The following is a 49,134-nucleotide window of genomic DNA, read 5'->3' as shown; positions in this document are numbered from 1 at the left end:
ACTTGGCAGCCGCGGCTGTTGGCAGGCGGAACGGAGCCCAATCATGGCTAAAGATAATCAACTCATCGCGGCGCTTGATGCGTTTGCTGTAGCCAAGGCCGCCTCACTGCCGCCCGGTTGGGAAAGTGAATTTGACGGCGACAGCTTGCCTGATGGCGCAGCCGCACTCGCTGCCTTGTGCGCCCGGCTTGGCTGGCCCGCGCCCCAGCAATTGTCTACGAGACCGAGGCCTGACCAGTTCCCGTTGCTCATCTGGTCGCCGAAGGACGGCTTTGGCGTCGCTGAACAGTGGAACAGTGAGTCAACGCTGCGGATGCGTAGCTTCGTGAATGTGGTGTGCGCTTATAGCGACGATCTGGCCTTTTTCGACCTTGCTTTCCCCGATCCGCTGAACAGCGATACGCCTGAGGCTGCTGTTTCGATTTTCTGGGGCGCCATCAAGCGGCGCCGGAATGTGTTGCTCACCGCGACGCTGGCGACGGTCGTCGCCAATATCCTTACCCTGGCCACGTCCCTTTATTCCATGCAGCTGTTCGATCGGGTAATTCCGCTTGGCAGCTTCTCTACCTTGTGGGTTTTGACGGTTGGCGTCTTGATCGCGCTCGTCCTTGATCTTGTCTTACGCACCACGCGCGCCTTGCTGATTGAGCGGGAAGCTGCGGAAGTTGATGCCGAGGTATCCGAGTATTTCTTCGCGCGCGCTCAGGCTGTCCGCCTCGATACCCGTCCACCTGGCATCGGTACAATGGCCGCCCAACTTAAGGGTCTCGAGCAGGTCCGCAGCATCATGTCTTCTGCGTCGCTTTTCGTGATGGCCGATCTGCCCTTCTCGTTGCTCTTTATCGTGGTTGTCTTCTGGATCGGCGGCGCCGTTGCTCTGGTGCCAGTGGTGTCGTTGCCGCTTGCCCTGATCGTGGCGTTTATGATCGCCCGGTCCCTTCGCGCGGGGACCGAGAAAGCGCAGGTGAGTGGCAATCGCAAGAACGGCATGCTTGTTGAATCGTTGGACGCTGTAGAGACAATCAAAGCAAATCGGGGCAACTGGTTCATGCTTGCGCGGTGGAACCGTTTGATCCGTGAGATCCACCACTATGAAGATCCCATTAAGCGCACATCCGCACTAGCATCCTCGGTGTTCTCATCACTGCAGCAAGTGTCCTACGTATTACTGATGGCCATAGGCGCCTTTGAAGTAGCACAAGGCCGCATGACGTCGGGCGGACTGCTGGCATGCTCCATCATCGCTGGACGGATCAATGGGCCGCTCATCAGCATGCTGCCCAACCTAATCGTGCAGTGGGGATACGCGCGTTCCTCGCTGAAGGCGCTTGATGCCATCCTTGCTCTGCCGATGGACCGTAGCACGGGCCAGGGCGCACTTCGCCCCGAACGCCTGTTAGGGAGCTTGATCGTTGAGAAGCTCAAATTCAGTTATCCTGGCACGCGTGAGGGCATGGAGATTGCGCGGCTTGAGATAAAATCAAACGAGCGTGTAGCGATCATAGGCGGCGTTGGTTCGGGCAAGTCAACCCTGTTGCGCTTGCTCGCTGGCCTCTATCTGCCGAAGGAAGGTTCCATACGACTTGGCGGGCTCGATGTATCGCAGATTGCCGACGACATTCTGCGCGCCCACGTCGCTTATCTGCCTCAAGAATACCGCCTCGTGAACGGGACCCTGCGTGAGAACCTCGTAATGGGGCTTGGCAATATCTCGGACGAAGACCTGCTGCAGTGCGCCCAGCGCACGGGCCTGGCCACCATGATTGCGGGCCATCCTAAGGGTCTTGACCTTATGCTGGCGGAAGGGGGAAGGGGCCTGTCAGGCGGACAACGTGGCTTGGTGGGCATGACGCGGCTCCTCCTTGGTCGACCCGGCTTCATGCTGCTCGATGAGCCAACGGCCAGTCTTGATCAAACTACCGAGCAGATGGTTATCAACAGCGTGATAAGCCAGATCGGTCCTGAACAAGGCCTTGTCCTTGTAACTCACCGACTGCAGCTCTTGTCAGTCGTCCAGCGTGTAATCGTGATGGCGCAGGGGCGCATCGTGCTTGATGGCCCGACCGCAGACGTCATAGCCCAGCTCACCCCCAAGCGGCCGGGCCCGCAGGCGGTGCCTGCTACCGCGGCGCCAGCACAATGATGATGAGTTGAATATAATGGAAAAATTGAAATCGATCCAGCTATCGAGCTGGATCATTAGCACCTCAGCCGCGGCTGTTTTGTCGTTCTTCCTATGGGCAGAGTGGGCAGAAATAGACCAACTCACGCGCGCCATGGGTAAGGTCATCCCAGTCGACAAAGTGCAGGTCATTCAGACTGCGGATGGCGGCGTTGTGGAGGAAATGCGCGTTAGGGAAGGTGATGCAGTTCGCAAGGGCCAGTTGCTGGTGCGCATTGATCGCGTCAAAGTGCAGGCCGCTGTTGGAGAAAGTCAAGCCAAGGTGGCTGCTTTCAGGAGCATAATGTCCCGTATTGAAGCTGAGCTATATGACCGCCCACTGAATTTTCCCGCAGAACTGCGATCATACCCAGATTTCATCGCGAACCAAACGGCCTTGTTCACAAAGCGCCGCCAAGCGATTTCGTCTGAGATTGCCGCACTGGAAGCAGTAAAGCGGCTGATGCAGCAGGAACTAGAGCTCAATATCCCGCTAGTTTCAAGCGGTGATGTCGCCCGTGCCGAGATCATACGAATGCAGCGCGGGATTGCCGATGTTCAAGGGCAGATTGTGAACAAGCGAAGCAAGTACCAGCAGGATCTCCAGGCAGAGTTTGCCAAGGTCGAAGAAGAACTAGTCAGCGCCCAGCAGATACTTGCCCAACGCATGGACGCACTCGCAGCCACAGAACTACGTTCGCCGGCTAACGGCATTGTCAAGAATGTTCGCTTTACAACTGTCGGCGCCGTGCTCCGCCCCGGGGATGAAGTGATGCAGATCGTACCCACCGGAGAAAAACTTATTGTGGAGGCTCAGGTCTCCCCCCGTGATATCGCGTTCATCAAGGTCGGGCAAAAGGCATCGGTCAAATTCGACACGTTCGACAGTGCCATTTATGGCTCCGGCGTTGGGGTCGTTTCCTATGTCAGCCCAGACACATTGGTGGAGCAACGCCCTGATGGCGAAAGCGCCACATATTATCGCATCAACCTCGACGTCGACATTAGCGAAATGCGTCCCAAGCGTGACAACGAGCAGATCATCATTCAGCCCGGGATGACCCTTACAGCGGAGATCAAGACTGGTGAAAACACGGTTTTAAGGTACCTGACAAAGCCAATCTTGAAGACCGTGTCGGAGTCTTTTAGCGAAAGGTAACTGCATTCGAACATCAGCCAAAACATGTGTTTCCTTCGTGATTACGAAGTGTAGATACGAAATTTGGCACGGTGCCGTGAAAATGCATCCGGCGAGGCTGAGAGCTCCGGCCAAACTTTAAGCGCGGCGGCGGGACTTAAACGATAACCAGTCTCACACGTCACGGGGGTTCCTGACGCCGGCCGATGAAAGGCCAGAGCATTGACCTTGGCCGAATAAGATCCGGGACAGGGTCAGAAGTCCGGAACTTCACACGATGCCCGGACACAAAACCGGAGAACCTTTGGGGGCGGCATCAATCAGGGGTGCACGTGATAGAATCATCCAATTCCGGACATATTGCTGACAGGATGCTGAAGGTGACTTTCACGATTGGGCCACGTGATAGGTCTCTTTGATGCCTAAAACTGAATGGATTGTGGGCGTCACGAATGAGCAGCTTGTTGGGTGGCGTCCACGTGATGTGGTGTTGGAGGATGCCCGCGATTTCACATTGGGATGCCGCACACTTTCTGCCCTCCCCCCGTGCAACGGGAGTATAGTGTTATATCTCAATTAGTTAACAAGTTTTATGCCACAAAGCAGCTCCGCAAGCCTCACACTTGTGCGATATGGGTGGCAGTTGCGTGGAGAACCCGCATTGATGAAGTCTGAAAACTGTATCGATGATTGGCTAAGCGCGGTCTGAAACGTCCTCATCTCACCGCTAGAGTTACACCTGACCGAAAAAGTCCTTCTGGCAGAGTATGTTGGTTCGTTTTTCAGCTATCGTTCAGTGCGAACCGATACCTAAGCCCCAAGATGGATCGCGCAATGGGAACTGACCCCTGATCGCATTCAGCGAGGATAAGCGCAGAGCGGTTGTTGTTGCACTTGGGTACCGTGGAACCGATGGCTTATGTGAACGGCGGGGTGCAAGCGATCAGGCCGTTGCTTTGGCTCGTGTCACCCGCAACAAAAACTGCCCGGTTGCAACCCCTGTCTCGAAAAAGCCACGGGGCCGCGGCATGACATGTTGGGGAGGGTAAGCCGTTGGCGACCATGGCAATGGCAGAGATTTCCGAACTCCACGCGCAAAACCTGCACTTACAGTCGACAATAGGCCAGCTGCGCAATGCGCTGGAAGTGGCCGCCGCACAAGCTCAAGGCGAAGTGCAAAGCGCGCGGGCTGCCATGGCCCAAGACATTGCTGACCTAAAGGATACCGTTCAGGCATTGCGGGATGGGCTGGATAGCCAGGCAATTGCTTCGGAGGCCGCCTTGCAGGCGCTGCGTGCTGCGCACGCTGCTGAAACCGATCAGCTTCGCTCTGCGGTCAATGCGCTTCGTCTTCAACTGGACACCGCCAATGCGGATGCCGCCCAATCACTTCGTTCGCAAGAGGCGCAGGCCCATCGCGATCAGGAAGTTCTCAAGGAACATATAAAATTGCTCCGCATCCAACTGGAAACCAACGCATGAAAGCTGAACATCCGACCGGTATCAGCCGCTCGGTCTCGCGCCGCACCCGCCGCGACGAGGCTTTGCGCCGCGCGAATGTGCTGCTGGAAGTCACCCGCCGTTGCTCCAGCCTAACCGATCTGAACTCCGTGCTTGCCGAATTGGTGCATCTAACTTCGCGTGAGCTGGACTGCGAGCGCGGCACCCTGTTTTTAAACGACCCCAAGACAGGCGAGCTTTATTCCCGCGTCGCAGAGGGAAATCTCACCCGCGAAATTCGCATTCTCAACAGCAGCGGCATCGCCGGTCACGTGTTCCGATCGGGCGAAGCCGTGCGTAGTGATAACCCATACGAAGACCCTCGCTTCAATCAATCAGTTGATGACCGCACGGGCTTTGTGACACGCAATGTCATCTGCGTACCGCTTTATGCCGCCTCGGGCGAAATTATTGGGGTAATTCAGAGCCTAAATCGCCGCAATGGCACATTTACAGACACAGATCTCGATCTTCTGCAGGATATCACTAACCAAGCCAGTACCATCCTTCAGAGCATGCAATATCTGGAAGAGATTGAACGCATCCGCGGTAAGGAAATGGCGTTTCTGGAACTTGTGTCGGACATCAATTCAGAATTCGACCTTTCTCGCCTTTTGCAGCGTGCAGTCAGCGAGACAACGAAGATGCTGGGCGCTGAACGTGCGACGATATTCCTGCACGATACCCCAACTGGCACATTGTTTTCACGGGTGAGCACCGGCGGCGATATCTCGGAAATTCGCTTTCCGGCAAATATAGGTATCGCTGGTGCCGTTTTCACCGCTGGCCAGACAATGAACATTCCGCATGCCTATGCAGACTTGCGGTTCAACCCTGCCTTCGACAGGCAGACCGGCTTCTTCACACGATCGATCTTGTGCGTTCCCATCATCAACAAGGAAAATCGCGCGATCGGCGTGGCGCAGGTGCTCAACAAGAAAGGCGGTAGCTTCTCCGACGAGGATGAACAACGCTTGAAGGCGTTTACCGCGCAGATCGCGATTGCGCTCGAAAACTCGAAGCTTTTCGATGATGTGCAACGGATGAAAAACTACAATGAAAGCATGTTGCAAAGCATGTCTAACGGCGTCCTCACGCTTGACGCCAACAACATAATCGTAACCAGCAACGCCGCCGGAGCACGCATATGGGCCGCATCTGAAACGGAACTCATTGGCAAACCGCTGGCCGACATGCTGGGCGAAAATGGCCAGTGGGTACTGGACCAACTCGAACACACCCGGGCCAGCCAAGAGAGCAGCTTCTACCCTGACACCACCCTTTCAGTGGGCGCCAAGGAAAAATCGGTCAACATCACGTTCATGCCATTGCGTGCAGCAGATGATAAGTCGCTCGGTTCGATGCTGATGTTGGAAGATATCAGCAGTGAAAAACGCATGAAATCGACGATGTCACGCTATATGGATCCTGTAATCGCTGCAAAGATGCTGGAGAACGACGGACTTGATCTTCTTGGTGGCGTCAGTGCCGAAGCAACCATCATGTTCACCGACGTGCGCGGTTTCACGGCTATTACAGAGGAATCCGGGGCGCAGGGTACCGTACAGTTCCTCAACCAGTATTTCACGATGATGGTTGATTGCATTACCCGCGAAGGTGGGATGCTGGACAAGTTCATTGGCGACGCGATCATGGCCTGCTTTGGTCTGCCGGTCGCCCAAGGTGACGATCCTGATCGCGCTGTGCGCGCCGCGATCACAATGATCCAGGAACTGTGGGAATGGAACATCGTGCGCAAGGCGCAGGGTCTGAAAACCGTTGACATGGGTATCGGTCTCAACACCGATAATGTCGTGTCCGGCAATATCGGTAGCCCCAAACGCATGGACTATACCGTTATTGGAGACGGTGTGAACCTAGCTTCACGTTTGGAGAGCGCCTGTAAGGCTTATTCGGCGCGCATTCTTGCGAGTGAATCCACAGTGTCTAAGCTGCGCGGAACGTATCGCCTTCGCGACATCGACCTGGTTGTCGTCAAAGGCAAGACGCAGCCGGTCCGGGTGTTCGAAATCCTCGACTTTCATGACACTCAAAGCTTCCCGAACCTTATGGACGTGGTCAACCATTTCGGCGAAGCCATGGTGGATTATCGTGGAGGCAAGTTCGATCGCGCCATTAAGCGCTTTGAACGTTGCCTACAGCTCAATCCGAGCGATAGCCTTTCACAAACCTATATCGATCGTTGTCAGGCTCTCTTGGCTAGCCCGCCGACGGAGGCATGGGATGGCGTGTGGGTGATGAAGAGCAAGTGAAAGCAGCGCCAGCAAGCTGACAGCCGGGGTCGCCCGTGCCGGATAACTTGGCCCGGCTCGATCCCGCTAAGGATCGAGGTAGAAAGTCACAGCTTCAAAATCATCGGCAACAGGGGTGTTGTGGCTGTTGTGCTAATACGTCAGCGCCCTGTCGCGAAACCTGTTAGTGGTTTGGTGGTGACGTGTGCCAGGTGGATCCGCAGCGCGTAGTCACCCAACAGCCTAGATCCATCCCGATTGCCCTGGCCCATCCCGGTTTGGGTTGCGGGTTTAGGGATCCGCCATGCTCCGCCGCGGCCTGGAACCCTTACGCTTTCTACCGGACGGAGGGCGCAAACAGCTTCTGCACTTCAGGGCTCTCCTCCACTGTCTGCACCATGGCCGGCGTCAGCTTCATAGCAGGGGCCGCCTGTTCGAAGGCATAGCCAAGCGCCAACAGCCGGGCGTCGCTCCACGCTGGGCCGATGAAGCTCAGCCCCACCGGCAGGCCGCGCACGCCGCCCATCGGCACGGTGAGGTGCGGGTAACCGGCCACTGCAGCCAGCCCGCCGGCGCCGCCGCCAGGTGACTGATCGGCGTTGACCGAATCGATGAACCAGGCCGGCGCGGTGGTGGGGGCAACCAACACCTCCACCTTGGCATCGGCCAGCATCTTGTCGATGCCTTCCTTGCCGGCCAGCCGCAGCGAGGTTTCGCGGGCCTTCAGATAGGCTGGATCATTCAACCCCTTTGTGGCTTCGGCCTTTTCAAACGTGTCCTGCCCGAACAGGCCCATTTCTGTCGCCGCATTGGCCTTGTTGAAAGCGATGAGGTCAGCCAGCGTGCGGGGCTTCACATCGGCCGGCGTGGTGGCGAGATAGGCCGCCATGTCGGCCTTCAGCTCGGTCAGCAGCACGGTGAATTCGTTAGGCCCAATCTCGCGGCGATTGGGGGCGGTGGTGATGTCGACCAGCACGGCGCCCTGCGCCTTCAGCACGCCAAGCGCGGCTTCGAAGCGGGCATCAACTCCCGTGTGCCAGCCGGTGGCCCAGCGCAGCACGCCGATGCGGGCACCCTTTAGCGCGTCGGGCTTTAAGGCGGCGACATAATCGGTTTTGCGTGCGTCGGCTTCCCTGGTGGCCGGATCGGCCAGGTCGCTGCCGGCCATCACGGTCAGCAGGCGCGCCGCCAGCGTCACGTCGCGGGTCATCGGCCCGGCGGTATCCTGGCTGTGACTGATCGGCACGACATGGGTGCGGCTGACCAGGCCCACCGTGGGCTTGATGCCCACGATGCCGTTCATCGCCGCCGGGCAGGTGACGCTGCCATCGGTTTCAGTGCCGATCGCGGCATCGACCATTTGCGCTGCCACCGCCGCGCCGCTGCCCGATGATGATCCGCAGGTGTTGCGCGACAATGCGTGCGGATTGCGGGTCTGCCCGCCAACAGCGCTCCAGCCCGAGATCGAGGCATCGGCGCGAATGTTCGCCCATTCCGAAAGATTGGTCTTGCCCATCATCACGGCGCCGGCGGCGCGCAGGCGGGCAAGGAACGGCGCATCGCGGCCGGTCACATTATCTTTCAGGGCCAGGCTGCCGGCGGTGGTGGGCAAGGACCCGGCCATGTCGACATTGTCCTTCACCAGGATCGGCAGGCCATGCAGGGGCCCGCGCGCCTTGCGCTGGCGATCAAGCGCGCGCGCCTGATCAATCGCGGTGGGATCAACCGCGATCACCGCGTTGAGTTTTGGATTCAGCGCCTTGATGCGGGTGAGCGCGGCAGCGGTATTGGCTTCGGCCACCCCCACGGGCTGAGCGCTGGCCATCGCCGTCTGCACTGCCAATGCGCCCGCCACCAGCATCGCCGCCTGTTTCCGCATCTTTGCCCCCTGTTGCAAATGAGTAACGCGCAGACTTTGCCTGCCGTGGCATGATTTGCAACTGCGGCACATCGGTTTAGGCTGTTTGCTGCAGTTGCGAACGAGCAGGATCATGGGGTTGAGATCAGACGGCATTATAACAGGGGTGGAGGCAGGGCGATGAACGTGCCCGGCCCGCATCCGGCTGACACCGATCCCGCCGCCCGCATCGCGGAGCTGGAACAGGCGCGCGCTGTGGCCGAAGCCGCCAACCAGGCCAAGACACAGTTTCTGATGGGCCTGTCCCACGAAATCCGCACGCCGTTGAACGCCATTCACGGCTATGCCCAGCTGCTGGAGCGCGGCGCCGCCATCACGCCAAGCGAAGCCGGGCGCATCATCCGCCGCAGTTCCGAACATCTCGCCGATCTCGTCGACGGCCTGCTCGATATCAGCCGCATCGAATCCGGCGTGATGAAGCTGAACCGCGAGACGGTGGCGTTGCGAGCGCTGGTGGAGCAGGTGGCGGCCATGTTTCGCATCGAAGCGCAGAACAAGGGCCTGGAGTTCGTCTTTAGCCTGCCGCCTAATCTGCCGACCTGGGTGCTGGCCGATGAACGAAGGCTGCGCCAGGTGCTGATCAACCTGCTTTCGAACGCGATCAAATATACCGAAACCGGCAGCGTCAGGCTGTCGGTGCGCTATCGGTCGATGGTAGCGGAATTCGAAGTGGCCGATACCGGCATCGGTATCGCGCCCGAAGATGTCGAGCGCATTTTCCAACCCTTTGATCGCGGCGGCGGTCGTGCATCCGGCGTGGCGCCTGGCATTGGGCTGGGCCTGTCGCTGTCGCGTATGCTGGCGCAGATCATGGGCGCCGAAATCGGGGTGAGGAGCGAGCCCAGCGTCGGCAGCCGTTTCCTGCTGCGACTTTTGCTGCCGCAGCCCAATGCCGCCCCGCCCGACGATCAGGCCCGCGGCCTACCGATAGCATACGAGGGCCGCCGCCGCACCATCCTGGCCATTGATGATGATCCCGGCCAGTTGGCGCTGTGGCAGGAATTGCTGCGCCCGATCGGTTTCAACCTGTTCGTGGCCGGATCGGGCGGTGCCGGGCTGTCGCTGGCGGAACTCGGCCGGCCCGATCTGGTGCTGCTCGATGTGTCGATGCCGGGGCTGGGCGGCTGGGAAGTGGCGCGCCGCCTGCGGGAACGCTTTGGCCGCGAGAACGGCATATTGATGGTGTCGGGCAATGCCAGTGAACTGGTGGGCGTGGTCGGCACCGGCGATCATGATGGCTTTGTGGTGAAGCCGGTGGACCAGCAACTGTTGTTTGGCATGCTGGGCCGCCAGCTTGGCCTGGTCTGGATTTACGAAGGCAGCGTCCCGGATGTGGCCCCGGTTGCTGCGCTGCCCGATGCGGCACGCGCCCATCTGGCCGAACTGGCGCGGCTGGCGCGCACCGGCCATGTGCGCGGGCTGTCGGCGGCGCTGGTTGCCTTGGCCGAAGCCGTGCCCGCCGCTGGCCCGCTGGTTGCGCGCTTGACCGCGGCGTTGGACGCGTTTGATCTTGCTGCCTTTCAGAAGTTGCTGGCAGAACAGCAGCCTGAGGTCGCGAACGGGGAGAAGACGCCATGACCGAAACCCATCACTCCACCATATTGGTGGTGGACGACGCGCCGGCTTCGCTGCGCTTCCTCACGGACACGCTGGAAGGCGAAGGCTATGGCGTGCGCATTGCCCGGGATGGCCACGCCGCACTCGCCAGCCTGGCTGCGGAATTGCCCGATCTGGTGCTGATGGATGCGGTGATGCCGGGCATCGACGGGTTCGAGACGACGCGGCGCATCAAGGCCGATCCGGCACTGGCATCCGTGCCGGTGATCTTCATGACCGGGCTGACCGAAACCGAAAATGTGCTCGATGGCCTGGCGGCCGGCGGCGTGGACTATGTGAAAAAGCCCATCGTGTTGGCCGAACTGCTGGCGCGGCTGAAAGTGCATGTGGGAAATGCCCGCATTGCCGCCGGCGCCCATAGCGCGCTTGATTCCAGTAACCGGCCGCTGCTGGCTTTGGATGGCGAAGGGCGGGTGTTGTGGACGACGCCTAAGAGCGCTGCGATTCTTGATCGCCGCTTTGGCGTAGCGGTAGGCGGGCAGCTGCCACTGGCGCTGGCCGGCCAGTTGCAGCGGCTGGCCCAGGGCGAGGCGCGGGTGAAGCAGGATTTTGCCGATGGCCGGGTGGAGTTTGCCGCCGTGGCCGCCAAGGGCGAAGAGCGGCATTTCCGTCTGACCGAAACGCTGGAAGGTGCCGACGAGAAGCTGCTGGCCCAGCGCCATGGCCTGACCGAGCGCGAAGCCGAAGTGCTGCTGTGGATCAGCCGCGGCAAGGCCAACCGTGAGATTTCCGAGATCTTGGGCATCTCCCCGCGCACCGTGAACAAGCATCTCGAACAGGTTTTCGAAAAGATGGGGATCGAAAATCGCGCGTCGGCTGCCGCTGCAGCTGTGAAAACACTGGCGCAATAAGCGGCGTTTGGCAGCGGCAATGCGGCCCGCTATGCTTGTGCCATGATCATCGGCATCGATCTTGGCACCACCAACAGGGCCGCGGCCTATTGGGCCGATGGCGCACCGCGACTGATCCCCAACCGGCTTGGCGAAAGCCTGACACCATCGGCGGTCGGGCTGGACGATGATGGCAAGTTACTGGTCGGCCGGCCGGCGCGCGAGCGCATGGCCAGCCATGCCGGCCTCACCGCCACGTCGTTCAAACGCTATATGGGCACCCAGCACCGCATCGCGCTGGGCAAGACCGACTATGGCGCCGAAGAGCTTTCCGCGATGGTGCTGCGCAGTCTGAAGGAGGATGCCGAGGCGCATCTGGGTGAGGCGGTGACGGAAGCGGTGATCACCGTGCCGGCCTATTTCAACGACAAGCAGCGCAAGGCCACGCGCCGCGCCGGCGAACTGGCCGGCTTCAAGGTGGAGCGGCTGATCAACGAGCCGACCGCCGCCGCTTTGGCCTATGGCATCCACCAGCTGGAAGGCGAAACCCGCTTCCTGGTGTTTGATTTGGGCGGCGGCACCTTTGACGTGTCGGTGCTGGAAATCTTCGAAGGTGTCATCGAAATGCGCGCGTCGACTGGGGACAACCGGCTTTGACTGGGCCAGCCATGCTGCTGCGGGCGGCGCCTTCTTTGCGTTCGGCCTGCTGGCCTTTGCACGCGGCTGGCTGGGCGGCGGCGATGTGAAGGTGATGACCGGCTGCGCCTGCTGGGCAACCTTGGGCACGCTGGCAGCGCAGGTTGTGCTGATCGCCATTGCCGGCGGCGTGCTGGCGCTGGTGCTGATGCTGCTGCGCCGCGGGCTGGCTGTGGCCGGCGTCACCGGCGACAATGCTCCGCGGCTGGTGCAGGTGGGGGCTGATTTGCCCTATGCCGTGTGCATTTCTGGCGGCATTCTCGTTTGGGCCTGGAGCTTTCTGCCGCTGCCCTAACGGGGTTCGCCCTGTTGCCCGAATGCTTCGTCATGAATTCGACATATCACAGCCACCCAAACGTCATCTGAGAGTCACCATGCTGTAACTCGGGATGGTTAGCGCGCCCTATGTCTGCCGACCACCGGGTTCGGCACAGCGAGGTCTTGTCATGAACTTCAGTTCGTCTGCTCGCGGCACTGCCGCACTTCGTCTCGCTCTGCTTGCCAGCCTGGCTGGCACGCCCGCCATGGCACAAGTGATGGCTGCTGCCGATCAGGCTGGCGGCGATCAGGCCGCCCCCGCCCGCGCGCGCGCTGGCGAAACCACCACCGCCGCCGATGGCGAGATCGTCGTTTCGGGTGAGCGCCCGATCCGCGAATCGGAACGCGCCGCGCTGCTGGTGCAGAAGAACAGCGACCAGCTGGTCAGCGTGCTCTCTGCCGACTCCGTCGGCCGTCTGCCCGACCAGAACATCGCCCAGGCCGTGTCCCGCCTGCCCGGCGTTGCTGTGCAGCGCGACCAGGGCCAGGCCCGCTACATCAACCTGCGTGGTTCGCCGCTGAACTGGACCACCCTGTCGTTCGACGGCATCAACGTCATCTCGCCGGAAGGCCGCGATGCGCGCTTTGACTCGATCCCGTCGGCGATTGCCACCCAGGTGATCGTGCGCAAGGCGGTGACGCCGGACATGACCGCCGAGACGATCGCGGGCAACGTCAATGTCATCACCCGCTCCGCCTTCGACTACAAGGGCCTGCACGTCGCGGCGCGCGGCGGCATCGGCTATGTCGATCTGGGCGGCGGCAAGGAATATGAAGCTACCGGCGTCATCTCTGATCGCTGGGAAACCGGGATCGGTGAGATCGGTGCGGTCATTTCGGGCAGCTACTATGAGCGCACGATGGCCACCGACAATTTCGAAACTGATTGGGAAACCGTCAGCCGCGATCTGCGCCCGGTCGGTTCGAACGAAGACCCCAACGGCCTGATCAACATTGGCGGCGCCAACCGCCGACTGTGGGCGCGTGAAACTGAAAACAAGCTGTATCGCCTGACCCGCAAGAACTACAGCGTCTCCGGCCGGCTGGAATGGGCGCCGGACAGCGACAACAAGCTATTTGTCACGTCGATCTATTCAGCCTTCACCGACAACGAACTGCGCAGCAACTTCATCTTCGACATGGATGACCGCGAGTCAGTCACGCCCAACGCGGCAACTGCCTGCGCCAACAACGTGCTGGCCCCCAACACCACCGGCTATGCCGATGCATGCGTGAACACGCCGTATAAGGGCACGGTCTATGGTATCGACATCAATGCGAACGTGTTGAGCCGCGAGTTTTTGCAATCGGTGTTCATCAACACTATCGGCGGCGATCACAAGTTCGATGCCTGGACGGTCAGCTGGCGCGGCAACTACACCCAGTCCAAGGATGATCGCAGCTTCCCGTCGCAGTTGAACTATGAAAGCCCGGCGTTCGGCACCAATGGCGTCACCGCCACTGGCCGCCCGACGGTGTTTTACGACCTGACTGATCCGCAGCTGGCAAAGGTGGAACTATATCGCACGCTGCGCGCCGCCGATGGCACATTGTCGCGCGGTATACGGCTGGGGTCGATCACGGATTTCGCGGCGCCGCTCAACCGGATCCGCTCCCTTCGGGCGGTGGACACCACCAACGCCTATACCGGCCGTATCGATGTGAGCCGCGAAACCGAGCTGTTCGGCAACACCAAGTTCAGTGTTGGCCTGCAATATGACAATCGCGTGAAGAAAGTTGACTCAAGCCTGCTCGACATCAGCGCCACATCAACCTCCAATGGTAATAATATCTTCACCGCGTCTGGGGTGCCGACCACCCTGCAGGGGGTGGCCATCCCCGGCAATTATCAGGGCCAACTGCCGCTGGGCTACACCTTCCCCTATCATGGTAAGCAGAACATCATCAGCGTTGTGAACCAGGTGCAACCTTTTGCGCCTTACGTGTTCGAAACTGCCAACTTCTACGAAGTGCGTGAAGAAGTCTTGTCAGGCTATGCGATGGCTGTCACCAAGCTAGATTGGGGCAGCATCGTTTATGGCGCGCGCTTCGAACAGGTGAACAACCAGGCCTCGGCGTTCCGTGCCCTCACGCCCGGCGCGGTCACCGCGACGAACTCCGTGTTGGCCACCATCGACCGCAGCTTCAAGCAGGTTTATCCCAGCGTGCACTTCAACTGGAACGCCGCGCCCGACATGAAGGTGCGTCTGTCGTTCAACACCGGCGCGGCGCGGCCGGATTACCCGGTGCTGCGCCCGAACTTCACCTTCAACGATGCAAACTTGACCGTTTCCGGCGGCAACCCCGATGCAACCCCAGAGAAGACCCGCGGTGTCGATCTGTACTGGGAATATTACCCCAGCCGCGGTGGCTTCTTCATGGTAGGCGCGTTTTACAAGGACGTGCGCGACGTGCTGTTTGGTTTCACCCGCCAGTTCGGTTCGGACGTTCTGAACTCTGGCGGCGTCGACCGGTCGGTCTATAATTTCTCCACCACGTTGAACGGCGGCAAGGGCAAGGTCTACGGCTTTGAAGCTGCTGCCCAGCTGCAGCTGGACAATTTCCTTGCGTCGGACAGCTGGATTGGTGGCTTCGGTATCCAGACCAACGTGACGGTGAACCGCGGCGACGCCACCACGCCCGACGGCAGCAAAGTGCGCTTCCCCGGTACCTCCGACTTCGTGATGAACATCGGTCCGTATTACGAGAAGTATGGTTTCTCGGCACGCGTGTCCTACCAGTATCGCTCCAGCTGGATCGATGGCCTGGGTGAACCGGGTGTGGGCGGTGATTTTTATTGGGCCCAAGATGGCGAGTTCGATGTGTCGGCGCGTTATGCCATCACCCGGAACATCGAAGTCTATGCCGATTTGTCCAACCTGCTGAATGGCCCCGGCCGTCGCTTTGTCGGCACCGATGTGCGGACGATTGAGCGTGAAACCTTCGGCCGGCGTTATACCGGCGGCATCCGCGTCACCTATTGATTGACATCATGCCCGCCGCAGCCCTCTGCTGCGGCAGGCCTCGCAAAATGAGCGGTTCCATGCGCTTGATCACTCTGGCGGCATGGACCGCCCTTTGCGTTTCCCCCGCCTTCGCCCACGGCGACCATGGCGGCCTGGCCGAACGGCACCAGAACAAGCCCACCGCCGGCGCCGTGCCCGCCAAGGGCCGGCTGTGGCTGCCGGGTGATCACCATATCCACAGTGAATTCAGCGCCGATTACGAACCCAACCCGGCCAGCCCGCAGACGGCGCCGATCCCGCTGCTCGGCAAGGATGGGCGTTACTCGATCAGCAAGAACGCCCAGATGGCGCGCCAGTTCGGCCTGCGCTGGATGGTGAGCACCGATCACGGCGGCCCCAACCACAGCAAGCTGAATTACGAACAGGCCTGGCCGGAAGTGAACAAGGCGCGGGCCGCCGTGCCGGAAATGCTGATTTTCTATGGCATGGAATTCGATACCCCGGCCGGCGATCATTCAAGTCTGATCATCCCCTTCACCGGCGACGAGCGCAATCAGCTGCGCACCATCGAATCCGGCTTTTCCAAGCGTGAGCCGTGGCCGGCCGACAAGGCGTGGGACAGCGAAGGCTTCATGATCGACGCGCTGAAAATGATGCGCGACCAGAAGGCGCCGCCGGTGCTGATCGCCAATCACCCCAGCCGCTCCGCCACCGCGCCATTTGCCTGGGGCCTCTATACCCCGTCAGAATTCCGCAACTGGAACGACACCGCGCCGCGCGTTGCAATCGGCATGGAAGGCGCACCGGGCCACCAGGCCGGCGCCATCAAGCCCGATGGCAGCCCCGATCCTACTGGCAACCGCGGCGGCTATGGCCGGGCGCCCACGCTGGGCGGGTTCGACCAGATGACGGCGACGCTGGGCGGTTTCTGGGATTCGATGCTGGCTGAAGGCAGGCGCTGGTTTGTCACCGCCACGTCTGACAGCCACAGCAACTGGCGCGATGGCGGCAATGATTTCTGGCCAGGCGAATATTCGAAAACCTATGTGCAGGCGCGTGCCGATCATGGCGACATTGTCGATGGACTGCGTTACGGCCGTATCTTCGTCACCACCGGTGATCTGGTGTCGGAAGTGGATGTGATCGTCAGCAGCGGCAGCAAGCAGGCTGGGATCGGCGGCACGCTCATGGCGCGCAAGGGCCAGACGCTGACCGTTACCATCCGGCTGCGCGATCCGGCGGCGGCCAATGCCGGCGGCCGCACGCCGGACGTGGCGCGGGTTGATCTGATCACTGGGCCTGTCACCGGCTCCGTCGCCGATCGCACAACGGCACGCGCGCCGGCCACCACCGTCACCCACCGCTTCATCGCCGCCGATTGGAGCCGCGATGGCGAGGTGCTGACCATGACCCACCGCATCCCGGCGGTTACCGGCCCGCTCTATCTGCGCGTGCGCGGGACCAGCAGCGATGAGCAGGAGCCGGAAGCCGATCCGAAGGGTGAAGACCCTTGGTCTGATCTGTGGTTCTATGCCAACCCGATCTTCGTAACCGTGAAATGAGGCCGATGCGCGCTGCTTTGCCCTTTCTGCTATTGCTGGCCGCATGCGCGCCGCCGGCCATTGTGCCGGTTGTCCAGACGGCCAGCGTCACTGCCGATGCGGAAACAGCGGCGGTGAAAAGTGGCGATGATGCCGCCGATGATCCAGCCATCTGGCGCAATGCCGCCAATCCCGCCGCCAGCCTGATCGTGGGCACGGACAAGCAGGCCGGCCTGTACGTTTATGGCCTTGATGGCCAGGTGCGCGATTTCAACAATGCCGGCCGGGTCAACAATGTCGATCTGGTCGAAACCCCGGCGGGCGTCATCGTTGCCGCCAGCGATCGCAGCGACGAAGCGAAAGCCCAGATCGCGCTGTTCCGGCTGAATACCACGACCGCGCGGCTGGAACCGATTGGCCGGGTGCCGGCGGGAGCAGGCGAAGCCTATGGAATGTGCCTGTGGGCAACGCCCCGTGCCTTGACGGCGTTCATCGTCATCAAGGATGGCACCATCCGCCAGATCGAACTGGACACCGCCAAGGCCAGCGGCCGCATCGTGCGCAGCCTGAAGCTCTCCACCCAAAGTGAAGGCTGCGTTGTCGATGCCCGCACCGCCCGGCTCTATGCGGCGGAGGAAGACGTGGGCATCTGGCGCTTCGATGCGCGTGCCAGTGGCAGCACCACAGCGGTGAAGCTGGCCGGCGTGGACGGCAAGCGGCTGGTCGCCGATGTCGAAGGGCTGGCGATTGCCGCCGAAGGTGCCGGCAGTGGCGGCTGGCTGGTGGCATCAAGCCAAGGCGACAACGCCTATTCTGTGTATCGCCTCGCCGATGAGCGTTTTGCCGGCCGCTTCCGCATTGCCGAAGGTCGGCTGGGCAGCACTCAGGAAACCGACGGCATCGCGGTGATGACCGGCGATTTCGGCCCGGCCTTCCCACAGGGCCTGATGGTGGCGCAGGATGGCGAGAACAGCCCGGCGCAGAATTTCAAGCTGGTGGGCTGGGGCAAGATCAAGGCGGCGCTAAAGCTGCGCTGAAAGCCAGTTTGACCGCAGGCCCCGGCTGCGCCACCGTGGCGCAAATTACCGGGGAGACCGCGCCATGGCGCTGCTTGAAGGCTATCAACGCTTCACCTTCACCCGCGGCCATTTCGGCCATGAGCGGGTGCTGACCGCCATCATCACCGGCAACAACCCGGTGAACGGCGTTGACGAGGCGATGCACGAGGAACTCGCCCGCGTGTTCACCGAATTGCAGCAGGACAAGGGCAGCGACATCATCGTGCTCACTGGCGCTGGCCGCGCCTTCTGCGCTGGCGGTGATTTCGACTGGTTTGAAGAACAGATCGCCCACCCCAACCAGTTCCGCGACATCGGCTGGGACGCGAAACGCATCGTCACCAGCCTGCTCGATATCGAAAAGCCGGTGATCTGCCGCATGAACGGTGCCGCCGCCGGGCTGGGCGCCACCATCGCGCTGCTGTGCGACATCATCGTCGCCGACGAAAACGCCGTGATCGGCGATCCGCACGTGAAGGTGGGTCTGGTGGCCGGCGATGGCGGCGCGGTGATCTGGCCGCAGCTGATCGGCTATGCCCGCGCCAAGGAATTTCTGATGACCGGCGATCTGATCAAGGCCCCGCGCGCTGAGGCGATGGGCCTGATCAACTATGCCGTGCCCACCGGCCAGCTTGATGCGAAAGTCACCGAGTTGGTGGTCAAGCTGATGAACAATCCCAAATATGCGGTGCGTTGGTCGAAGGTGGTGGCAAACCAGCCGCTCAGGGTGCTGGCGCAGCAGTTGATGGATGCCTCCATTCCCTATGAGACGCTGTCCAACCTCGCCGCCGACCGGGCCGAGGCCGTGCGCGCCTTCCGTGAGCGCCGGCCGCCAAAGCTGACAGGTGAATGATGGCGCCGCCGCTGCCCCCCGTGACGTTCACCGATGAGCCGGAGCATATCGGCCAGCTGCGCGACACAATATGCCGCTTCGTGGCGCAACACGCCCCGCGCGAGGCCCGCATCCAGTGGGATCGTGATCATCGCTGGCCACGCGATGTTTATGCTGAATTGAACAAATTGGGCCTTACCGCGCTGACTGTGTCCGAAGAATATGGCGGCGCCGGGCAGGACCTGGTCGCCGCCGTAGCAGTGATCGAGGAATTGGCGCAGGCCGGGCCGTGCTTGGCTGGACCCTATATCCACACGTCCTTTTATGGCGGCATGAACCTCTCTGAAAACGGCAGCGCCGAGCAGAAGGCGGAGTTCCTGCCGCGGCTGGCCAGGGGGGAGCTGTTCTTCGCCTATGGCCTGTCCGAACCCGATGTTGGCGGCGATCTGGCCAGCGTCACCACCCGCGCACGCCTTGAAGGTGACGAGGTCGTGATCGACGGCGCCAAGCGCTGGTGCACGGGGGCAGACTGGAGCGACTATATCTACACGCTGGTGCGTTCCGGCCCCGCCGAAGACCGCTATCGCAACCTGAGTTTCGTGCTGATCCCCACCAACGCGCCGGGCGTGCGGATGCAGGACATCCACCACGCCAACCTGCGCTACACGGCGAGCCAGGATGTGTATTTCGACAGCGTGCGGGTGCCGGCGGCCAATATCGTTGGCGGACCGGCGATGTGGAACCAGGGCTGGAAGCTGCTCGCGGGCCGCGCACTCGATGTGGAGAAACTGGAGATCACTGCCGTCGCCTTCGGCATTGCGCGGGCTGCGCTGGATGAAGCGTGGGATTATGCGCAATCCCGCGTTCAGTTCGGCAAACCCATCAGCCAGCACCAGGCGGTACGCCACAAACTGGTGGTGGCGCGAACCAAGCTGCAGGCGGCGCGGCACATGCTCTATCACGCTGCGTGGCTGGCCAATGAAGGCCGGCCGTGTAGTGCCGAAACCAGCATGGCGAAATTGTTCGTGGCCGATGTCGGCGTGGAAATCGCGCTCGCCTGTCAGCAGGTGATCGGTTCCTATGCCCTGTCGGACGCGTTCGACATGGAACGCCATGTGCGCGATCTGCTCGGCATGCCGATCGTCGGCGGATCATCCGATATGCAGAAGAATAATCTCGCCAACCTGTGGAAGCTGTGATGATCGCCGAAGCCCTGCTGCAGACGGTCGCCGCCCGCGCCGCCGATACCGAGCAGCAGCGGCGATTGCCGGCCGACCTGGCCGCCGAACTGGCGCAGGCCGGCCTGTTCCGCATGTTGGTGCCAAAATCGCTCGGCGGCGCGGAAACCGATGTTGCCACCCTGTTTAATACCCTCGAACAACTTGGCCGCGCGGATGCGGCCACGGGCTGGTGTGTGATGATCGGCGGCACCACGGCGCTGATCTCGGCTTGGCTGCCCATGGAACACGCGCGGGAAATCTGGTTCGATCCGAACGTCATCACTGGCGGCGTGTTCGCGCCGATGGGGCGGGCGGCGGTGGAGGGTGGCGATTATCTGGTCAGCGGCCGCTGGGCCTGGGGATCGGGCAGCGCCAATTGTTCGTGGCTGCTCGGCGGCGCCGTGATCATGGACGGTGGCGAGATGCGCCGCCTGCCCAGCGGCGCGCCCGATCATCGCATGATGGTGATGCGCCGCGCGGAGGTTGAGCTGATCGACACCTGGGATGCGCTGGGCATGCGCGGCACTGGCTCGGGCGATCTGGCCGCCAAGGATGTGCGCGTGCCGCAGAGCCGCAGCGTGTCCTTCATCACCGACACGCCGCGTGAGGCTGGCCCGCTATATCGCTTCGCCCCCTTCGGCCTGCTGGCACTCGGCATCGCGGCGGTGGCCAGCGGCAATGCGCTGGGTGCGCTTGATGATCTGAAGGCGCTGGCGGTGGCCAAGAAGGGGCAGGGCAGTAGCCGCAGCCTCGCCGAACGCGGCGTCGTGCAGGCGGATTTCGCCGTGGCGCAGGCCGATCTCGATGCCGCCCGCGCGCTCGCCCACGCCGAAATCGCAACTGCGTGGGATCGCGTCGTCGCCGGCGATGCGCTTGAGCTTTCAGTGCGTGCCCGGTTGCGGTTGGCGGCGACGCGCCTCACCCAGGTCTCGGCGCGGGTGGCCGCCAAGATGCACGAACTGGCCGGCGGCACCTCGGTCTATGCCAGCCACCCGCTGAACCGCCGCTTCCGCGATGCCCATGTGGCGACCCAGCATGTGATGGTTGCGCCGCCGACGCTGGAACTGGCCGGCCGCGTAATGCTGGGACTGCCGGCGGATGCGTCGATGCTCTAGACGAAGCTGTAGGGGTCTACATCCACCACCACGCGCACGGAGGACGGCAACACCGCGTTGACCAGCCAGTCACGCAGTATCGCCGGCAGCGGCAGGTCTCGCCTTGCCTGCACCAGCAGCCGGTGGCGGTGTCGGCCGCGCAGCATGGCCAGCGGGGCGGGGGCGGGGCCCAACACCATCAGCCCCTCGCGCTGCGGCGCGGCGGCGCCCAGTGCATCGGCGGCGGATTTTGCGGCGGCAGCGTCTTCCGAAGACACGATCAATGCCGCCAGCCGCCCGAAAGGCGGCAAACCCAGATCGCGCCGCGCCGCAATTTCGGCGACGAAGAATGCGGCGGCATCGCCCCTTGCCAGCGCCTGCATGATCGGCGCCTTTGGCTGGTGCGTCTGGATCAGCACGCGGCCCGGCTTCTGCCCGCGCCCGGCGCGCCCGGCGGCCTGCACGATCTGTTGCCAGGTCCGCTCGCCCGCGCGCAGATCGCCACCCGAAAGGCCGAGATCGGCATCGACCACGCCCACCAGGGTGAGATCGGGGAAGTGATAGCCCTTGGTCACCATCTGGGTGCCGATGATCACGTCCACCTCACGCCCCTCTACGGCGGCCACCAGCGCGGTAGCGCGGGCGCGGCTGGTGATGGTGTCGCTGGTCACCACGGCGGTGCGCGCCTCTGGCCAGGTGCGGCGCACTTCTTCGGCGATGCGCTCCACGCCAGGGCCGCAGGCGACCAAGTGATCGGCCTCGCCGCATTCCGGGCATTGTTCGGGCACCGGCATCTGGTGGCCGCAGTGATGGCACGCCAGCCGGCGCGACAGGCGGTGTTCGACCATCCACGCCGTGCAATTGGGGCACTGGATACGGTTGCCGCAGGCCCGGCATAGCGTGAGCGGGGCATAGCCGCGGCGGTTGAGGAACAGCAGCGACTGTTCGCCCTTGGCCAGTGCGTCGGTGATGGCGGCGACCAGCACCGGAGACAGCCAAGTGCCGCGCGCCGGCGGATGGCGGGTCATGTCCACCAATGTCACGTCGGGCAGTTCCGCCCCGCCAAAACGGCTGGGCAGCACCAGATGGCGATAGGTGCCGCGGCTGGCCAGCACCTGCGTTTCAATGGCCGGGGTGGCGGTGGCGAGGATGATGGGCAGGCCCTCCATCCGCCCGCGCATTACCGCCACGTCGCGGGCGTGATAATGCACGCCCTCTTCCTGCTTGAAGCTGGCTTCGTGGGCTTCATCGACGATGATGGTTTTGAGGTTGGCATAGGGCAGGAACAGCGCCGACCGCGCGCCCACCACCACCTTGGCGCGGCCATCGGCAATCGCGGCCCAGGCGGCGCGGCGCTCGCTGGTTTTCAGATCCGAATGCCACGACAGCGGCTGGCAGCCGAAACGGGCGGCAAATCGCGCCAGCCACGGCGCGGTAAGCGCGATTTCCGGCACCATCACCAGCGCCTGCCCGCCGTTGCGGATCGCCTGCGCGACGGCTTCGAAATAGACTTCGGTCTTGCCGGACCCGGTCACGCCTTCCAGCAGGATCGGCGCGAATTCGCCCGCATCCACAGCGGCGACCAGTTCATCGGCCACCGCCTGCTGATCGGCGGACAACGCGGGCGGTGCAAACGCCGGGTCCGGTTCAGGCGGGGTGGCATCGCCGGCCACGCGGGTTGCAATCAGCGTGCCGGCGGTGACGAGTCCGCGAATCACAGCGTCCGAAACGCCGGCCATGCGGGCCAGATCGCGCGCCGTGCCCTGACGGCCTTCCAGCCGCTCCAGCGCTTGGCTCCGCTCCGGCGTTAGTCGCTTCGGCACCGGGCCGCCTAGTCGATATTCGGTGAACTCCCTCGGGCTGAGGAACGCCACCGATGGCCACGCCATGCGCACCACCGATTGCAGCGACGCGACATAATAATCGGCGGTCCATTCGATAAGGCGGCGCAGCGGGTTGGCCAGCGGCGGCAGATCGAGCCGCGCTGCCACCGGCCGCAACCGGCTGGCTGGCACATCAGGCTCCGCCAACCGTTCCGCATCCCATACCACCCCTGTGATGCGGCGCGGGCCCAGTGGCACTTCCACTGCGTCACCGGGTTGCAGCACCATGCCGGCCGGCACGGCATAATCCAGCGCCCCCAGCCCATGCTGGAAGGGGATGACGCGGACACGAGATGGGGGCGAAGTCACCATCCGACAGATAGGCAATCGCCGCATCACATGCTAGGCGCGCCGCACATCAAAGAGGCCTGTGCATGATCCCCCGCTATTCCCGCCCCGACATGGTTGCCATCTGGGAACCGGAAGCCCGCTTCTGCATCTGGTTCGAGATCGAGGCGCATGCCACCCAGAAGCTGGCCGATCTGGGCGTCGTCCCGCAGAGCGCCGCCAAGGCCTTGTGGGATTGGTGGGCGACCAAGCCGGCCATCGATGTCGCCGCCATCGACGCCATTGAGGCCATCACCAAGCATGACGTGATCGCCTTCCTCGATTGGGTGGCGCAGCAGGTTGGGCCGGAAGCGCGCTTCATGCATCAGGGCATGACCAGCAGCGACGTGCTCGATACCTGCCTTGCGGTGCAACTGGCCCGCGCGTCCGATATCCTGCTCGCTGATATGGATGCTCTACTCGCCGCCATCAAACGCCGCGCGGTGGAGCACAAGTTCACTCCCACCATGGGCCGCAGCCACGGCATCCACGCCGAGCCGACCACCTTTGGCGTCAAGCTCGCGCAGGCCTATGCCGAGTTCGACCGTTGCCGCGCGCGGCTTGTGGCAGCGCGGGCCGATATCGCCACCTGCGCGATTTCGGGCGCGGTCGGCACCTTCGCCAATGTCGATCCGCAGGTTGAGGAATATGTGGCGCAGCAGTTGGGCCTGTCGGTTGAGCCGGTTTCCACCCAGATCATCCCGCGCGATCGCCACGCCATGTTCTTTGCCACGCTGGGCGTGATCGCCAGCAGCATCGAACGGCTGGCCATCGAAGTGCGCCACCTGCAACGCACCGAAGTGCTGGAAGCCGAGGAGTATTTCTCGCCGGGCCAGAAGGGCAGCAGCGCCATGCCGCACAAGCGCAACCCGGTGCTGACCGAGAACCTGACCGGCCTCGCCCGCATGGTCCGCTCTGCTGTCACCCCGGCGTTGGAAAATGTGGCGCTGTGGCACGAGCGCGATATCAGCCACAGCAGCGTGGAGCGCTACATTGGCCCCGATGCGACCGTCACGCTCGATTTCGCGCTGGCGCGTCTGACCGGCGTGATCGACAAGCTGCTCGTCTATCCGGAGCGGATGGAAAAGAACCTCAATCGCATGGGCGGCCTCATCCATTCTCAGCGTATCCTGCTGGCGCTTACCCAGGCCGGCCTGACCCGCGACGACAGCTATCGCCTGGTGCAGCGCAACGCGATGAAGGTGTGGGAATCCGATGGCGGCCTGAGCCTGCTGGACTTGTTGAAGGCCGATGCCGACGTGTCCGCGCGATTGTCCAACGCCGAATTGGAAGGCCTGTTCGATCTTGGATATCATTTCCGTCATATTGATACGATATTCACCCGCGTGTTCGGCTGAACTTTGACCACCCAGCCCACTGGAGTCTGCATGATGAACCTGCTGCTTGCCCTTATTCTTGCCGCCCTGCCGGCGGCTGCTCTGGCGCAAACCGCGACCGAAACCCCGGCGGCGCCGGCTGCTGCGGCCGTCACGCTCGACACGCCGATTGAAGTGCTGATCGCGGCTGAAAAGACCAAGGCCATCCTCGATGCCCGTGTGCCGGGCCTGACCAGCCATCCGATGCTTGACCAGTTCAAAGCGATGAGCCTGAAGCAGCTGCAGTCGATGGCCGGCGGCCAGCTCACCGATGCAATGCTGGAAGCGGTTGCTGCCGATCTCGCAAGCGGCAAGTAGGGCCCCTGGCTGGCATTATCGGCCCTGTCCTGCACGCAAGAAAAATGTCACCCTGCCGGGCATGAGGCCTGATCCGGAAACCCCCGTGCCGGCCTTGGCCGGGGTACCTGCATAAGTGACGTCAAGAAATCTGGCTGACCGCCGATGAGCTGCTGGGCGACAGTTTCCGGCTAGCGCGCGCTGTGCTGGAGAGCGGTTTCCGGCCGACACATCTGGTCGGCATCTGGCGCGGCGGCGCGCCGATCGGGATCGCCGTGCAGGAATTTTTCGATGTGCACGGCGTGGAATGCGATCACATCACCATCCGCACCGCGAGCTATACCGGCATCGACAAGCAATCGAAGTCGGTGAAGGTCTATGCGCTCGGCTATCTGATCGACACACTGAACGCCAACGACCGGCTGCTGGTGATCGATGACGTGTTCGACTCTGGCCGCAGCATCGAGGCGGTGCTGACCGAACTCAAGGCGCGCTGTCGCGCCAACATGCCAGCCGATATCCGCATCGCCACCGTCTGGTACAAGCCGGCGCGCAACCAGACGGCGCTGAAACCGGATTATTTCATCCACGAAAGCAACGAGTGGCTGGTGTTCCCGCATGAAATCGACGGGCTGACGCCTGAAGAAATTCGCGCTCACAAGCCCGCGGCCGACGTGATCCTGGCGCCGATCGAAGGACTGAAAAAGTGACCGGATTTGATTCGCGCGAGGCCCGTGCCGCCTTCATCGCCGGCCTGCCCAAGGCCGAGCTGCACCTGCACATTGAAGGCAGCCTGGAGCCGGAGATGATGTTTGCGCTGGCGCAGCGCAATGGCGTCAGCCTCGTGTTTGAGAGCGTGGAAGCGATCCGTGCCGCCTATGGTTTCTCCAACCTGCAGGATTTCCTCGACATCTACTATCAGGGCATGGCGGTGCTGCTGACGGAGCAGGATTTCTTCGATCTGACGACAGCCTATCTCGACCGCGCCGCCACCGATGCCGTGCGCCATGTCGAGATTTTCTTTGATCCGCAGGGCCACACGGCGCGCGGCGTGCCCATGGCCAACGTGGTCGGCGGCATCGCCCGCGCGCTGGCCGAGGCGGAGGAGCGCGGGATCACGTCCCGGCTGATCATGTGTTTCCTGCGCCACCTGCCTGAAGCCGACGCCACGCTGGATGCGGCATTGCCCTTTCTGTCGCTGATTCACGGCGTTGGCCTTGATTCGAGCGAAGTTGGCCACCCGCCGGAGAAGTTCGTTCGCGTCTTCGCCCGCGCCCGCAGCCTCGGCCTCAAAGTCGTTGCCCACGCCGGTGAAGAAGGGCCGCCCGACTATGTGTGGCAGGCGCTCGACGTGCTGAAGGTGGACCGGATCGACCATGGCAACCGCGCGCTGGAAGATGCCGCGCTGGTGCAGCGCATTGTCAGCGACGGGCTCACGCTCACCGTTTGCCCGCTGTCCAATCTGAAGCTGTGCGTGGTCGACGATCTTGCCCAACACCCGCTGCGTCGCATGCTCGCGGCCGGGCTGCGGGCGACGGTGAACAGCGATGATCCGGCGTATTTTGGCGGTTATGTGAACGCCAACTTCGTCGCCGTGGCCGATGCGCTCAACCTGACGCGGGACGAGATCATCACGCTCGCCCGCAACAGCTTCACCGGCAGTTTCCTGCCGCCGGCAGAGCAGGCCGTGCACCTGGCCGCCATCGACAGCTTCGCCGCCACATATTGACCAGGCGCGGCGCAGCCAGCATCAACAGCCCAACTCTGGGGGAGCGAACATGACCAAGGCCGATATCGGATTGAACAGCTGGTTCAGCCGGCGGGGGCAGCAAACGCCGGACCGGCCGGCGCTCACCTTCGAAGGCACGACCCGCAGCTATCGCGAGATGGGCGATGCCGTGGGCAGGCTGGCCACGGCGCTGAAGGCCGGCGGCATCTGCCGGGGTGACCGGGTGGGTTATCTGGGCCTCAACAACCCGCTCTATTTCGATCTGTTGTTTGCCGCCGCGCGGCTTGGCGCCATCTTCGTGCCGCTGAACTTCCGCCTCACGGGCCCGGAACTGGATTACATCATCAATGATGCCGGCGTGCACACGCTGGTGGTCGATGGCCCGCACCGGCCGGTGATCGACAGCGTACGGGATCGCCTGTGTTGCCGGCGCTTCCTGTCGGCCGATGGGCCGGCCGATGGTTGGCAGCCGATCACGGAGTTTGTGGGCGATGCCGCCCCGCTGGCCGATCGGGTGGAAACCGCCGAGGATGACGTGGCGGTGATCATGTACACATCGGGCACCACCGGTTGGCCCAAGGGCGCCATGCTCACCCACGGCAATTTCTGGTGGGCCAACATCAACGGCGCGCTGGGCGCCGATGTGTCCGAGAAAGACGTGAGCCTGGTGATGGCGCCGCTGTTCCATATCGGCGGCCTCAACGTCACACCCTTGAGCTGCTGGCAGAAGGGCGGGCATGTCGTGCTGCACCGCGCCTTCGATCCGGCGCGCTTCATCGCTGATGTGCGCGAATATCGCGTCACCACCACCTTTGCCGTGCCAGCGATGCTGCTGTTTGTTGCCCAGCAGCCGGATTTCGAAGCCGCCGATTTGTCGTCCTTGCGCGTCATCATGTGCGGCGGCGCGCCGGTGCCAGAACCCTTGTTGCGGCTCTACAACGCCCGCGGCATTCCGATGAACCAAGGCTATGGCCTCACCGAAACCGCGCCGTCGGGCACCTATCTCGGGCCCGATTTCGCGCTGGCCAAGCTGGGTTCGGCCGGCAAGCCGATGTTCTTCGTCGATCTGCGCATCGTGGGCGAGGATGGCCGCACGCCGCTGGGGCCGAACGAGCGCGGCGAAGTGATCATGCGCGGGCCTAACATCATGCGCGGATACTGGAACAAGCCGGAAGCAACCGCGGCGGCCATCGATGCCGAAGGCTGGTTCCATTCGGGCGACATCGGCTATCTGGATGAGGACGGCTTCCTCTATATCTGCGACCGCCTGAAAGACATGATCATCAGTGGTGGCGAGAACATCTACCCCGCCGAGGTGGAAGCCGTGCTCTATGATCACCCGGCCGTCGCCGAAGTGGCGATCTTTGGCGAACCCAATGAAAAATGGGGCGAAAGTGTCACCGCCGTCGCCGCGCTGAAGCCTGGCACCAGCCTCGATCTCGAAACCCTGCGCGCCTGGGCGACGGAGCGCCTGGCCCGCTACAAGCTGCCGACCCGCCTGGAAATCGTCACCGCCCTGCCGCGCAACCCGGCTGGCAAGGTGCTGAAGTTCGAGCTGCGCGATCGATTCAAGCGTTAACGCGGAGGGGCGATCGCGGCCGGCAGATCGCGGCCATATTTCAGGAAGGCGGCCTTCACGTCCGGCCGAGCTTTCAGGGCCCGCATCGCGGCCTTGGTCAGCTTGTCGGGTGCGTTCGGGCGGTCGTTGATCAGGAAGGGCTGAAGTTCGAACAGCGCATCGTCGCGGCTGCTTTCGTCGTCCAGCCGCTTGATCAGCACGGCGGCGGCCGCGTCGAGCCGGCCAAGGCAGGAGAAGGCGGCTTGCAGGGCGCGGTTGTTGCCCTCTTTCGTCCAGCCGGCGGGCAGGGAGATTTTCTGTGCTTCGGCCATTTTGCCAGACCGGGCCAGGGCACACACCCGTATGCCAGCCAGTGCCTGCTTGCCATAGTCGTTCAGATCACTGTTTTCCGCCGCCACCACCCGCGCCAGCGCGTCGGCATGGCGGCCGGCCTCTTCCGCCATGTCAGCAGCGATGAGGCGGAAAGCCAGGGTGTTGGGCCGGCCTTCGGCGGGCAAGCCGGCGACGGCATCGAGCACGGCCAGCGCTTCATCGGTGCGGCCGGCATCGCTCAGCAGCGCCGCCTTCAGGTTCATTGTCCACAGCTCGCGGTTGGTCATTTTCGCCAAGGCTTCGGCGGTGCCGCCGATGTCCTTTATGCGCTCCAGCGCTTCCGGTTCCTTGCTGGCGATGTTCAGCGCTTCGGCCACGCCGGCGCGGGCCACGATGGATTGCGGTCTGGCGGCGAGTTTCTGCTCGGCGGCGGCGATGAAGGCGGCATCGGCGGTATCGGCACTGGGGCCGAGCCGGGCTTCTAGTGCTGGCCACAGCGGTTGGTAGCGGCGATCGATGGCCAGGCGGGCGATGTTGGCGGTGTTGATCAGCGTGGCGATGATCGGCTTGGCATCCTCCAGCCGGTCGCGTTTGGCCAGCCCGGCAATCACGGCAATGCGCAAGGCATCGCCGTCGCTCACCGTTTCGTTGGGCGGTGCATAGCCGGCGGCGACCAGCGTATAGGCCAGATCAAAGCTCCGCTGTTCGTCGCTGGCGGTGGTACGCTGCACATCGGCGATCAGTTCGTGCGGCAGTTCGGCCAGCCATTTCGGATTGGATTCAGCGACCAGCTGCAGTGTTTGCGCCGCGCCCTTCACATCACCGGTGATGGCGCGCAGCACGAACAATTGGCGCAGCAGCAGCGGCGTGGGATTGAGCGCTGAGACCACCGCCAATTCGATGGCGGCGCGGGCTTCGGCGAACTTGCCGATCCGGGCCAGTGCAAAACTGCGCAGGCCTTCCACCTGGCCCTTGTCGGCCGGCAGATCGGATTCGGCCAGCAGCGGATCGAGGATGGCCAGCGCCTCGGCTGGCTTGCCATTGTCCACCAGCGCGGCGGCCTGTGCCAGCCGGCCGGCACGGTCCGGAACAGCGCCTGGTAGGGTGCTTGGCGCCGCCGCGATCAACAGGGCGGCCAAGGGTGCCAGCAAAAAGACCGGTTTGAAACGATGCATCATGGCCCCACAGTAGCCGCAAAGTAGCATTTGGGGAGAGGGTCATGACGGCACAGGTGGAATTCTTCTTCGATTGTTCCAGCCCGTGGACTTATCTGGGGTTCGAGGCGCTGGTGAAGGCGTCCGGCGAGGACGGGTTCGGGATTGTCTGGCGGCCGTTCCTTGTGGGTGGGGTGTTCAACACGGTGAACCCCAGCGTGTACGAGATGCGCTCCAAGCCGGTGGTGCCCAAGGCGCGCTATTTCACCAAGGATATGAACGATTGGATCCGCCGTTCTGGTCTGTCGATCAAATGGACGCCCAGCATCTTCCCGGTGAACAGCGCGCGCGCCATGCGGCTGTGCCTGGTGGCTGACGAAACGGGCCAGTGCGAGGCCGTCGCCCGCCGCATCTTCCAGCTTTATTGGGGAGAAGATCGCGATGTTTCTCAGGCAGATGTGCTGGCCGAGGCGGCTGCGGCCGGTGGGCTGGATGCGGCCGCGCTGGAACGGGCGGACGCGCCGGAACTGAAGGCCAAGCTGCGCGCCAACACCGATGAACTCATCGCGCGCGGCGGCTTTGGCAGCCCCACCTTCTATGTGGGCGGCGACGACATGTATTTCGGGCAGGATCGCATCCTGCTGGTGCGCGAGGCGGCGGCCAAGGCGCGATAGGATTACGCCCGGCTTGACACTGAAGGGCGGCTGACTGCAATTGGAACAAAGAAAGAACAAATTGCCATAAGTGAGTCGTTCCGTTGCCGTCTGTCGCCCGCCTAGTGCCGCCCGTGTCCGCCCGTGTTCCAGCTGCTGCCGGGCGGGTTGCGCTTGATGGCGGCCGCGTCGACTCGGCGCTTGGCGGCGGATTGCTGTTGGCGGGATGCCACGAAATCTATGGCCCGGGCAGCACGGCGCTGGCGCTGATGCTGGCGCTGGCCAGCGTGCGCAGTGGCCCGATCCTGTGGCTGGCCGCCCCCCGGGACGACGATGGCCGCTTGTATGGCGCGGGCCTGGTCGAACTGGGCGGCGATCCGGGGCGGTTGTGGCTGGTGGCGGCGGGCGCAGCGCTGCCGATGCTGCGCGCGGCGGCGGAGGCGCAGCGTTGTGCGGCACTGGCTTGCCTGGTGATCGAAGCCGGCAGCGCGAGCGCCGTCGATCTGACCGTGACGCGCCGGCTGCAACTGGCGGCGGCTGCGTCGGGCGTGTTCACCCTGCTGCTGCGGGCTGGTCCGCCCAAGCCGTCGGCCGCACTCACCCGCTGGCAGGCGCGCGCTGCGCCGGCCCGCCGTCTTGTTGCCAACGTCCCCGGCCCGCCACGCCTGGCGCTCACCCTTGAGCGCCAACGTGGTGGCCCGGCTGGCCTTAACCTAGAACTGGAGTGGGATCGTGACCGCCGCCGTTTCCTGCCCGCCAATACGATCGCCCAGCCTGCCATCCCCATCGGCGCTGCCTTTGGCCGGCACGCGTCGCCTGTTGGCCGTGTGCCTGCCGTGGTTGCCCGCCGAACGCCTCGCCCGGCAATCAGCGCCCAAAGCACTTGGCGCGCTGCCTGAACTCCTCGTCCTCATCGCGACCGACCGCGGCCGCCAGATCATCCGCGCCTGCTGCCCGGCGGCAGCAGCGGAGGGCCTGCACCCCGGCCTGGTACTGGCCGATGCGCGCGCCGTTCTGCCGGGCGTGCGCGTCGCCGCCCATGATCCGGCCGGTGATGCGGCCTGTCTTGATTGGCTGGCGGATGGCGCCACCCGTTGGTCCCCCATGGCCGCCGCCGCGCCGCCGCATGGGCTGGTGATCGACATCAGCGGCTGCGCCCACCTGTTCGGCGGGGAGGCCAGCCTGGTCGCCGACGTGCTGACGCGGCTGCACCGATTGGGCTTCACTGCCAGCCACGCGCTGGCTGCCACTGCGGCCGCCGCGATGGCGTTGGCCCGCTTTGGCCTAACGCGCGTTTCGGATCTGCCGCTCGCCGCTCTGTCCGATCAGGAACCGGTGCAGATCGCGCTGCGCCGCGCCGGGCTGAAGCGCGTGGGTGAGGTGGCGAAGCTGCCGCGTGCCGCCGTTGCCGCGCGCTTTGGCGAAGCGCTGCTGGCTGCATTGGACGCGCTGACCGAAACCGCGCCGCAACCGCTCGACCCGCGCGTGGCCGTGGCCGAGATCGTCGCCCAACAACGCTTTGCCCAACCGATCGCCACCACTGATGCGGTGCGCGCCACGCTGGAGAAGCTGCTGCTGCGCTGCGCCGTTCAGATGGGCGCGCGCGGGGTCGGCGGGCGGCTGTTTGCGCTCGCGCTCTATCGCGCCGATGGCCATGTCGCGCATGTCGCGGTGGAAACCGCGGAGCCGCAGCGCGATTCGGCCGTGCTGCTGCGCCTGTTCGATGAACGCATCGCGGCGCTCAACGATCCGCTCGATCCCGGCTTCGGCTATGATCTGGTGCGCCTCGCCGTACCGGTCACCCACTCGCTCGATGAGACGCAATTGGGGTTGGAGGGCGGCCAGCTCGCCGAAACCCAATTGGCCGAACTGGTCGATCGCCTCACCGCCCGATTGGGGCGCGGGCGCATCCGCCGGCTGGCGCGTGCGGACACGCACATCCCCGAGCAGGCGAGTTTCGATCTGCCGCTGGCTGGCAGCGCGCCGTCGCAATGGCCAACGCCCGCGCCCGGCGAACCGCCGGCCCGTCCCATCCGCCTGTTCGATCCGCCACAGCCGATCGAGGTGCTGGCCGAAGTCCCCGATGGCCCGCCGCGCCGCTTCCGCTGGCGACGCCAGGTCCACGATGTCACCGCTCACGAAGGCCCCGAACGCATCGCCGCCGAATGGTGGCGCCGCAAGGATGGTGCGGGCCTGACGCGCGATTACTGGCGTGTCGAGGCCGCCGATGGCCGGCGGTTCTGGCTGTTCCGCCACGGCCTGTACGATCGTGAACCCGGCCCGCCGCGCTGGTATCTGCACGGCCTGTTCGCATGATGGCGACACCCAGCGGTTTCGCCGAACTCGACGCGGCCACGCATTTCTCCTTCCTGGAAGGCGCGTCGAGCCCGGCGGCGATGGTGGAGACGGCGCTGGCGCTGGGCCATTGCGGCATCGGCATCGCGGATAAGAACACAGTCGCCGGCGTGGTGCGTGCCCATGTGGCGGTGCGCGAATTGGCCGAAGCCGCCAAGGAGGCCGGCACCGAACTGCCCCCGTTCAAGCTGGCCGTCGGCGCGCGACTGTTGTTCGCCGATGGCACGCCTGATGTGATCGCTTATCCGGCGCACCGCCACGGCTGGGGGCGGCTCACCCGGCTGCTCACCACCGGCAACCGGCGGGCGGAAAAGGGGGACTGCATCCTCCACCTCTCCGACTTGATCGAACATGCCGATGGCCTGCTGCTGATTGCGCTGCCGCCAACAGGTGCCCAGCATGGTCGCCTCGCCGAACTGGCGCGGGCTTGCCCGGATCGGCTGTGGCAGGGTGCGATGCTGCATCATGGTGGCAGCGATCGCCGGCGGCTGGCGGCGCTCAGTGCGGTGGCTGATGCGGCCGGCGTGCCGCTGCTGGCACTCAACGCCCCGCTCTATGCGACGCCAGCACAACGCCCGCTGCACGATGTGATCCGCTGCATCGGTATGGGCGAAACGCTTGCGGCCGCCGGCACGCGGCTGGCCGCCAATGCCGAACGCCACCTGAAAAGCGCTGCGGAAATGGCCCGCCTGTTCCGCGATTTTCCGCAGGCGCTGCAGGCGCCGGCCCGGCTGCTGGCCAGGGTCGATTTCAGTCTCGATCAGCTGCGGTATGAATATCCCAACGAACCGGTGCCGGCCGGTTATTCCCCGCAGGGCTGGCTGGAAACGCTGACATTGCAAAAGGCGCGTGAGCGTTGGCCGGATGGGGTGCCGCCCAAGCTGATGGCGCTGCTGGCTGACGAATTCCGCATCATCGCCAAGGCCGGCTATGCGCCCTATTTCCTCACCGTCCACGACATCGTCGCTTTCGCACAGGGGCGCGGCATCCTCTGCCAGGGCCGCGGCAGCGCCGCCAACAGCGCGGTGTGTTTCGTGCTGGGCATCACCGCCGTCGATCCGTCGAAACACAATTTGCTGTTTTCCCGCTTCATTTCTGAAGAGCGCAAGGAGCCGCCCGATATCGATGTCGATTTCGAGCATGAGCGCCGCGAGGAGGTGATGCAGTGGATTTACGAACGTTATGGCCGCGAACGCGCCGGCATCGCCGCCACCGTGATCCATTATCGCCCGCGCAGTGCGGTGCGCGAAGTGGGCAAGGTCCTGGGGATGAGCGAGGATCTGACCACCAGGCTGACCAGCACGGTGTGGGGTAGTTTTTCGTCGCAGATGGAGCGCGCGCGCTTTGCTGAAAGCGGCCTTGATCCCGACAGCCCCGAAATCGTGCGGCTGGGCGAACTGGTAAACCAGATCATGGGCATGCCGCGCCACCTGTCGCAGCATGTTGGCGGCTTCGTGCTGACGCAGACGCGGCTGGATGAGCTGGTGCCGATCCACAACGCCGCCATGGCAGACCGCACCTTCATCGAGTGGGACAAGGACGATATCGATGCGCTCGGCCTGATGAAGGTGGATGTGCTGGCGCTGGGGATGCTCAGCTGTATCCGGCGGGCGTTCGAGCATATCGAGACGCAGTTGGGGCATGCCTACACGTTGGACAATGTGCCGGGCGAGGCGCCGGATGTGTATCGCATGCTGCAACGGGGGGATTCGATCGGCGTCTTCCAGGTCGAAAGCCGGGCGCAGATGAACATGCTGCCGCGCCTGAAGCCGGCGGAGTTCTACGATCTGGTCATCCAGGTCGCCATCGTGCGGCCCGGCCCGATCCAGGGCGACATGGTGCACCCCTATCTGCGGCGTCGCCAGGGGCGCGAGGCGGTGAACTTCCCCAGCCCGAAGCCGCCGCATGATCCGGATGAACTGAAAAACGTGCTGGGCAAGACATTGGGGGTGCCGCTGTTCCAGGAACAGGCGATGAAATTGGCCATCACCGCGGCCAATTTCACGCCGGCCGAAGCCAACCGCCTGCGCCGGTCCATGGCCACGTTCCGCAGCAATGGCGGGATGGAATATTTCGAGAGCAAGCTGGTCGATGGCATGGTGGCGCGGGGCTATGAGGAAGAGTTCGCCCGGCGCTGCTTCAACCAGATCAAGGGGTTCGGCAGTTACGGCTTTCCCGAAAGCCACGCGATTGCCTTTGCCCGGCTGGTGTGGGTTTCGGCGTACCTCAAGTGCCGATACCCGGCAGTGTTTGCCGCCGCGCTGCTGAACGCGCAGCCGATGGGCTTTTATGCGCCGGCGCAGATCGTGCGCGATGCGGCCGAACATGTTGTGGCGGTTCGGGCGGTGGATGTGAACCACAGTGCGTGGGATTGCACGTTGGAGGCGGCTCAGCCTGCGCGTGATGGCAGGGCCGATGCCGCTTTGGCCCTGCGGCTGGGCCTGCGCCAGATCACCGGGTTTCGTGAGGAGTGGGCCGAACGCATCGCCGCCGCCCGGCCGATCCGTTCGCTCGAAAATCTCGCCCGCGCCGGCCTGCCCGCACGCGCGCTGAAGCTGCTCGCCGATGCCGATGCCTGCGCGTCGTTGAACCTCAATCGCCGCGATGCCGGCTGGCAGGCGCTGCGCACGCCCACCGACAGCCTGCCCTTGTTCGCCGCAGCTGCCGCCAGTGAGTTGGGCGCGGAGGACGCGCACGATCTGCCGCTGATGGCACCGGGGGAGGAGGTCGCCGCCGATTACCAGGTGCTGCGCCTCTCACTGCGCGCCCACCCACTGGCGCTGCTGCGGCGCTATTTCCCCGGCGTGCTCAGCGCCGCGCAGTTCGCCGTGGCGAAGAATGGCCGGCGCGCGCAGGTGGCCGGTGTCGTGCTGGTGCGGCAGCGGCCGGGCGGCGGCAACGCCATCTTCATCACGCTGGAGGATGAAAGCGGCGTGGTGAACGTGGTGGTGTGGGCGCGGCTGTTCGAAACATTTCGGCGCGCCATCATGGCCAGCCGCCTGATGCAGGTGGAAGGCGAGGTGCAAAGGAGCCCGGAAGGCGTGATGCACCTGATGGCGACGCGCATTGTTGATCGCAGCGCTGTGCTGGATCGCCTGTCGGACGCGCATGACGCGACCACGCCGCTGGCCCGCGCCAGTGAGGATCTGGTGCACGGGCCGTCAAACCGCAAGCCGCCACCGTCAAGAGGCCGCCATCCCCGCGATGTGCGCATCATTGCGAAAAGCCGTGATTTTCATTGAGCGCTGTGCCACCACTTTGCCCCGGAGGATGAGATGGCAACCACCGCTGGCCAGTTCTGGGACAAGCATGTGCGTGACCTCAACGACCGGGTGAACTGGTGGTCGAGCGACGCCTGCACGGCGGCCTATAACGAACAGGTCTGTGGCCAGGCCGTGCCGGGCAACTCGCGCGGCTGCCGCATCGCGCTGGCGGCTGCGGCGGGTCGGCCGCTGGGCCGCGGCGTGTCGGTGGGCGCCGGCGCGGGTGACAAGGAACGCGCGCTGCTGCTCGATGGCATCGTGGGCGAAATGCGGCTGTGGGAACTTTCCGAAGCCCGCGCCGCGGAAGCCCGCCGCCGCGCCGCTGCCGATAGCGTGGGCGACCGGCTTGAAGCGCGCATCGGCAATGCCTTTTTGGAGGAAACCGGCAGCTTCGATCTGGTCACCTGGGATCACAGCCTGCACCACATGCCCGATATCGATCAGGCGCTGGCGTGGAGCGTCGAACGCCTCAACCCGGGCGGCTGGTTGATGATCAACGATTATTTCGGCCCCAACCGCCTGCAATGGCGGCGCGACGAGGTGGAGCACTGCAACCGCGTGCTCGATGACATTGATCGCGCGCACGGCACAAAGCTGCGCCGGGTGCGCCGTTCGAACATCCTCACCCGTCTGCGCATGCGCCACCGCGACCCATCGGAAGCGCCGCACAGCGAGAAGATTGCCGACGCGATTCGCCGCCATCTTGGCGCGGCCATCACGCCGGTGGGCGGGCTGGTGATGAACATATTGGGCGGCGTCGTCGTACCGGCCTTCCCGGATGATCATTTGGCCATTGCCGCACCGGTCGCCGCCGATCGCGCTGCATTGGCGCAGGGGCAATGGCATTTCGGCTTCACCCTCTGGCAAAAGCCATGAGCCTGGACACGCTGTTCGCCACCGCCGCCCGCGTAGGCGCACAACTCAAAGCCCGCGGCGAAACCGTGGCCGTGGCCGAATCCGCCGCCGGCGGCCTGATTTCGGCCGCGTTGCTGGCTGTGCCGGGGGCGTCGGCCTTCTATATCGCTGGCGCGGTCGTCTACACCCCGCGCGCCCGCCACCGCCTGCTCGGCCTGCGCCGCGAAGACGTGCGCGGCTTCATGTCCGCCACCGAACCGTTTGCGCTGCTCATGGCCGAAACCATCCGCAAACAGCACAGCGTCACCTGGGGCATCGGCGAAACCGGCGCGGCGGGGCCGAATGGCAACCCCTATGGCCACGCCGCCGGGCATGACGTGGTGGCGGTGAGCGGGCCGGTGCAAATGGCGCGCACCATCGCGACGGGGTCAAGTGACCGACAGGCCAATATGGTGGCGTTTGCGATGGCGGCGCTGGAACTGTTGGGGGAGCAGTTGGGTTAATCCTCCAACGTGATGCTGCCATCCGGGCCCGGCAGTATGAAGGGGTTGTAGACGACTTCCCACGGATGGCCGTCGGGATCGCGGAAATAGCCGGAGTAGCCGCCCCAAAAGGCGTCGTGGGCGGCCTTTTGCAGAACGGCGCCATTGTCGACGGCGCGGGCAAGGAGTTCGTCGACTTTTTCCTTGCTGCCGACATTGTGGGCGAGGGTGAAGCCGCCGAAGCCGGGGCCTCTGTCGGTCATGCCGCAATCTTCGGCGAGTTTGTCGAATGGGTAGATTGCGAAGGCCAGGCCGCCGCACTGGAACATGGCGATGGCGTCGAATTTGCGGGCCTTGCGTGGCCAGCCCATGGCTTCCCAGAAGGCGACGGCGCGGGGGAGATCGTCGGTTCCGAGGGTGACGATGCTGATGCGTTGGTCCATGATGGGCTCCGGTTTTGAAGGGACGACAGTGGCATGACGGCTGGAAATATGGAACGCATCGTGTTGGCGCGGCATATCGTGGGGGTGCCGACGCCGGATGATTTCCGGATCGAAACGCTGCCGATCCCGGAACTGGCGGAAGGCCAGTTGCTGATCGCCAATCGTTTCATCAGCTGCGATCCGGGCACGCGGTCACGGTTGTCGCCCGGCGCGTCCTATGCACCGCCGTTGCAGCCGGGGCAGATGGTTGATGGCTTTGCGGTGGGCGAGGTGATCGAGAGCCGCCATCCGAAGTTTGTGGCTGGTGAAAAGGTGATGGGCACCGGCTGGGCGACGCACATGGTGTCGAACGGGCGCGGCTATCTGGCCAAGGTGCCTGATCTGGATGTGCCGCTGAGCCTGTGGAACGGCATCTTGGGTGTGCCGGGGATGACTTCGTGGTTTGGCCTGAAGCGCGTGGCGCAGATGCAGGCCGGGGAGCGGGTGCTGGTGACGAGCGCCGCCGGGCCGGTGGGCGCGACGGCGGGGCAGCTGGCGAAGATGTGGGGTGCATCCAATGTGACGGGCATTGCCGGCGGGGCGGAGAAGTGCCGCTGGCTGGTGGAGGAATGCGGGTTCGATGCGGCGCTGGATTACAAGGCGGCCGATTTCGACGCGCAGTTTGCTGCCGCCAGTGCCGATGGTTGGGATGTGCTGTTCGACAATGTGGGCAATGCCAGTGTCGATCGCGCGCTGCCTGTGATGCGGATGAAAGGGCGGATCGTGATTTCGGGGCAGGTGGCGGATTACAACCTCACCCCGCAGGAGGCCCCCGGCATCCACAACACGCGCGAGTTCATCGGCAAGCGGCTGCGCACGGAAGGCATGGTGGTGTTTGATGACATGCCGGGCTTCCCGGCGGCGCAGGCCGAATTGGCCGGGATGATCCGCGCTGGCCAGGTGAAGTATCGCGAGGAGATTTTCGACGGGCTGGCCAGCCTGCCGGCGGCGTTCAGCGGGCTGTTCACCGGCCAGAGTTTCGGGCGGCGGCTGATCCGCGTCTGAGATGCGCACGTGCAAACACTGGCAAAGCCGCGCGCCTAGGCGTAAAGGAAACGGGTTCATCCCGCACAACTTTAAGGGTTACACATCATGGGTTCGTTCAGCCTCACGCATTGGCTGGTGGTCATCCTGGTCATCGTGCTGTTGTTCGGCCGTGGCCGCATTTCCGATCTGATGGGTGATTTTGCCAAGGGTATCAATAGCTTCAAGAAGGGGCTGAACGATGATGCCGCGCCCGGCAGCCCGGCTGCGCCGCCGCCGCAGGTGACGCAGAATCCGCAGGCAACGGCCAAAACTCCGGTTGAAGACGCACACGGCTGACTCGACGACACGGGGCTGAGGCCCGCCAAAAGGCCCGCAAAGTCACACGATGTTTGGCATTGATTCTTCCGAGCTGATGCTCATTGCACTGGTGGCCCTGCTGGTCATCGGCCCGAAAGACCTGCCCAAGGCGATGCGCTGGGTGGGCCAGTGGGTGGGCAAGGCCCGCGCCATGAGCCGCCACATGCGCAGCGGTTTCGATGCGATGATGCGCGAAGCCGAAATGGAAGAAATGCAGAAATTGTGGGCGCAGCAGAACGAGGCCATCATGAAGGCCACTTCGCTGCCGGAAAACATGCTGCCCGATCTGTCTGGCCCGGTGCCGTCAACCCCGCCTGTGGTTGAACCGGCTGAGGAACCATGGCCGGTCGCTCCGGCTGAAGCGCCGGCTGCCGAAGCCGCCCCGCCGGCAAAGAAGCCGCGCAAGCCGCGCGCCAAAAAGCCGGCCGCGACAGGCGAAGCGGCATGACCGACGAGGTTGACCGCAGCGACATCGATGCCAGCAAGGCCCCGCTGCTCGATCATCTCATCGAACTGCGCGGGCGCCTGCTGCGCTGTGTCGTCTATTTCGTTATCGCCTTTGCAGCGTGTTTCAGCCAGGCCGGGCGCATCTTCGATTTCCTGGTGCAGCCGCTGGTCGATGCCTCGGGCAGCGGCGCGCGGCTGATCTACACCAAGCTGTATGAGGCGTTCTTCGTCGAAATCCGTGTGGCGGCCTTTGCCGGCATCTGCATCGCCTTTCCGCTGATCGCCAACGAACTGTGGCGCTTCGTGGCGCCCGGCCTCTACAAGAAGGAACAGAAGGCGCTGCTGCCGTTCCTGCTGGCCACGCCGATCCTGTTCACCTGCGGCGCGGCGCTGGCCTATTATGGCGTGATGCCGGCGGCCTTCCGCTTCTTCCTGGGTTTCCAGCAGCTTGGCGGCGTGAACGGCATCAACCGCGAAGCGCTGCCGGCGATGGGCGAATATCTCGATCTGGTGATGAGCATGATCCTCGCTTTTGGCGTGGCCTTCCTGCTGCCCGTGTTGCTGATGCTGCTGGAACGCGCCGGCATCATCAACCGCAAGCAGCTGATTGCCGGCCGCCGCTATGCCGTGGTGGCGAGTTTCGTGTTGGCCGCCGTGCTCACCCCGCCCGATCTGTGGAGCCAGGTCGCGCTGGCGATCCCGTTGATGCTGCTCTACGAAATCTCGATCATCGGCATCTGGTTCACCGAAAAGCGCCGGGCCAAGGTGGCCGCGGCTGAACAGTCAGGCGAAAGCGCCGCCTGATAGCATGTGTTCGAGAGAACCACTGGGAAGACAGGGCAGAATTGCCTCCGGCGGCCAGGGGCTGAGCCCCTAGACCCACTTTCGTTGGTTTGCGCCTGATGACGAACGTCGGGCATAAGGCGCCAGATAAACAAATGGGTGCAGGCCTCAGGCCTGCCCGCCGGAGGCTCTGCTTCCTTGTTCTTCAACCCATGCCAATCGAAATCTGCCGAAGGTTAAGATCACGCGGACTTGGGTTCAGTCCTTGGCGGCGCCGGCCGACTTGTCGATCGCCTGGCCCACGCTCTTGATGTCGCGGCCGGCGCCCTGGATGGTATTGCAGGCGGTGAGCAGCACCAGCGCTGCCAGCAATCCCAAACGCATGTTCATCATGTCTCTCCTGTTGGCCCCGCATGCCGCTTATTGGCTTGCTGGCGGCTGAACGCACTGGCATCAGGGTGACATGGAGTTTGCCTTGCCTGCAACTGTGTCGCCGCCTGATCTGGCACCGCTGCTGCCGACTGGTCTGTCGCCGGCCCTCACCAACGCAGCGGTTGCCGCCTGGGCCGATGCGCCGTTTCTGAAGGGGTTGATCCGCGGCCGGCAGGCAACGCTGGCAACGCTCGCTGCCGCCGGGCCTGATGCGGCCCTCGCCGCCGCGCTGGCGCTGGCGGCAGACGATGCGCAGCCGATCATGCCGCGCCTGCGCACCGCCCGCCGCGATGTGGCGCTGGTGGTGGCGCTGGCCGATCTGGCCGGGCTGTGGCCGCTGGAGCAGGTGACGGCGGCGCTTTCGGACTTCAATGATTGTGCCATCGATGCCGCCATCGCCGCGGCGCTCGCCGAACGCGGCGCGCCCAATCGCGGGGTTGTCGCGCTGGCGCTGGGCAAGCTGGGCAGCCGCGAACTCAACTACAGCAGCGATGCCGATCTGATCTTCCTGCACGATCCCGATCTGGTGCCGTGCCGGGGCAGCGAAGATCCCGGCGAGGCCGCCGTGCGCATCGTGCGGCGGGCGGTGGCGATCCTGAATGATCTGACGCCTGATGGCTATGTCGCCCGCATTGATCTGCGGCTGCGCCCGGCGAGCGAGATCACGCCGATGTCGATCAGCCTGGCGGCGGCCGAACATTATTACCAATCCGAAGCGCTGACCTGGGAACGGGTCGCCTTCATCCGCGCCCGCGCCGTGGGCGGCGATGTGGCCATGGGCGCGGAATTCCTTGCCCGCATCCGGCCCTTCGTGTGGCGGCGCAGCCTGGATTACACGGCGGTGCGCGACATCCAGTCGGTGAGCTTGCGCATCCGCGATCATTTCGAAGGCGGGCAGGCGATTGGCCCTGGCTTTGATCTGAAGCGTGGGCGCGGGGGCATCCGCGAAGTGGAATTCTTCGCCCAGATCAACCAGCTGATCTGGGGCGGGCGCGATCCCGAATTGCGCTGCCCGGCGACGCTTGATGGCCTCGCCGCGCTCGCCGCTGCTGGCCATGTGCCAGAGGCGGAAAGCCGGCGGCTGGCCGACAGCTACCGGGCGTTGCGCACGCTGGAGCATCGGCTGCAGATGCGCCGCGATGAGCAGACTCACGCCATCCCGCGCCTGATCGCCGATCGCCACGCCGTGGCCCGCCTGTGCGGCTGCAAGGATGCCAAGGCGCTGGAAGCCCGATTGAGCGCGATCACCGATCCGGTTGCCACATCCTATGACTGGCTGATCCGCGCCGCCACGCCGGACGCAACGGCGGTACCGGCCGATCCCAAGCCGTGGCTGAAGCAGCATCACCCCGGCCTCGCCAAGTTGCTTGCGCCGCTGATCGCCAATTGGCGGCAGGGCAAATATCGCGCGCTGAAAAGTGAATCGGCCCGTGCCGATTTCGAAGCGGTGCTGCCCTTGTTGCTGGCCCGGCTGGCGGCGGCGGCCGATCCGGCCACGGCGGCGCACCGTCTGGATGGCTTGCTGGCGGGATTGCCGGCCGGCGCGCAATTCTTTGCGCTGCTGCGCGCCAATCCGCGCCTGGTTGGCCTGCTCGGCAATCTGGTGGGCATCACGCCGGTGCTGGCCGAAGCACTGGCCCGTGATCCGGCGCTGTTCGATGTGATGCTGTCCCCCGATGCCTTCGCACCGTTGCCTGATGCGACGCAACTGGCCGCGGAACTGGCCAGCCTGTGCCGCGACGCCGGGCTGGAAGAGCGGCTGGACCGGGTGCGGCGCTGGACGGCGGAAGTGCGGTTCCAGTTGGGCGCGCAACTGATTGAGGGCTATGCCGGCGCGCTCGCCGTGGGGCGCAGCCTGGCTGATCTGGCCGATGCCGCCGCGCAGAATCTGGCGCCGGCGGTGGCAGAGGATTTCGCCCGCAGCCACGGCCGTGTGCCGGGCGGCGAACTGGTGGTGCTGGCGCTGGGCCGGCACGGCGGCCGGGCGATGACGCACGCCAGCGATCTTGATCTGGTGTTCCTGTTCACCGGCCACCACGAAACCCTGTCGGACGGGGCCAAGCCGCTGCCGGCTGCCACCTATTTCAACCGGCTGGCGGCGCGGCTGGTGACGGCGCTTTCGGTGCCGACCGCTGCCGGCGCGCTGTATGAGGTGGACACGCGGCTGCGACCATGGGGAGCGAAGGGCAATCTGGCGCTCTCCATCGACAGTTTCGCCCGCTATCAGCGCGAGGAGGCGGAAAGCTGGGAGCATATGGCCCTGACCCGCGCTCGCGTGGTGGCCGGGCCGGTGGCGGTGGCCCAGGCGGTGATTGCCGACGTACTGTCCGCCCCGCGCGATGTACCAACCTTGCGCAAGGCGGTGCTGGCGATGCGGGCGGACATGGCCGCCGCCAAGCCGCCGCAGGGCCGGTTCGACGTGAAGCTGGCCACGGGCGGGATGGTGGATCTGGAATTCATCGTGCATTTCCGCCAGCTCGCAAGTGGCAAGGGGCTGTCGCCGGAGCTGCCGGTGGTGCTGGATGAACTGATCGCCGCCGGCCTGCTGCCGGCCGATCTCAAGCCAGCGCATGATTTCCTGGCGCGCACGCTGATCTGGCTGCGGCTGCTGTTTGCCGGGGCCCGCGTTCCCGATACGGTGCCCGAACCGGTGCAGGCGATCCTGGCGCGGGCGCTGGCTGCGGCAAATTTCACCGGTTTCACCGATCAACTGGCCATCGCCAGACAGGCCGTGCGCGTGGCATGGGCAGAGGTATTCAGCCAAGGAGAACCGCCATGAGCATGCCCACCCCCGGAACCGTCGCCCCCGCCTTCACCATGGATGGTGACACCGGCCCGATCAGCCTGACCGATTTTTCGGCCAAGAAGCTGGTGCTCTATTTCTATCCCAAGGACGACACGCCGGGCTGCACCAACGAAGGCAAGGCGTTTTCGGCGCTGAAGGCCGACTTTGACGCTGCCGATACGGTGGTGGTGGGCGTGTCGCGCGACAGCGTTGCCAGCCACGCGAAATTCCGCGCCAAGCACGGCCTGACCTTGCTGCTGGGCAGCGACCCCGGCGACGTGACGGAGGCTTATGGCACGTGGGTGGAAAAATCCATGTACGGCAAGAAGTATATGGGGATCGAGCGCGCCACCTTCTTGATCGGCCGCGACGGCAAAATCGCCGAAGTGTGGGACAAGGTGAAGGTGCCCGGCCATGCCGAAGCCGTGCTGGCCGCTGCCCAAGCGCTGGCCTGAACTGAAGACGCCCTGAGGATTTCTATGCTACGCCACTTGTACAAACACTGAGGGAGAAAAACCGGCGGCGACCGGATCATCGCGGGGAGGAGACCCCCCTTCGGCGCACCAGCCGGGGCCCATCCGACGGATCTAACTGCTACCATAAGTATATCTACGGCCGCCGACGGCCAGAGTTTCACGCTTGTGGCACGAAAAGGTCACAATTCGTCGTCTGCGCCGAACGGTTGACCGCTCCCCGGCAATTGACCGGTTGTTCAGCGTCGCCGGGGCTGCTCTGTACCCAACGTCAGCCGGGGTCACCGGCGGCAAAGGGGCAATGGTCTTGCAGGGTAAAGGCGCTGGAAGCTGATTCCGGTGAATCCCCTCCGCTTGTCCGGGTTCCCAGCCTGATGAAGGGTCGCACTAAGTCATGCAATTTCTGAGCGGCAAGATGGTGATGGCGGCGCTGGGCCTGTTCGGCTTGGTGGCAGCCGCTCCGGCCGCCGCCGAAGATGCCACCCAAATCGCCCCCATTTCCGCCGTCGCCGCCGTGTCCGCCATGACGCTGGACGACAGCGCCACCAACAAAGCCAGCAGCATGGCCGAATCCCGCCGCGCCTTCCTTGCCGCGCTGGCCAACGAACGCACCGATGCCGCCACCCTGGCCCGCATGCTGCCGCGTGCCGGCCAGCCGGTTGCCGCGCTGATCGGCGCCGCCCCCGCCGGCACCCCGCGCGCCGAAGCCGTGCTGCGCCGCCTTGGCCTCAACCCCGATCGTTTCCTCGGCAATGCCGGCGGCCCGTTCATTGCCGCCAATGATCCGCAAGTGCGCGATCTGCAGGCCAGCGCTGCGCGCCAGGCCGCCATCGCTGCCACCTTCGCCCGCATCCCGGCCTTCCTGCCGGTGAACCACTATGATCCGTCGTCGGATTTCGGCTATCGGTCCGATCCGTTCCACGGTGGCGGCGCCTTCCATGCCGGCATCGACATGACCGGCAAGACCGGCGACGCCATTCACGCGGCAGCCGATGGCGTTGTTGTCCGCGCCGGTTGGTGGGCGGGATATGGCAAGGTGGTCGTGGTCGATCACGGCAATGGCCTTGAAACCCGCTACGGCCACATGACTCGCTTCCACGTGAAGGAAGGCGACGTGATCCGTCAGGGCCAGGTTGTTGGCGGCATGGGTTCCACCGGGCGCTCGACGGGCACCCACCTGCACTTCGAAGTCCGCCTTGATGGCCGCGCCCTTGATCCGCAGCCCTTCCTTGATCTCGCCAACTTCGGTGTCGATGCCCCGGCCCGCAGCCGCGTCACCGTGATTGCCCCGGTTGATATCGCTAGCGACGAACCCTTCGCACCGCTGGCCAGCGACGACATGGTGATGGCAGGCGGCCGCGCCTGGAAGGTCCGCGCCGGCCGCTGATTGCGGCGCCGGTTGCAGCCGGCCTGCCCTGCGCTTACATTGGCGTCATGGAAACGCTGCCCCGCCTCTCCCCCGCCGCCGCCAAACGCGTTGCTGTTATCGCTGAACGTCAGGGCAAACCCGGCATGATGCTGCGCCTTGCCGTCGATGGCGGCGGCTGCGCGGGCTTCCAATATCGCTTTGGCCTCGAATCCGCCCCGGCCGATGGTGACACGCTGGTCGAAACCGACGGCGTCACCATGCTGGTCGATCCCGATTCGTTGCCCTTCGTCGCCGGCGCCGAAGTCGATTATGTCGAGAAGATCGGCGCGGCGGCGTTCGAAGTGAAGAACCCACAGGCGGCGTCGGGCTGCGGGTGTGGGTCGAGCTTCTCGATTTAAGGTTCAAGGCAGGATTGCCTCCGGCGGGCAGGGTGGCAGACCCTGCACCCGTTTGTTTTCGGACAGCGCTCTAGCAATCAGGCCGGCCTTCAACGGCAAATGGGCAAATCCAACTGACGGGTGCAGGGTCTGCGACCCTGACCGCCGGAGGCCCCCCTTATTCTTTTCTCGGGTGAAGTCCCTGCCCTTCGCGCCTAAGAACGACGTCTCCACGACAAGGATGTTGGCATGGCAATCGCGGCGGTGATTTTCGATTTTGGCGGGGTGATCACTTCGTCGCCGTTCGAGGCGTTTGCCCGCTTTGAGGCACAACGGGGCCTGCCGACTGGCTTCATCCGCACGGTGAATGCCACCAATCCCGATACCAACGCCTGGGCCCGACTGGAACGCAGCGAGATCAGCACCGGCCAGTTCGATGTGGCGTTCCGTGAAGAAGCGATCAGCTTGGGCCATGATGTGCCGGGCGGGGACGTGTTGCCGTTGCTGGCGGGTGATGTGCGGCCGGGGATGGTGGCAGCGCTGCGGGCGTGCAAGGCCGCGTTCAAGATCGGCTGCATCACCAACAATGTGGCGAGCGAGGAGGATATCGGCTGGGGGCCGAGCGTGAAGCATATCCTCGGCGAGTTTCACCACGTCATCGAGAGTGCCAAGGTTGGCCTGCGCAAGCCCGATCCGCGCATCTACCTGATGATGTGCGAGGCGCTGGGCGTGGCGCCGGCGGCCTGCGTTTACCTTGATGATCTGGGCATCAACTGCAAGCCAGCCGCCGCGCTGGGCATGACGGCGATCAAGGTGACGGGTGAGGCGCAGGCCTTGGCCGATCTGGCGGCAGCGACCGGCCTGCGCTTCTGATCACCAGCCTACCGGATCGGTGAAGGCGCTGCCCTGCCGTTCCAGCTGGGTGGCGATGGCGAATTTGTGCACTTCGGTGGGGCCGTCGTAGAGGCGGAAGGGTCGCATGTCGCGGAAGATCATTTCGACGACGGTTTCCGAAGTGACGCCGATGCCGCCCAATATCTGCACGCAGCGATCGGCGACCTTGAACAGGTCTTCGGACACGCTGGCCTTCACGATGCTGCTTTCGTGGCGGGCGCGCACGCCGTTATCGAGCAGCCAGGCGACGTGGCGGATGGCGAGGCGGGCCTGGTGCAGGGCGATTTCATTGTCGGCTAGCATGAAGTTGACACCCTGGTGGGCGAGTAGCGGCTTGCCGAAGGCGGTGCGAACGCGGGCATGTTCCAGCGCGATATGCTGGCAGCGCGCCGCCGCACCCAGCCAGCGCATGCAGTGGGTAAGGCGGGCCGGCGCGAGGCGCATCTGGGCATAGCGGAAGGCCGAACCAATCTCGCCCAGCAAGTGCGACGGGCTGAGCCGCAGGCCTTCGAAACGCACGACGCAATGGCCTTCGACATAATTGCGGTCCATCGAATCCATCACGCGTTCGATGTGAATGCCGGGCGTGTCGCCCTCGCACAGGAACAATGTGGGGCCGTGCGGGCCGTGGGCATTGGGCTCGACATTGGCCATGATGATCCAGGTCTTGGCGCCGTTCGCTCCGGTGATCAGCCATTTCAGGCCGGAAATCTCGTAGTCATTGCCGTTGAACACGGCGCGCGTCTTCAACTGGCCGGGGTCGCTGCCGGCGCCATAGGGCTCGGTCATGGCGAAGACGCTGCGGCGCTCGCCGCTGACCATGGGGGCGAGGAACTGCTTCACCTGATCGGGCCGGGCGATGCGGGAGAGCAGATACATGTTGCCCTCGTCCGGCGCGGCGCAGTTCATCGCAACCGGGCCAAGCGTGGACCAGCCGGCGGCTTCGAACACCGCGGCTTGCGTCGCGTGATCAAAGCCCATGCCGCCCAGTTCGGTCGGCGCTTGCGGGGTGAGCAGGCCCTCGGCCTTGGCCAGCGCCACCAGTTCGGCGCGCAGATCGTCGGTGGGGCCGTGCTGCGTCAGGCGCGGATCGCGTTCGAACGGGATGATCTTGTCGATCACGAACTGGCGGGTGCGGCGGGCCAGCGCCTTGGTGGCTTCGGGCAGGGTGAAATCGGTCACAAGGCGCCTTTCTGGTACTGGTCTGCGGCGTGGGCGATGATCGCCAGCGCCAATGTCTCGAAGCCTGCATAGCGCGTGCCGTCCATCTCGCCGCGCTGCCATTTTCGGTAAAGCTGCATCCACGCCACCGCCAGCCGCAACCGGGCCAGCGCGGTGGGCCAGACGAGATCGCCCGCATCGTGGCCGCTGACGGCGGCATAGCGTGATGCCACCGCCGTGCGGCCCGGCCAACCAGGGGTGAGCGAGGGCACCGCCATAAGCGGCTTCACGTCACCCGGATCACCCGGTTCGATCCAGTAGGACAGCAGCACGGCAAGATCGAAAGCCCGTGGCCCGCGGGTGGCCATGTCCCAATCGATCATGGCGAGCGCCTGGCAGGTGGCGGGATCGACGAGCAGATTGTCGGGCTTCAGATCCATGTGCAGCAGGACAGGCGTGCCGGCTTCAGGCGGGACGGCGGCGGCCAGTGCTGTGATGAGTGCGGCCACGTCGGCCGGCAAACCATCGGGCCACACCGCCTCGGCGCGGCTGGTCCATCCTTTCAACTGGCGGGTGTAAAAGCCTTCCGGCTTGCCGAGATCGCCGAGCCCGATCGCCGCCGGATCGAGCGCGTGCAGCGCTGCCATGGCCAGCAACGTGGTTTCCACCAGCGCCAGGCCGTCGCCGGCTTCCGGCGGCAACGTGCCGGCAATCGCCATTCCATCGCGCCGCTCGATCAGCTGGAATTTCGTGCCCAGCACCGCTTCGTCAGCGCAAAAGGCGATCAGGCGCGGCACCAACGGGAAATGCGGTGCGAGTGCGGCCAGCACCTTGGCTTCGCGGGCCATGTCGCTGGCGCCGGCGGCGAGCACACCCGGCGGCGGGCGGCGCAGCACGGCCGGACCACTGGCCAGCATCACGCCTTCATTGCGATTGGCGATGCCGCCGCCCAGCCGCTCAAACCGCGCGCCGGGTGCCAGTGCGAGGCCCTGCGCGGGCAGCCACAGGGCAAGATGTTCTAGATCGTTCATGCGCTGCGCACCATGATGCAACGTCGCGCTGGATCAAGCCCGCCGGTAGCGGCGTGCGCCGGCAGTCCCGCCAGCCATTCGGGCAAGGCCGGATCGTGCGCTGCCACTTCGGCAAAGCCGTGCCGGGCATAAAAGGGCGCGTTCCACGCC

Annotated in this window: 42 protein-coding genes (1 of these 42 only partly in view); 34 read left to right on the top strand and 8 right to left on the bottom strand. The window is 64.2% G+C overall.

Annotation, left to right across the window (positions count from 1 at the left end; genetic code table 11):
• The 4 genes from Q7O19_RS00480 to Q7O19_RS00465 form a co-directional block, all read left to right on the top strand.
• The coding region (locus Q7O19_RS00480; protein WP_303807967.1) for an ATP-binding cassette domain-containing protein at nt 1–2,143 on the top strand (2,143 nt) is incomplete at its 5' end.
• A gap of 16 nt (nt 2,144–2,159) precedes the next feature.
• Nucleotides 2,160–3,320: an HlyD family efflux transporter periplasmic adaptor subunit gene (locus Q7O19_RS00475; RefSeq protein WP_303807965.1), complete on the top strand. Its 1,161-nt coding sequence runs from the start codon at nt 2,160–2,162 to the stop codon at nt 3,318–3,320.
• A gap of 1,047 nt (nt 3,321–4,367) precedes the next feature.
• Nucleotides 4,368–4,781 (top strand): hypothetical protein, encoded by a 414-nt coding sequence (locus Q7O19_RS00470; RefSeq protein WP_303807963.1) that lies wholly within the window; start codon nt 4,368–4,370, stop codon nt 4,779–4,781.
• Entirely contained in the window at nt 4,778–7,072 is a 2,295-nt protein-coding gene (locus tag Q7O19_RS00465) for a GAF domain-containing protein (RefSeq protein ID WP_303807961.1), read from the top strand. Before Q7O19_RS00470 ends, Q7O19_RS00465 begins: the two co-directional genes overlap by 4 nt.
• A 316-nt stretch (nt 7,073–7,388) precedes the next feature.
• Here the strand turns inward: Q7O19_RS00465 and Q7O19_RS00460 are convergent, their stop codons facing one another.
• Nucleotides 7,389–9,002, bottom strand: a complete 1,614-nt coding sequence (locus tag Q7O19_RS00460; RefSeq protein WP_303807959.1) for an amidase — start codon at nt 9,000–9,002, stop codon at nt 7,389–7,391.
• A gap of 87 nt (nt 9,003–9,089) precedes the next feature.
• Between Q7O19_RS00460 and Q7O19_RS00455 the strand changes: the two genes are divergently transcribed.
• The 10 genes from Q7O19_RS00455 (at nt 9,090) to Q7O19_RS00410 (ending at nt 21,162) form a co-directional block, all read left to right on the top strand.
• Nucleotides 9,090–10,547: an ATP-binding protein gene (locus tag Q7O19_RS00455; protein WP_303807957.1), complete on the top strand. Its 1,458-nt coding sequence runs from the start codon at nt 9,090–9,092 to the stop codon at nt 10,545–10,547.
• Nucleotides 10,544–11,437 carry a response regulator gene (locus tag Q7O19_RS00450; protein WP_303807955.1) on the top strand — a complete coding sequence of 298 codons (894 nt, stop codon included), beginning with the start codon at nt 10,544–10,546 and terminating at the stop codon, nt 11,435–11,437. The genes Q7O19_RS00455 and Q7O19_RS00450 overlap by 4 nt, the downstream gene beginning before the upstream one ends.
• 42 nt (nt 11,438–11,479) lie before the next feature.
• The gene (locus tag Q7O19_RS00445; protein WP_369692392.1) at nt 11,480–12,073 is read left to right on the top strand and encodes an Hsp70 family protein; all 594 of its coding nucleotides are present in this window, start codon (nt 11,480–11,482) and stop codon (nt 12,071–12,073) included.
• Nucleotides 12,030–12,407: a prepilin peptidase gene (locus Q7O19_RS00440; RefSeq protein ID WP_303807953.1), complete on the top strand. Its 378-nt coding sequence runs from the start codon at nt 12,030–12,032 to the stop codon at nt 12,405–12,407. Before Q7O19_RS00445 ends, Q7O19_RS00440 begins: the two co-directional genes overlap by 44 nt.
• Nucleotides 12,408–12,558: 151 nt before the next feature.
• Nucleotides 12,559–15,414: a TonB-dependent receptor gene (locus Q7O19_RS00435; RefSeq protein ID WP_303807951.1), complete on the top strand. Its 2,856-nt coding sequence runs from the start codon at nt 12,559–12,561 to the stop codon at nt 15,412–15,414.
• A 59-nt stretch (nt 15,415–15,473) separates the two neighbouring features.
• Nucleotides 15,474–16,958: a phosphoesterase gene (locus Q7O19_RS00430; RefSeq protein ID WP_303807949.1), complete on the top strand. Its 1,485-nt coding sequence runs from the start codon at nt 15,474–15,476 to the stop codon at nt 16,956–16,958.
• Nucleotides 16,959–16,963: 5 nt separating this feature from the next.
• Nucleotides 16,964–17,974, top strand: a complete 1,011-nt coding sequence (locus Q7O19_RS00425) for a phytase (protein WP_303807947.1) — start codon at nt 16,964–16,966, stop codon at nt 17,972–17,974.
• Between the two features lie 64 nt (nt 17,975–18,038).
• Entirely contained in the window at nt 18,039–18,848 is an 810-nt protein-coding gene (locus Q7O19_RS00420; protein ID WP_303794471.1) for an enoyl-CoA hydratase/isomerase family protein, read from the top strand.
• The gene (locus tag Q7O19_RS00415; RefSeq protein ID WP_303807945.1) at nt 18,845–20,026 is read left to right on the top strand and encodes an acyl-CoA dehydrogenase family protein; all 1,182 of its coding nucleotides are present in this window, start codon (nt 18,845–18,847) and stop codon (nt 20,024–20,026) included. The genes Q7O19_RS00420 and Q7O19_RS00415 overlap by 4 nt, the downstream gene beginning before the upstream one ends.
• Entirely contained in the window at nt 20,026–21,162 is a 1,137-nt protein-coding gene (locus tag Q7O19_RS00410; RefSeq protein ID WP_303807943.1) for an acyl-CoA dehydrogenase family protein, read from the top strand. The genes Q7O19_RS00415 and Q7O19_RS00410 overlap by 1 nt, the downstream gene beginning before the upstream one ends.
• Here Q7O19_RS00410 and Q7O19_RS00405 read toward each other — a convergent pair.
• On the bottom strand, nt 21,159–23,336 hold the full coding sequence (locus tag Q7O19_RS00405; RefSeq protein ID WP_303807941.1) for a primosomal protein N': 2,178 nt from the start codon (nt 23,334–23,336) through the stop codon (nt 21,159–21,161). The two genes, Q7O19_RS00410 and Q7O19_RS00405, sit on opposite strands and share 4 nt — an antisense overlap.
• A 62-nt stretch (nt 23,337–23,398) precedes the next feature.
• Between Q7O19_RS00405 and purB the strand changes: the two genes are divergently transcribed.
• The 5 genes from purB to Q7O19_RS00380 all read left to right on the top strand — a co-directional run bounded on the left by purB (nt 23,399) and on the right by Q7O19_RS00380 (nt 28,332).
• Nucleotides 23,399–24,709, top strand: coding sequence for an adenylosuccinate lyase (purB, locus tag Q7O19_RS00400; protein ID WP_303807939.1), 1,311 nt, complete (start codon nt 23,399–23,401; stop codon nt 24,707–24,709).
• Nucleotides 24,710–24,739: 30 nt separating this feature from the next.
• Nucleotides 24,740–25,045, top strand: coding sequence for a hypothetical protein (locus tag Q7O19_RS00395; protein ID WP_369692391.1), 306 nt, complete (start codon nt 24,740–24,742; stop codon nt 25,043–25,045).
• A gap of 128 nt (nt 25,046–25,173) precedes the next feature.
• Nucleotides 25,174–25,734 carry a phosphoribosyltransferase gene (locus tag Q7O19_RS00390; RefSeq protein WP_303807975.1) on the top strand — a complete coding sequence of 187 codons (561 nt, stop codon included), beginning with the start codon at nt 25,174–25,176 and terminating at the stop codon, nt 25,732–25,734.
• Nucleotides 25,731–26,753: an adenosine deaminase gene (locus Q7O19_RS00385; RefSeq protein ID WP_303807937.1), complete on the top strand. Its 1,023-nt coding sequence runs from the start codon at nt 25,731–25,733 to the stop codon at nt 26,751–26,753. The genes Q7O19_RS00390 and Q7O19_RS00385 overlap by 4 nt, the downstream gene beginning before the upstream one ends.
• Nucleotides 26,754–26,802: 49 nt before the next feature.
• Complete coding sequence (locus tag Q7O19_RS00380) at nt 26,803–28,332, top strand: long-chain fatty acid--CoA ligase (protein WP_303807935.1); 1,530 nt, start codon at nt 26,803–26,805, stop codon at nt 28,330–28,332.
• On the opposite strand, the gene Q7O19_RS00375 is transcribed toward Q7O19_RS00380, so the two are convergent.
• Entirely contained in the window at nt 28,329–29,822 is a 1,494-nt protein-coding gene (locus Q7O19_RS00375) for a hypothetical protein (RefSeq protein ID WP_303807933.1), read from the bottom strand. The genes Q7O19_RS00380 and Q7O19_RS00375 overlap by 4 nt on opposite strands.
• 41 nt (nt 29,823–29,863) lie before the next feature.
• Between Q7O19_RS00375 and Q7O19_RS00370 the strand changes: the two genes are divergently transcribed.
• From Q7O19_RS00370 to Q7O19_RS00345, 6 genes are all read left to right on the top strand, one after another.
• Nucleotides 29,864–30,472: a 2-hydroxychromene-2-carboxylate isomerase gene (locus Q7O19_RS00370; protein WP_303807931.1), complete on the top strand. Its 609-nt coding sequence runs from the start codon at nt 29,864–29,866 to the stop codon at nt 30,470–30,472.
• 113 nt (nt 30,473–30,585) lie between these two features.
• Nucleotides 30,586–31,350, top strand: coding sequence for a hypothetical protein (locus Q7O19_RS00365; protein WP_303807929.1), 765 nt, complete (start codon nt 30,586–30,588; stop codon nt 31,348–31,350).
• Entirely contained in the window at nt 31,250–32,767 is a 1,518-nt protein-coding gene (locus Q7O19_RS00360) for a DUF6504 family protein (RefSeq protein WP_303807927.1), read from the top strand. The genes Q7O19_RS00365 and Q7O19_RS00360 overlap by 101 nt, the downstream gene beginning before the upstream one ends.
• A complete protein-coding gene (locus Q7O19_RS00355; RefSeq protein ID WP_303807926.1) occupies nt 32,764–36,048 on the top strand; it encodes an error-prone DNA polymerase in 3,285 nt (1,094 codons plus the stop codon). Before Q7O19_RS00360 ends, Q7O19_RS00355 begins: the two co-directional genes overlap by 4 nt.
• A 33-nt stretch (nt 36,049–36,081) precedes the next feature.
• Nucleotides 36,082–36,945, top strand: coding sequence for a class I SAM-dependent methyltransferase (locus Q7O19_RS00350; RefSeq protein ID WP_303807925.1), 864 nt, complete (start codon nt 36,082–36,084; stop codon nt 36,943–36,945).
• Complete coding sequence (locus Q7O19_RS00345; RefSeq protein ID WP_303807923.1) at nt 36,942–37,427, top strand: CinA family protein; 486 nt, start codon at nt 36,942–36,944, stop codon at nt 37,425–37,427. Before Q7O19_RS00350 ends, Q7O19_RS00345 begins: the two co-directional genes overlap by 4 nt.
• Here Q7O19_RS00345 and Q7O19_RS00340 read toward each other — a convergent pair.
• Nucleotides 37,424–37,849, bottom strand: a complete 426-nt coding sequence (locus tag Q7O19_RS00340) for a VOC family protein (RefSeq protein ID WP_303807921.1) — start codon at nt 37,847–37,849, stop codon at nt 37,424–37,426. The genes Q7O19_RS00345 and Q7O19_RS00340 overlap by 4 nt on opposite strands.
• Before the next feature lie 33 nt (nt 37,850–37,882).
• Between Q7O19_RS00340 and Q7O19_RS00335 the strand changes: the two genes are divergently transcribed.
• The 4 genes from Q7O19_RS00335 to tatC all read left to right on the top strand — a co-directional run bounded on the left by Q7O19_RS00335 (nt 37,883) and on the right by tatC (nt 40,483).
• Complete coding sequence (locus tag Q7O19_RS00335; protein ID WP_303807920.1) at nt 37,883–38,893, top strand: NADP-dependent oxidoreductase; 1,011 nt, start codon at nt 37,883–37,885, stop codon at nt 38,891–38,893.
• An 87-nt stretch (nt 38,894–38,980) separates the two neighbouring features.
• Nucleotides 38,981–39,211: a twin-arginine translocase TatA/TatE family subunit gene (locus Q7O19_RS00330; RefSeq protein ID WP_303807919.1), complete on the top strand. Its 231-nt coding sequence runs from the start codon at nt 38,981–38,983 to the stop codon at nt 39,209–39,211.
• A gap of 49 nt (nt 39,212–39,260) precedes the next feature.
• Nucleotides 39,261–39,680 (top strand): Sec-independent protein translocase protein TatB, encoded by a 420-nt coding sequence (gene tatB, locus Q7O19_RS00325; protein WP_303807918.1) that lies wholly within the window; start codon nt 39,261–39,263, stop codon nt 39,678–39,680.
• Nucleotides 39,677–40,483: a twin-arginine translocase subunit TatC gene (tatC, locus tag Q7O19_RS00320; RefSeq protein WP_303807917.1), complete on the top strand. Its 807-nt coding sequence runs from the start codon at nt 39,677–39,679 to the stop codon at nt 40,481–40,483. Before tatB ends, tatC begins: the two co-directional genes overlap by 4 nt.
• A 237-nt stretch (nt 40,484–40,720) precedes the next feature.
• On the opposite strand, the gene Q7O19_RS00315 is transcribed toward tatC, so the two are convergent.
• Nucleotides 40,721–40,846, bottom strand: a complete 126-nt coding sequence (locus Q7O19_RS00315) for an entericidin A/B family lipoprotein (protein ID WP_303807973.1) — start codon at nt 40,844–40,846, stop codon at nt 40,721–40,723.
• 79 nt (nt 40,847–40,925) lie between these two features.
• On the opposite strand from Q7O19_RS00315, the gene Q7O19_RS00310 reads away from it, so the two are divergent.
• The 5 genes from Q7O19_RS00310 (at nt 40,926) to Q7O19_RS00290 (ending at nt 46,771) form a co-directional block, all read left to right on the top strand.
• A complete protein-coding gene (locus Q7O19_RS00310; RefSeq protein ID WP_303807916.1) occupies nt 40,926–43,673 on the top strand; it encodes a bifunctional [glutamine synthetase] adenylyltransferase/[glutamine synthetase]-adenylyl-L-tyrosine phosphorylase in 2,748 nt (915 codons plus the stop codon).
• A 2-nt stretch (nt 43,674–43,675) separates the two neighbouring features.
• Nucleotides 43,676–44,134 carry a peroxiredoxin gene (locus Q7O19_RS00305; RefSeq protein WP_303807971.1) on the top strand — a complete coding sequence of 153 codons (459 nt, stop codon included), beginning with the start codon at nt 43,676–43,678 and terminating at the stop codon, nt 44,132–44,134.
• Nucleotides 44,135–44,546: 412 nt separating this feature from the next.
• A complete protein-coding gene (locus tag Q7O19_RS00300; RefSeq protein WP_303807915.1) occupies nt 44,547–45,539 on the top strand; it encodes a M23 family metallopeptidase in 993 nt (330 codons plus the stop codon).
• 47 nt (nt 45,540–45,586) lie between these two features.
• On the top strand, nt 45,587–45,919 hold the full coding sequence (locus tag Q7O19_RS00295; protein ID WP_022680781.1) for an iron-sulfur cluster assembly accessory protein: 333 nt from the start codon (nt 45,587–45,589) through the stop codon (nt 45,917–45,919).
• A 228-nt stretch (nt 45,920–46,147) separates the two neighbouring features.
• Nucleotides 46,148–46,771, top strand: a complete 624-nt coding sequence (locus tag Q7O19_RS00290) for an HAD-IA family hydrolase (RefSeq protein ID WP_303807914.1) — start codon at nt 46,148–46,150, stop codon at nt 46,769–46,771.
• Here Q7O19_RS00290 and Q7O19_RS00285 read toward each other — a convergent pair whose 3' ends face one another.
• The 3 genes in view from Q7O19_RS00285 to Q7O19_RS00275 are tightly spaced (each overlapping or abutting the next) and all read right to left on the bottom strand, a layout consistent with a single transcriptional unit that may run on beyond the window.
• Nucleotides 46,772–47,974: an acyl-CoA dehydrogenase family protein gene (locus Q7O19_RS00285; protein WP_303807913.1), complete on the bottom strand. Its 1,203-nt coding sequence runs from the start codon at nt 47,972–47,974 to the stop codon at nt 46,772–46,774. It lies immediately after the preceding gene.
• The gene (locus tag Q7O19_RS00280) at nt 47,971–48,984 is read right to left on the bottom strand and encodes a phosphotransferase family protein (RefSeq protein ID WP_303807912.1); all 1,014 of its coding nucleotides are present in this window, start codon (nt 48,982–48,984) and stop codon (nt 47,971–47,973) included. The genes Q7O19_RS00285 and Q7O19_RS00280 overlap by 4 nt, the downstream gene beginning before the upstream one ends.
• Nucleotides 48,981–49,134, bottom strand: partial view of a GNAT family N-acetyltransferase gene (locus tag Q7O19_RS00275; protein ID WP_303807911.1) — the 3' end only. Its footprint extends 350 nt past the window's final position; only the last 154 of its 504 coding nucleotides appear in the window; its start codon lies off the right edge, out of view; its stop codon occupies nt 48,981–48,983. Before Q7O19_RS00275 ends, Q7O19_RS00280 begins: the two co-directional genes overlap by 4 nt.

This window comes from Sandarakinorhabdus limnophila DSM 17366, assembly GCF_945882885.1.
Taxonomy (GTDB): domain Bacteria; phylum Pseudomonadota; class Alphaproteobacteria; order Sphingomonadales; family Sphingomonadaceae; genus Sandarakinorhabdus; species Sandarakinorhabdus limnophila_A.
Note: the sequence above shows the minus strand (reverse complement) of the source record. Positions and strands in the feature narration are given on the sequence as shown.

Bases quoted from the DNA above. Each gene is read 5' to 3' on its own strand.
- Q7O19_RS00475 (WP_303807965.1), top strand. From the start codon at position 2,160: ATGGAAAAATTGAAATCGATCCAGCTATCGAGCTGGATCATTAGCACC.
- Q7O19_RS00470 (WP_303807963.1), top strand. From the start codon at position 4,368: ATGGCAGAGATTTCCGAACTCCACGCGCAAAACCTGCACTTACAGTCG.
- Q7O19_RS00465 (WP_303807961.1), top strand. From the start codon at position 4,778: ATGAAAGCTGAACATCCGACCGGTATCAGCCGCTCGGTCTCGCGCCGC.
- Q7O19_RS00460 (WP_303807959.1), bottom strand. From the start codon at position 9,002: ATGTGCCGCAGTTGCAAATCATGCCACGGCAGGCAAAGTCTGCGCGTT.
- Q7O19_RS00455 (WP_303807957.1), top strand. From the start codon at position 9,090: ATGAACGTGCCCGGCCCGCATCCGGCTGACACCGATCCCGCCGCCCGC.
- Q7O19_RS00450 (WP_303807955.1), top strand. From the start codon at position 10,544: ATGACCGAAACCCATCACTCCACCATATTGGTGGTGGACGACGCGCCG.
- Q7O19_RS00445 (WP_369692392.1), top strand. From the start codon at position 11,480: ATGATCATCGGCATCGATCTTGGCACCACCAACAGGGCCGCGGCCTAT.
- Q7O19_RS00435 (WP_303807951.1), top strand. From the start codon at position 12,559: ATGAACTTCAGTTCGTCTGCTCGCGGCACTGCCGCACTTCGTCTCGCT.
- Q7O19_RS00430 (WP_303807949.1), top strand. From the start codon at position 15,474: ATGCGCTTGATCACTCTGGCGGCATGGACCGCCCTTTGCGTTTCCCCC.
- Q7O19_RS00425 (WP_303807947.1), top strand. From the start codon at position 16,964: ATGCGCGCTGCTTTGCCCTTTCTGCTATTGCTGGCCGCATGCGCGCCG.
- Q7O19_RS00420 (WP_303794471.1), top strand. From the start codon at position 18,039: ATGGCGCTGCTTGAAGGCTATCAACGCTTCACCTTCACCCGCGGCCAT.
- Q7O19_RS00415 (WP_303807945.1), top strand. From the start codon at position 18,845: ATGATGGCGCCGCCGCTGCCCCCCGTGACGTTCACCGATGAGCCGGAG.
- Q7O19_RS00410 (WP_303807943.1), top strand. From the start codon at position 20,026: ATGATCGCCGAAGCCCTGCTGCAGACGGTCGCCGCCCGCGCCGCCGAT.
- Q7O19_RS00405 (WP_303807941.1), bottom strand. From the start codon at position 23,336: ATGGTGACTTCGCCCCCATCTCGTGTCCGCGTCATCCCCTTCCAGCAT.
- purB (WP_303807939.1), top strand. From the start codon at position 23,399: ATGATCCCCCGCTATTCCCGCCCCGACATGGTTGCCATCTGGGAACCG.
- Q7O19_RS00395 (WP_369692391.1), top strand. From the start codon at position 24,740: ATGATGAACCTGCTGCTTGCCCTTATTCTTGCCGCCCTGCCGGCGGCT.
- Q7O19_RS00380 (WP_303807935.1), top strand. From the start codon at position 26,803: ATGACCAAGGCCGATATCGGATTGAACAGCTGGTTCAGCCGGCGGGGG.
- Q7O19_RS00375 (WP_303807933.1), bottom strand. From the start codon at position 29,822: ATGATGCATCGTTTCAAACCGGTCTTTTTGCTGGCACCCTTGGCCGCC.
- Q7O19_RS00370 (WP_303807931.1), top strand. From the start codon at position 29,864: ATGACGGCACAGGTGGAATTCTTCTTCGATTGTTCCAGCCCGTGGACT.
- Q7O19_RS00355 (WP_303807926.1), top strand. From the start codon at position 32,764: ATGATGGCGACACCCAGCGGTTTCGCCGAACTCGACGCGGCCACGCAT.
- Q7O19_RS00350 (WP_303807925.1), top strand. From the start codon at position 36,082: ATGGCAACCACCGCTGGCCAGTTCTGGGACAAGCATGTGCGTGACCTC.
- Q7O19_RS00345 (WP_303807923.1), top strand. From the start codon at position 36,942: ATGAGCCTGGACACGCTGTTCGCCACCGCCGCCCGCGTAGGCGCACAA.
- Q7O19_RS00340 (WP_303807921.1), bottom strand. From the start codon at position 37,849: ATGGACCAACGCATCAGCATCGTCACCCTCGGAACCGACGATCTCCCC.
- Q7O19_RS00335 (WP_303807920.1), top strand. From the start codon at position 37,883: ATGACGGCTGGAAATATGGAACGCATCGTGTTGGCGCGGCATATCGTG.
- Q7O19_RS00330 (WP_303807919.1), top strand. From the start codon at position 38,981: ATGGGTTCGTTCAGCCTCACGCATTGGCTGGTGGTCATCCTGGTCATC.
- tatB (WP_303807918.1), top strand. From the start codon at position 39,261: ATGTTTGGCATTGATTCTTCCGAGCTGATGCTCATTGCACTGGTGGCC.
- tatC (WP_303807917.1), top strand. From the start codon at position 39,677: ATGACCGACGAGGTTGACCGCAGCGACATCGATGCCAGCAAGGCCCCG.
- Q7O19_RS00315 (WP_303807973.1), bottom strand. From the start codon at position 40,846: ATGCGTTTGGGATTGCTGGCAGCGCTGGTGCTGCTCACCGCCTGCAAT.
- Q7O19_RS00310 (WP_303807916.1), top strand. From the start codon at position 40,926: ATGGAGTTTGCCTTGCCTGCAACTGTGTCGCCGCCTGATCTGGCACCG.
- Q7O19_RS00305 (WP_303807971.1), top strand. From the start codon at position 43,676: ATGCCCACCCCCGGAACCGTCGCCCCCGCCTTCACCATGGATGGTGAC.
- Q7O19_RS00300 (WP_303807915.1), top strand. From the start codon at position 44,547: ATGCAATTTCTGAGCGGCAAGATGGTGATGGCGGCGCTGGGCCTGTTC.
- Q7O19_RS00295 (WP_022680781.1), top strand. From the start codon at position 45,587: ATGGAAACGCTGCCCCGCCTCTCCCCCGCCGCCGCCAAACGCGTTGCT.
- Q7O19_RS00290 (WP_303807914.1), top strand. From the start codon at position 46,148: ATGGCAATCGCGGCGGTGATTTTCGATTTTGGCGGGGTGATCACTTCG.
- Q7O19_RS00280 (WP_303807912.1), bottom strand. From the start codon at position 48,984: ATGAACGATCTAGAACATCTTGCCCTGTGGCTGCCCGCGCAGGGCCTC.